Origin of the sequence: Ruegeria aquimaris (genome assembly GCF_025751555.1) — a bacterium.
GTDB lineage: Bacteria > Pseudomonadota > Alphaproteobacteria > Rhodobacterales > Rhodobacteraceae > Ruegeria_B > Ruegeria_B aquimaris.
Genome location: NZ_JAOWLB010000011.1, coordinates 1 through 56,438, shown reverse-complemented (window position 1 = coordinate 56,438; position 56,438 = coordinate 1). Strand labels below are relative to the sequence as shown.

The following is a 56,438-nucleotide window of genomic DNA, read 5'->3' as shown; positions in this document are numbered from 1 at the left end:
GCCCGCCATCGTCGAGTTCGAGCGCCCCTCGGGCGGCGAACAGGCCGTGGCGCAAGCCGCTGAACTGCTGTCGAACGCCAAGAACCCGGTGATCCTGAACGGCGCGGGCGTGGTCCTGTCCAAGGGCGGCATCGCCGCCTCCAAGGCGCTGGCCGAGCGTCTCGATGCGCCGGTCTGCGTCGGCTACCAGCATAACGACGCCTTCCCCGGCTCGCACCCGCTGTTTGCCGGGCCGCTGGGTTACAACGGCTCCAAGGCGGCGATGGAACTGATCAAGACCGCCGATGTTGTGCTCTGCCTGGGCACCCGTCTGAACCCGTTCTCGACCCTGCCGGGCTATGGCATGGAGTACTGGCCCGCGGATGCCAAGATCATCCAGGTCGACATCAACCCCGACCGTATCGGCCTGACCAAGAAGGTCTCGGTCGGCATCATCGGCGACGCCGCCAAGGTCGCACGTGGCATCCTGGCCCAGCTCAGCGACACCGCCGGCGACGAAGGCCGCGCCGCGCGCAAGGACCGTATCGCCCAGACCAAATCGGCCTGGGCCCAGCAGCTGTCGTCGATGACCCACGAGGACGACGATCCGGGCACCACCTGGAACGAACGCGCCCGCGCCGACAAGCCCGACTGGATGAGCCCCCGCATGGCATGGCGCGCGATCCAGGCCGCGCTCCCGCGCGAGGCGATCATCTCGTCGGACATCGGCAACAACTGCGCCATCGGCAACGCCTATCCCGACTTTGACGAAGGCCGCAAATACCTGGCCCCCGGCCTCTTCGGCCCCTGTGGTTACGGCCTGCCCGCGATTGTCGGCGCCAAGATCGGCCAGCCCGACGTTCCGGTTGTCGGCTTCTCCGGCGACGGCGCCTTTGGCATCGCGGTCAACGAATTGACCGCCATCGGTCGCGGGCAATGGCCCGCCATCACCCATATCGTGTTCCGCAACTATCAGTGGGGCGCGGAGAAGCGCAACTCGACCCTCTGGTTCGACGACAACTTCGTCGGCACCGAACTGGACCAGCAGGTTAGCTATGCCGGCATCGCCAAGGCCTGCGGCCTGCAAGGCGTCGTGGCCCGCACCATGGACGAGCTGACCACCGCCCTGGCCAAGGCCATCGAGGACCAGAAGGCAGGCAAGACCACCCTGATCGAAGCGATGATCAACCAGGAGCTGGGCGAGCCCTTCCGCCGCGACGCCATGAAGAAACCGGTGCGCGTCGCCGGGATCGACAAGGCCGACATGCGGCCGCAGCAGGTCTGAGCGCAACAGGGGCCAGGGTGATGACACAAACACCAATCGAGCTTTTGCTGTCTGAACCCCCGGCCCGGCGCGCCACCGTCGCGCTGAGCGAAGGCAGCGACCCCCGCGTTGTCGCGGGGGCGCTGGCCGCCCGAAAGGCGGGGATTGCCGATGTGATCCTCGTCGGGCAGACCGCCGCGATCCAGACCGAGCTTCAAGCGCAGGGCGCGGCCGAGGGCGATGGTCTGTCGATCCACGATCCCGACACCGCGCCGCTGACCGCCGGGTTTGCGGCGGCCTATCACGATCTCAGGCGACACAAGGGCGTCACCGAGGCCGACGCGCTTGCCGCCGTCCGCACCCCGCTTGTCTATGCCGCCATGCTGGTGCGGGCCGGTCACGCGGCGGGCACGGTCGGCGGCGCGGTTGCCACCACATCCGACGTGGTGCGCACCGCCATTCAGGTGATCGGCGCCGCGCCCGGTGCCGCCATGGTCTCCAGCTTCTTCCTGATGTACCCGCCCGAGAGCGCCACCGCGCATGCCCGCGCGATGCTCTATTCCGACAGCGGGCTGGTGATCGACCCATCGTCCACGGAACTGGCCGCCATCGCCGCCGCCTCTGCCGCCTCGTGCCGGGCGCTGCTGCGGCAGGAGCCGAAGATCGCCATGCTGTCCTTTTCCACCATGGGCAGCGCGCGACACCCCAACGTCACCAAGGTCACCGATGCGCTGGCACGGTTGCGCAGGGATCATCCCGAACTGGACGCCGACGGTGAATTGCAGTTCGATGCCGCCTTTGTGCCCTCGGTGGGCGCGTCCAAGGCGCCCGGCTCGCAGGTGGCCGGGAAGGCCAATGTGATGATCTTCCCCAATCTCGACGCGGGCAACATCGGCTACAAGATCACCCAGCGCCTGGGCGGGTACACCGCCATCGGTCCGGTTCTGCAAGGGCTGGCCAAACCAGCCAACGACCTGTCACGCGGCTGCGTTGCCGATGACGTCACCCAGATGATCGCCGTCACCGTTCTGCAAGCTCTGGCGCAGGCGCAATGAAAGAACAATACCACCCAGAATTGCGGTTTTGCGGAAAAGGGTTTCGGGAAGTTTGAATTTGCAAGAAAATTGTCGCCGGAAAGGGTGATCTGCCCTAGCGTGAGGGACGACAGAACAGGGAAACCCGAATGATCCACCAGCAACCAAAGCTCGACACCTCGCCCAAGGTTTCCGACGAGGTGCGAAAAACCACGTGCTACATGTGCGCCTGCCGCTGCGGCATCAACGTGCACATGAAAAATGGTAAGGTCGCCTATATCGAGGGCAACCGCGACCATCCGGTGAACAAGGGCGTGCTCTGTGCCAAGGGCTCCGCCGGGATCATGCAGGTCAATGCCCCCTCGCGCCTGCGCGCGCCGCTCAAACGGGTGGGGCCGCGCGGCTCGGGCGAGTTCCAGGAGATCACCTGGGACGAGGCGCTGGAGATCGCCACCGGCTGGCTGAAACCGATCCGCGAGAACGATCCGTCGAAACTGGCCTTCTTCACAGGGCGCGACCAGTCACAAAGCTTCACCAGTTTCTGGGCGCAGAATTTCGGCACCCCGAACTATGCCGCACATGGCGGCTTCTGCTCTGTCAACATGGCGGCGGCGGGCATCTATACGATGGGCGGCGCCTTCTGGGAATTCGGCCAGCCCGACTGGGATCATACCAAGCTGTTCATTCTCTTCGGCGTGGCCGAGGATCATGACAGCAACCCGATCAAGATGGGGATCGGCAGGATCAAGGCGCGCGGCGCGCGGGTGGTCGGCGTCAACCCGATCCGCTCGGGCTACAACGCGGTGGCCGACGACTGGTACGGGATAACGCCCGGCACCGACGGTCTGCTGATCCTGTCGCTGATCCACGTGCTGATGAAGGCGGGCAAGATCGACCTCGACTATCTCGCCCGCTACACCAACGCGCCCTGTCTGGTGATCGAGAACCCCGGTGCCGACGACCACGGCCTCCTGCTGCGTGATGCGGACGGCAAGGTGCAGGTGATCGACCGTGCGACCGGCGAACCGGCCCCCTTCGACCGTCCCGGCGTGCGCCCGGACCTGACCGGGACGCATGTACAAAACGGTCAAACCTGCCACACGGTGATGCACAAAACGGTCAATCGCTACCTGTCCGAGGAGTACACACCCGAGGCGGTGGCCGACCGCTGCGGCATCCCGGCCGCGCGCATCCGCGCGCTGGCCGCCGAGATCGCCCGCGTCGCCTTTGACGAAGCGTTCGAAATCGAACAGGAATGGACGGATTTCCGGGGCGAGACCCACAAGGTGATGAAGGGCCGCCCGGTCTCCTTCCACTCCATGCGCGGTATCTCGGCCCACGCCAACGGGTTCCAGACCTGCCGCGCCCTGCACCTGTTGCAGATCCTTTTGGGTACGGTCGAGGTCCCCGGCGGCTTCCGCTTCAAACCGCCCTATCCCAAGCCGGTCGAGGCGCACCCCAAACCCCATTGCAAGGCAACGCCCGGCGCCCCGCTTGATGGTCCGCACCTGGGTTTCGTGCGCGGGCCCGAGGATCTGGCGCTCAAACCCGACGGCAGCCCGGCGCGCATCGACAAAGCGTTCACCTGGGAAAATCCCATGTCTTCTCATGGGCTTATGCATATGGTGATCTCGAACGCCCATGCCGGCGATCCCTACAAGATCGACACGCTGTTCATGTACATGGCGAACATGTCGTGGAACTCGACCATGAACACGCGCGGCGTGATCGACATGCTGACGGACAAGGACGAGAGCGGCGAATACGTCATTCCGCGGATCATCTACTCGGATGCCTATAGCAGTGAAATGGTCGCCTATGCCGACCTGATCCTGCCCGACACCACCTATCTGGAACGGCACGACTGCATCTCGCTGCTCGACCGTCCCATCTGCGAGGCGGACGGCGCGGCGGATGCGATCCGCTGGCCGGTGATCGAGCCCGACCGCGATGTGCGCGGCTTCCAGACGGTGCTGGTGCAACTGGCCAACAAGCTGAAACTGCCCGGTTTCACCGATGAGAACGGCGCGGCGAAATACACCGATTACGCCGATTACATCGTCAACCACCAGCGCAAACCGGGCATCGGCCCGCTGGCCGGTTTCCGGGGCGCGGCAGGCGACAAGGCCGGGCGGGGTGAGGTCAATCCCGATCAGCTCGACCGCTATATCGCGAACGGCGGTTTCTTTGTCGAACATGTGCCGGACGCGGCGCGATACTACAAACCCTGGAACACGGCCTATCAGGACTGGGCCGTCGGCATGGGTCTCTATGACAGCCCGCAACCCTACCTGTTCCAGCTCTATTCCGAACCCATGCGCCGGTTCCAGCTGGCCGCCGAAGGCCATGGCGAGCGCCAGCCACCGGATCACCTGCGCGCCCGGATCAGCCAGCGGCTGGACCCGTTGCCAATCTGGTACGAGACCGATCAGCACGGCAACGAAGGCTTCACCGTCAACGCCCTGACCCAGCGCCCCATGGCGATGTATCACAGCTGGGGCACCCAGAACGCCTGGTTGCGGCAGCTGCACGGGCGCAACCCGCTTTATGTTCCGACAAAAATAATGCGCGAACAGGGGCTTGAAGATGGCGACTGGGCGCGGGTCACCTCTCCCCATGGTCAGATCGTGGTGCCGGTGATGGAGATGGCCGCGCTCAACGACAACACCGTCTGGACCTGGAACGCGATCGGCAAGCGCAAGGGCGCCTGGGCGCTGGAACCGGATGCGCCCGAGGCCACCAAGGGCTTCCTGCTCAACCACCTGATCCACGAATTGCTGCCACCCAAGGGTGACGGGCTGCGCTGGGCCAACTCCGACCCGGTGACCGGCCAGGCGGCGTGGTTCGACCTCAAGGTGAAAATCGAAAAGGTGGCGGGCCCCGAGGAAATGACCGAGAGCCAACCGGCCTTCGACCCGATCAAGTCGCCGGTCGGAACCGGCCCGAAAACCCTGGCTTGGAAGGTAGGTGAATGACCCAACTCCCCCAATCCACCGACCGCAAGATGGGCCTGGTCATCGACCTCGATACCTGTGTCGGCTGCCATGCCTGCGTGATCTCCTGCAAAGGCTGGAACACCGAGAATTACGGCGCGCCGCTCAGCGATCAGAATCCCTATGGCGCCGATCCGTCGGGCACCTTCCTGAACCGGGTGCATTCCTACGAGGTGCAGCCGCCCGAGGGCCACGCCCAGCTGATCCATTTCCCGAAATCCTGCCTGCATTGCGAGGACGCGCCCTGTGTCACCGTCTGCCCGACCGGCGCCAGCTACAAGCGCTCGGAAGACGGGATCGTTCTGGTCAACGAAAGCGACTGCATCGGCTGCGGCCTCTGCGCCTGGGCTTGCCCCTATGGCGCGCGCGAACTGGATCTGGCCGAAGGCGTGATGAAGAAATGCACCCTCTGCGTCGACCGCATCTATAACGACAACCTGCCCGAGGTGGACCGCGTGCCGTCCTGCGTGCGCACCTGCCCGGCCGGTGCGCGCCATTTCGGCGATCTGGGTGATCCGGACAGCGCGGTGTCGCAACTGGTGGCCGAGCGCGGCGGCATGGACCTGATGCCCGAGATGGGCACCAAGCCCGTGAACAAGTACCTGCCGCCCCGGCCCAAGGACCGGATCGAGGATCAGATCGATATCCTGGCGCCGCTGCTGGCGCCGGTGGCCGATGAACCCAAAGGGTTCATCGCCTGGCTCGACAAGGCCCTGGAGAAACTCTGATGCATCCCGCTCCTTCCGTCATCATCTTCACCACCTTGTCGGGCCTCGGCTTTGGCCTTCTGGCCTTTCTCGGTCTTGGCCTGCCGGATGTTTCCGGTTGGGTGGCCTTCGTCTTCTTCGCCATTGCCTTCGGTCTGGCCGTCGGCGGGCTTCTGGCTTCGACATTCCACCTCGGTCACCCGGAACGCGCCTGGAAGGCGTTCAGCCAGTGGCGCACAAGCTGGCTCAGCCGCGAGGGCTGCTCTGCGGTGGCCGCGCTGATCCTCATGGGGATCTATGCCATCGGCGTCATCTTCCTGGACCAGCGCTGGGCTGTGCTGGGCTGGGTCGGTGCTGCACTGTCGCTGATCACCGTGTTCACCACGTCGATGATCTATGCCCAGCTCAAGACCATTCCGCGCTGGAACATGAACCTTACACCGGCGATGTTTCTGTCCTTCAGCCTTGCCGGCGGCGCGCTGCTGGCCGGCCAGAACACCGCCGCAATCGTTCTGCTGCTGATCGCGGGTACGGTGCAACTGGCTTACTGGAAACAGGGCGACACCGCGCTGGCGGACTCTGGCACCGATATCGGAACCGCGACCGGGCTAGGATCGCGCGGCAAGGTGCGCGCCTTTGAGCCGCCGCATACAGGCAGCAACTATCTGCTGCGGGAATTCGTGCATGTCGTCGGCCGAAAACACGCGGCTAAGCTGCGAATGCTGGCCTTGGGCCTAGGCTTTGTCCTGCCGCTGCTATTGTTGCTGGTGCCGGTGCATGACGTAGTCGTCAAACATCTGCTCGCCCTGATTGCCGTGATCGCGCATCTGATCGGCATCGCCACGTCGCGCTGGCTGTTCTTTGCCCAGGCGGAACATGTGGTCGGTCTCTACTACGGCAAACGTTAGCCTGCGCGGCAACGCCGCGATTTGAGTATTTTTGACCAGAAAGAAGCACCAGTCCGGCGCCCAGGGATAGGGCGCCGGTTCTTTGTCCGGCTGTTACAGCAGCCCGGCGTGCTTCATCGCGGCGTCGATCGCCGCCTTGGTGCTGTCTTCCAGACCGGTCAGGGGCGAGCGGACCTCTTCGCTGCACAGGCCCAGTTTCGACAGGGCATATTTGGCGCCGACCAGACCCGGCTCGATAAAGATCGCCTCGTGCAGCGGCATCAGCCGGTCCTGATAGGCGAGCGCCTTGGCATAGTCACCAGCAAGGGTGGCCTGCTGGAACTCGGCACAAAGCCGCGGCGCGACGTTGGCGGTGACCGAGATACACCCCACCCCGCCATGCGCGTTGAAGCCCAGTGCGGTGGCATCCTCGCCCGAGAGCTGCACGAAGTCCGGTCCACAAGCGGCACGCTGCTGGCTGACCCGGGCCAGATCGCCAGTGGCATCCTTGACGCCGATAATACGCGGCAGTTTCGCCAGCGCCCCCATCGTCGCGGGTTTCATGTCGATCACCGAGCGACCGGGGATATTGTAGATGACGATCGGGATATCGGCGCAATCGTGCAGCGCGGTGAAATGCGCGATCAGCCCGCGTGCGGTGGGCTTGTTGTAATAGGGCGTCACCACCAGCGCCGCGTCGGCGCCGACCTTTTCCGCGAACTGGACAAAGCGGATCGCCTCGACCGTGTTGTTCGACCCCGCGCCCGCGATCACCGGCACGCGACCGGCGGCGGCCTTGACCACTTCGGCCACGACGGTTTCGTGTTCCTCATGCGTCAGCGTCGGGCTTTCGCCGGTGGTTCCGACAGGCACCAGACCGGTCGATCCTTCGCCGATCTGCCACTCGACCAGACGTTTGAGCGTGTCCAGGTCCAGCTCGCCGTTGCGGAACGGGGTGACGAGTGCAGGCATCGAGCCTTTGAACATGGAAAATGCTCCCTAGATTGCATGGCGAACGGGCAATTGCCCGCCGGTTCCTCACACGGGCGGGAATGTGATTTGATCCCGTCCGCGCAAGGTTTAACGTGAAAGGCTCTAGCCTTGGTTCGACAGGAAATGCAAGGGATGACCCGTCTTCCGACCGCCTTGGCGGCCATGATTTTCTGGTGTTTCGCGTTTGTGGCCCCGGTTTGGGCGGATGCGGCGGCGAATCTGCGCGCGGCGCTGCGCGAGATGCGTGACGAAAACTGGACCGAGGCGCTGGAGATCGCGGGCGAGCGTGGCTCGGTGTCACGGGACCTGATCGTCTGGCATTGGCTGCGCCGCAGCTATGGTACCGACGGCGACGCGCTGGTGTTTGCCGAAAGGCGCGCGGACTGGCCCGGCATGGATTATCTGCGCAGACAGTCCGAGCCGCAATTCACCAATGCCGACCCCGACCGCGTGCTGAAATTCTACGCCGGTCTGCCGCCGCAGAGTGCCGAAGGCGTGTTGAACTATGCCACAGCACTGATCGCCAAGGGGCAACGCGGCGATGCCGAGGCGGAACTGGTCAAGGCCTGGCGCACCCTGCCGATGGGGGCCGGGCTGCAAAAGGATTTCGTCGAGAATTTCGGCAAGCTGCTGCAACCGCATCACGAGGCGCGGCTGGACCGGATGCTGTGGGAAGGCTACACCATCAGCGCCCGGCAGATGCTGTCGCTGGTGGACGAGGATCACCGCAAACTGGCGGCGGCCCGCATCGCGCTCAAGGATATGGAGCCGGGGGTGGATGGGTTGATCGCCGCCGTCCCGGCGAGCCTTGCTGATGCGCCGGGGCTGGCCCATGACCGGTTTGTCTGGCGCGACCGCAAGGAGCTGGACGACAGCGCCATCGAGCTGATGCTGGAACGTTCGACCAGCGCCGCCGCGCTGGGCGAACCCGACAAATGGGGCAATGCGCGGGCCCGGCTTGCCCGGCTCTTGATGCGACAGGAACGAAATGAACAGGCCTACAAGGTGGCGGCCCTGCATTTCATGACCCCCGAGATGGGCTATACCTATGCCGAGCTGGAATGGATCGCGGGCTATATCGCGCTGGCCAAGCTGAACGATCCCGCTACCGCCGTGGCGCATTTCCAGCGATTCGATGCGGCGGTGAACTCACCGATTTCCAAGGGGCGGTCGGGCTATTGGCTGGGCCGCGCCTATGCGGCGCTTGGGGATGCGGACAAGGCGCATGCCGCCTATGCCCTCGGGGCCGAGAACCAGACATCGTTCTATGGTCTCTTGGCCGCCGAACGGATCGGGCGGCCGTTTGACCCGACACTCAAGACACCGCCGAAAAACCCGCCCTGGCGCGACGCGCCGTTCATGACGTCCAGCGTGCTGGAGGCCGGTTTGCTGTTGCTGCGCGCGGGGGAACTGGACCTGGCGGAACGCTTCCTGACCCACCTGGCCGAAAGCCTGGACCAGCAGCAGGCGTCGCAACTGGCCGATATGGCGCTGGACATGGGCGAACCGCATCTGGCGCTGATGATCGCCAAGCGCAAGGCGCAAGAGGGGGTGGTGCTGGCCGGGGCCTATTACCCGCTGCATCCGGTGGGTGACCTGAAACTGCCCATGGCGCCGGAAATGGTGCTGTCCATCGCCCGCCGCGAAAGCGAATTTGACCCGGTGGTGATCAGCGGCGCTGGCGCACGCGGGCTGATGCAGGTGATGCCCGCGACCGCGCGGCTGGTGGCCGATGGTCTGGGCATTCTGGGCGGGCACTCGACCGACAGCCTGATCCGGGACTGGCAATACAATGCCAAGCTGGGGGCGAACTATCTGGCCGGGCTGGCGGGCGACTTCGACGGCAACGTGGTGATGATGGCCGCGGGTTACAACGCCGGCCCCAATCGCCCGATCAGCTGGATGGAGCGGTTCGGCGACCCGCGCAGCGGCACCCCCGATATCGTCGACTGGATCGAGCACATCCCGTTTGAGGAAACCCGCAACTACATCATGCGGGTCACCGAAAGCCTGCCGGTCTACCGGGCACGGCTGGGGCAGGAGCCTCTGCCGATCCCGTTCTCAGCCGAGCTTGCTGGCGCGACGCTGCGCGCGTTCGCGCCATAGGGTGAACAGGCCCGCGGCAACGATCAGCGTGGCGCCGATGATCACGGCGCTGCGCAGGGTCTCGCCAAAGATCGTGATCCCCAGGATCGAGGTCCACATCAGGTGGAAATAGGCAAAGGGCTGCACCGCGCTGGCCTCGGCCATCTCATAGCACTTGATCAGCAACCAGTGACCCAGCGCACCGGTGACGCAAAGAACCGCCATCCAGCGCCAATCGGCGGCACTCATCGGCTCCCAGAACCACAGGCCGACGGCCGTCATGGCGACGGCACCAACCGTACCGGTCCAGAAGAAACTGGTCGCGGTACTGTCCTGCCGCGCCACATAGCGGGTCAGCAGGCCGTAAAGCGCGAACATGAAGGCCGAGATCAGCGGCACGATGGCCCAGGGGTTGAACACCCCCATGCCCGGCTGAAGGATGATCAGCACGCCAACCAGCCCGACGCCGATGGCGCTCCACCGCCGCCAGCCGACCTTCTCGCCCAGAACCGGCCCGGACAGGGCCGCCACCAACAGCGGATAGCAGATAAAGACCGCCATGCTCTCGATCAGGCCCAGAACGGTAAAGCCAAAGACGGCGACACAGATTTCACCGGCCAGCAGCAGGCCGCGAAAGATCTGCATTCCGGGCTGCTGCGTCCGCACCGCCGCCCGCAGACCGCCGCGCGACCGCGCCGCCAGGGCGATGACAAAGGCGGCAAAAAACCAATAGCGGATCATCACCACCATGTAGGTGTTGTAGCTCGACGCCAGATGGCGCGAGATCCCGTCTTGCAGCGCAAACACCACCGTCGCCGCCAGCATCAGCGCGATGCCTGCGGGAATGTTGTTCTGTTGTACCCGCATCGTTGCCGCTGTCATGCCTTCAGACCTTTTGTCATGTGACGTTTCCGCCCGTATCCCGGGCTGCGGATCACGGTGAAACCCGCCGCCTGCAGCCCGCGCCGAACGAATCCTGCCGCCGTGTATGTCGCAACAGTGCCCCCCGGCGCTGTGTGGTTTGCGACATGGGTCAGCAATTCCTGCCCCCAGAGCTCCGGATTCTTCGCCGGGGAAAACCCGTCCAGAAACCAGGCGTCGGCAACGCCGTCCCAGCCGGGCAGCGTCCGGCGCGCATCGCCTTCGATAACCGTCAGGCGCAGGGTGCCCAGATCGCAGCTGCCCCCGCGCCAAGTGTCCAGAAACCGCGTGGCCCAGGGGGCGAGTTCGGGAAACACCGCCAGCGCCCGGGCCTGATCCGCGACCGCCATCGGAAAGGCCTCGAAACTGGTAAAGCGCAACGGGTCGGTTCGCCCCGCGCGCTCCCATTCCGACCAGACGGTCAGCATGTTGAGGCCGGTCCCGAACCCCAGCTCGGCGATATGGAAACCGGGGCCGAACCGCGTCGGCAGGTCATTGCCTGCCAGAAACACATGCCGCGTTTCCTCCAACCCGTTCTGAAGCGAGAAATAGGGGTCGTCGAACTGCTCCGACACCGGCACCCGGTCCTCGGTCCAGCTCAGTTTCGCCTGCTGGTCAACCATGCGAATATCCCCTACGAAATCGGCGCGACACTGGCGAAAGGGACGGGCGATGGCAATGGCCGATGTGACGATACGCGGCGCGGGGATATTCGGCCTTTCCATCGCATGGGCCTGCGTCCTGCGCGGGGCGCGGGTGCAGGTGGTTGACCCGTTCGGGCCGGGGGCCGGGTCTTCGGGCGGGCTGGTTGGTGCGCTGGCCCCGCATGTGCCGGAGAACTGGAATGCCAAGAAGGCGTTCCAGTTCGACAGTCTGATGATGGCCGAAGGATTCTGGGCCGGGGTCGAAGGCGCAGGCGGCGTGTCGCCCGGCTATGGCCGCACCGGACGTATCCAGCCGCTGGCGGATGATCGTGCCGTGGCTTTGGCACAGGAACGGGCGGAAAGCGCCCGCACCCTGTGGCAGGGGCGGGCCGAATGGCGGGTCTGCCCGGTTGACGAGATGGGCGGCTGGTGCCCGCCCTCTCCCACCGGGCTGGTGGTGCAGGATACGCTCAGCGCCCGCATGCACCCGCGCCGCGCCTGTGCCGCGCTGGTCGCCGCGCTGGCGGTGCGCGGGGTCGAGGTACAGGCCGAGGCCCCCGACCGGGGGCAGGTGATCCACGCTACCGGCATCGCCGGGCTGGAAGAGTTGAACCGCGCGCACGGGCGCACCATCGGCACCGGGGTCAAGGGGCAGGCGGCGCTGTTGCGTTTCGATGCAGGGCGGCAGGCGCCACAGCTTTTTGCCGACACAGTGCATATCGTGCCGCATGCGGATGGCACGCTGGCAATCGGCTCCACCTCGGAACGCGACTACGATGACCCGACCAGCACCGATGCGGCACTGGACGCGGTTCTGGACCGCGCAATGCAGGCGGTGCCGCTCTTGCACGGCGCCGAGGTGATCGAGCGCTGGGCGGGCGTGCGCCCCCGCTCGCGCTCGCGCGCGCCGATGCTGGGGGGGCATCCGCTCTATCCCGGCCAGTTCATCGCCAATGGCGGGTTCAAGATCGGCTTCGGCATGGCGCCCAAGGTGGCCCAGGTGATGGCCGATCTGGTACTGGAGGGGCGTGACAGCATCCCCGAGGGTTTCCGCCCGGAGGCCTCGCTGTGACGCTCGCCCCTTATCAGATCGCCCCGGACAGCCCGCAGGTTGGCGCGGTCCTGTCCCTGATCCGGGGCAGTTTCGCTTTCATGGACGGCCGGATCGACCCGCCCTCGTCAATGCACCGGCTCACCGAGAAGGCAGTCGCGGATCACGCTGCACAGCACGAAATCTGGGCGCTTGGAATCCCACCATTGGCGGTGATGTTCCTGACGGCCAAGCCCGGGCGGCTCTATCTCGGCAAGCTGGCGGTGGATGCATCCATGCGCGGCCAGGGTCTGGCGCGTCGGCTGGTCACCCAGGCCGAGGCCCGCGCCCGCGCGCTGGGCTTGCCGGTACTGGAACTGGAAACACGGGTCGAACTGGTGGAAAACCATGCCGCCTTTGCCCGGCTGGGATTTGTAAAGACCGGAGAGACCGCGCATCCCGGCTACGACCGGCCCACCTCGATCACCATGCAAAAAGCATTCGCCTGAGGCGCGTCACCGGCGCTCAGCCGTCCTCGAACGGATCCCATTCATCCTCGACCTCGGGCAGCGCCTCGGTCACCACCTTGGCGGCGCGTTGTTCGGGGGTCTCGATATGGGTGATCCGCGCCTTGGGAAACTGCGCCAGCACCGCCTGCACCAGCGGATGTTCCCGCGCCTTTTCCTCCAGCGCGTATTTCTCGGCGTTGCGCACCTCGTCGATGGTCTTGCCGCCGCCCTGCGCCACCACGCTCACCGCCCAGCGATTGCCGGTCCAGCGTTGCAGGGCACTGCCCAGCCGCTGCGCCAGATCGGCGGGCGCGCGCTCGGTCGGCTCGAACTCTATCCGCCCCGGCTGATAGCTGACCAGCCGCAGATCCATTTCGATATCCGCCAACAGCTTGCCGTCGCGATTGGCGCGGATCAGCTCGACCACATGTTCAAACGTGGGAAACCGCGCCAATGCCGTTTGCGCGTCCTGCGCCAGCGCCGCCACCGGCCCACCGCCACCACCGCGCGGAGCGGGCGCATAGCTGGCGCTCACCCCGTTAGAGACCGGGGCGCCCTGACCGCCGCGCGCCCCTCCGCCGGGGTTCGGGGGCGGCGGCGCATCCTGCAACCGCTTGATCAGCTCTTCTGGGCTGGGCAGGTCGGCTACATGGGTCAGCCGGATCACCGCCATTTCGGCGGCCATCATCGCGTTGGGGGCGGCGGCCACCTCTTCCAGCGCCTTCAGCAGCATCTGCCACATCCGGGTCAGCACCCGCATCGGCAGCGCATCCGCCATCTGTTGGCCGCGCGCGCGCTCGTCGGGCGATACGGTCGGGTCTTCGGCGGCATCGGGCGTGATCTTGACCACCGATACCCAATGGGTGATCTCGGCCAGGTCGCGCAGCACCGCCATCGGGTCCGCACCTTCCGCATATTGCGCGCCAAGCTCGGTCAGCGCCGCGCCCGCATCACCGCGCAGGATCATGTCGATCAGGTCCAGCACCCTGCCCCGGTCGGCCAGCCCCAGCATCGCGCGCACCTGTTCGGCGCTGGTCTCGCCCGCGCCATGGCTGATCGCCTGATCCAGAAGAGAGGTCGCATCCCGCGCTGACCCTTCCGCCGCGCGCACGATCAGCGCCAGCGCATCCTCGGCGATCTGCGCCCCCTCGGCATCGGCAATTCGGCGCATCAGCGCGATCATGTCCTCGGGCTCGATCCGGCGCAGGTCGAACCGCTGACACCGGCTCAGCACCGTTACCGGCACCTTGCGGATCTCGGTGGTGGCAAAGATGAATTTCACATGCGCGGGCGGTTCCTCCAGCGTCTTGAGCAGCGCGTTGAACGCGCTGGTCGACAGCATGTGAACCTCGTCGATGATATAGATCTTGTAGCGCGCGCTGGCGGCGCGATAGCGGACACTGTCGATGATCTCGCGGATATCGTTCACGCCGGTGCGGCTGGCGGCGTCCATCTCCATCACGTCGACATGGCGGCCTTCCATGATGGCCACGCAATGCTCGCATTTGCCGCAAGGCTCGGTGGTCGGCCCGCCATTCCCGTCCGGGCCGATACAGTTCATTCCCTTGGCGATGATCCGCGCGGTGGTCGTCTTGCCGGTGCCCCGGATGCCGGTCATGATAAAGGCCTGCGCGATCCGGTCGGCCGCAAACGCGTTTTTCAGCGTCCGCACCATCGCATCCTGCCCCACCAGATCGGCAAAGGTCTCGGGCCGGTACTTGCGGGCCAGCACCTGATAGGGGGTTGGGGAAGCGTCGGACATTGGCGGCTTTCATCGGGACTGGATTCTACATGCGCAGACGGTACCGGGCAGCGCGGCGAAGGTCCACCGCTTGCGTGATTGTTTCCCGACTGCGCAGGGATCGGACCCGGCACGGCAACAATCTCCCTCTTGTTCCCGTTGACCGACTCTGTCGGCAGTTCTACGACTCGCGGTAACAGGGTTATTCCATAAAGGTATTTGATTATGCTGGGAATCCTCGCGCTGGTCGGGTTGGGGGTCGGCCTCACCGCGCTGATGCTGAACGACGATGATGACGATTCAGAGGCAGTCCCGTCAGGCCCCCGGGTCACCACGGAGGATGACGATTTCGTCTTTGACCAAGAATTTCGCCCGGGCATCTCGGTGGGTCTCGACGATCTGGTCGCAGAAGGCGAGATAACCCGGGCCGAGGCGGACGAGATCCTGGGCGATATCGACTTTGTCTCCGGCACCCAGAATCTGGATACCCGCGCGGGCGACGATGGGGTTGTGCTGCTGGAGGGCAACAACCGGATCGAGACCGGCGAGGGCGACGATACCGTTCTGTCCGGTGCCGGTGCGGATAATGTCAACCTGGGATCGGGCGACGATGTCTATGGCACCGACACGCGCGTGATCCACCGGGACGACGATGTTCAGAGCTTTCCGGAACCCGACGATGCCATTCCCGTCGGCGATACGCTTGTGCGCGGCGACGATCTGGAACAGGGCAACGACACGATCGCGGGCGGCACGGGCGACGATGCGATTTCGGACAATTTCGGTCGCAACCTGATCAATGGCCAGCAGGGCGACGATTTCATCATTTCCGTGGATGATGCCAGCGATCAAGGCACGGCGGATACCGTCAGGGGCGGCGTTGGCCAGGACATTCTGGTGGTGGATCAGGGCGATCATGTCACCACTGGCGATGGCGCCGACCAGGTGGTGATCGAGACCTATAACGGCGTTGTGGATGGCTATGATCTGATCACGATCACAGATTTCATCGCCGGACAGGATGCGCTGACTGTACAAGGCAACGCCGACCTGTTGCGCCCGGCGCCGGACGGGACCTCGCCGGTCAGCCTGCAAGAGCTTGAGGATGACGGTGGAACCCTTGTCCTGATCAACGGTATCCCGATCGCGCATCTGCTCGGCGTGCAAGGGATGAGCCCGGGCCAGATCGAGCTGCACATCGACAACCAGTGACACACCCGGCGGCTGTTTTTCCGCTCCTGGGTATCTTGGCTTGCGATGCGACCATGTCCGGGGGCATTCTACCGCCGGGGCGCACTGGGCATGCCCCACGGCGCGGTGTGTACGGGAGGGAAAACCGCAGATGGCGCAGCTGGTGCTTTATGCGCTGCAAGTCGGCGGCGGCACGTTGGCGATCTGCCAATTGCCCGGCCGGTCCGGCGATTATGCGGGCGATCTGGACCTGATCGCGTCCTGGGCACCGGGTCTGGTCATCTCGATGACCACCGAGATCGAAATGATGCAGCATGGCGCGCGCAACTTCGGCGCCGATGTCCAGAGCCGCGCCTGCCGATGGGTACACCTGCCGGTGGACGATTTCGGAACCCCCAGCCGCGAGATCGAAGCGAAATGGGCCACGGCCAGCGCCTCGGCCCGCCATGCCCTGCGTGGCGGCGGGCGTGTCTTGATCCATTGCATGGGCGGTTGCGGGCGTTCGGGCATGGCGGCCCTGCGGCTGATGATCGAAACCGGAGAAAACCCGGACGCTGCGCTGAAACACCTGCGTGCCGTCCGCCCCTGTGCTGTCGAAACCGACGAACAGATGGCCTGGGCCAAAGCCGGTCACACTGTCAGTTAAAAGCGCGGCGTTCCTCGTCCGAAGCAGCGCCGGTTCTGACCTGGGATGGGGAGATCCGCCGCGCCTCTGCCATGGCACAGGGAAGCGGCCTCTTGTCCTTGACGATGATCTGTCCGCCCGGCGCCATCAGCGCATCCGCCAACCGGTCGAACCAGCCGAAATCAGTCGCCTCACCGGTGCCGCAGAAGATGCGGATACGGCTATGCGAGGCGGAATAGAGCGCCTGACACCCTTCGCCACAGGCGGCCAGCGCGCATTCGCCTTCGATTTCGAAATCCTGCCCGGTGACCGGTTCCGCCTTCTGCATGGCCCGGGCCAGGTTCAAAGCCAGCGCCGACAGGGCCGGGCAGGGTTTGCCTGTCACCTGACACAGGGTAACAGCAAACTGGTGGGTCTCGGTCGTCCAGATCATCAGCGCCCTCCGCGCAAGGGGCAGGGGTGATGGAGAGACGGCCGGTTACGGCGCTTCTGTCCCTCCCGGACACCCCGCCCGGGTTCGAGTAACAATGCCGATGGCAGGTCTCCTGACTCGCGGGTCGCTGCGTTGCCGACCTTCCCGGCCTTGCGGCCAGTGGTATTTCGGCTTCGCTCTCCGCCTACAGTTGCGGGGGCAGTCCCGGTATTGGTCCTCTGTCGCCAGCAGGCCGCACCGTGTTCCCTTTTCATCCCGAGTCGAATACGGCCCGGGAACCATCACGCCAGCGGTAGCGTTTGTACGGTGCAGGTGTCAAGCTGCGGTATCCGGCCCAGGATTTTTCCCCCTGCGACCGGTTGCGGATACCCGTATCGGATAATCAGGCTTCAAAGGGTGATCGTCATGCGGCTAAGAGGTGTGCGCGGCAGCAGGAATGTCGAGGATCGCCGCGCGCGGCGCGGCCGCGGCGGCATGGCCATCGGCGGGCGCGGGCTGGGCATCGGCGGGGTGCTGCTGCTCTTGGTGATCGGCGCCTTTACCGGCATCGACGTCACCCCGTTTCTGACCGAACAGCCGGGCCCGAGCCAGAGCGCCCCCAAGGAACTGACCGCCGAAGAGCGACAGGCGGGCGAATTTGTCTCGCGTGTTCTCACCACGACCGAGGATGTCTGGGGCACCGTGTTCCGCGAGCAGCTTGGCCGCGACTACATCCCGCCGACGCTGGTGCTGTTTTCTCAGGTGACATCCAGCCCCTGTGGCGGCGCCTCGGGCGCGACCGGGCCGTTCTACTGCCCCGCCGACCAAAAGGCCTATCTCGACACCGATTTCTTTGCCACGCTCGCGCGCCGTTTGCAGGCGGGCGGCGATTTTGCCGCCGCTTACGTGATCGCCCATGAGGTGGCGCATCACGTGCAGAATCAGCTGGGTATTCTGGGCCAGGTGGATCAGGCCCGGCGGCAATCCTCGCAGGTCGAGGCCAACGCCCTGACCGTGCGGCTGGAATTACAGGCCGATTGCCTGTCTGGGGTCTGGGCGCGCTCGGTCCGGGGCCTCATGGAACGCGGCGATCTGGAGGAAGCGCTGAACGCCGCCCGGATGATCGGTGACGACCGCCTGCAACGGCAGGCGGGCAGGGTGCCGCAACCGCATACATTCACCCACGGCACCTCGGCGCAGCGGGCGGCCTGGTTCGAACGCGGCTTTGATAGTGGCCGGGTCGCAAGCTGCGACACGTTCAGCACCAACCGGCTCTAATCCGCGCGCGGTAGCATCTCGGGCAGGCGGCGCAAAACGTCCGAGGACTGCCGGGCGCGGGCCAGCATCCAGCCGCCTTGCAGAAGGATGAACATGGTCTCGGCGGTCTTTTGCGGATCACCCAGCCCAAAGCGCTTGGCGTGATGCGCCCCTTCGGTGATCCAGCCTTCGAACAGGTGGCGGGCATGGGCGCGGAACGCCGCATTGTCCGGCCCTTCGAACAGGGTAGACGAGATCGGGCAGCCATTCCACTGGCCCGATTTGTCGAACAGTTTCGCGATCTTGCCGCACAGAGCCTCCATCCCGGAATGAAAGCTGTCGGCCGGTTCGAATGAGGCCGCGATCAGCCGCAGCATCTGATCCGAGGCCCAGGTTGCCGCCGCCAGCGCCAGATCGGACTTGCCGTTGGGAAAGTGGTGATAGAGCGACCCCTTGGGCGCTTCGGCCTCGGCCAGCAATTCCGACAACCCGACTCCGTGATACCCCCGGCGCTGGAACAGCTGGGCGGCGGTGCGGATCAGGCGATCTTTGGTCGGAAGCGGACGTTGGGTCATGTGCGGGGGATATTGACAGCTCTAGACCGATTGGTCCAGACACAAGAAATAGACCAATCGGTCTAGGTCATCTGGAGGTCGCAATGCTGGATATGCAGTCATCTGTCAGGGTCGAGGATTTTCAATTTCCCGCCGGGTCGGCGCAACTTTCGGCGCGGCTCTATTTGCCTGCGCACACGCCCCGGGTCGCGGTGGTGATCAACAGCGCCACCGGGGTGCCGCGCGACTATTACCAGCATTTCGCCACCTGGCTGGTGGCCGAGCGGGGCATGGCCTGCCTGACCTATGATTATCGCGATTTTGGTCATTCGCTGACCGGGCCGCTTGCGGCGTCGACCGCCACCATGTCCGACTGGGCGCTCGTTGACATGCCCGCCGCCTACGCCGAAATGCAGCGCCGGTTTCCCGATCTGCCGCTCTGGGTGATCGGCCATTCCGTTGGTGGGATGCTTGGCCCGCTGCAACCGGGCATCGAGTCCATCGCGCGCATGATCTGCGTCTGTTCCGGGCTGGTGCATCACTCGGACCACCCCTGGCCCTATCAGGCGCTGGCGCGGCTGTTCTGGTTTGGCCATGCACCCCTGCTGGTCAAGACCTTGGGCTATCTGCCGGGCCGTGCGATAGGTTTTGGCACCGACCTGCCGCCCGGCGTCTATTGGGAATGGCGGCGCTGGTGCACCACGCCCGGCGCCTACTTACCCGAAACAGGCCACCGCCTGCCAATACCCGATTGGGGCCGCTCGCGCGCGCAGGTCGATCTCTTTGCCTGCGCGGATGATGACACGATCCCACCCGAATGTGTCTGGCGTCTGGCCGACCTTTATGGCGACAGTGCGCGACAGCACCTGTTGCGGCCAAAGGAACACGGGCTGCGCGACATTGGCCATCTGGGTGCCTTTGCCCGGCGCAATGCCGCGCTCTGGCCCCGGCTGATCGCCCAATAGCCTACTGCGCCATCAGAACAGCCTCGACCCGGCGGTTGGCATCGCGGCCCTCGGCGGTGAGGTTGCTTGCAATTGGCGCGAGATACCCCGCTCCCTGCGCCTCAAGCCGGTCGGGCGCGATGCCGTATTGCTCGACCAGCCGGTCGCGCACCGCCTCGGCCCGGCGGCGGCTGAGGTCGATATTGGCATCCAGACCGCCGACATTGTCGGTATGCCCCACCAGCGTCAGGCGCAGGGCCGTATCAGAAGCGAGAATCTGCGCCAACTCGCCCAGCGCATCAAACGGGCCTTCGCCCAGGGCACCCGCCCCGGTACCGAAATCGAGACCCGACAGGATGACCCGACCCCGGGTCTGAAGCCGCCCCAGCATGTCTATCGGCGCCGGACCTTGCGCCGGTGCCGGCGCGGCGATGGTTTCATCCTCGGCCTCCGACGCTCCGGTCGGCAACACCCGGATCAGCTGTACATAGGCGTCAGGCGGGTTGCGGCTGACCAGCAGGCTCAGCGCCTCGTCCCCCCGCATGGCCGAAAGAAAACGATAGTCCCGCACCGCGACATACATGTCTGGGCTGGGGATCACCTCGGTCGCAAAGCGGAAATCGAAGCCGCCACAGGTTTGCGCGGCGCAATCGAGCAGCAGATCGAAACCCGCCTCAAGGATCTGGTCGCGCAGCGGCGCCAGGATCTGAAGCGTGGTCTTCGACCCGACGCTGATCCGCCAGCTGCGTTTCTCGACCCGGCCCTCCAGCGCCTGAACCGGCAGCACACCGTTCGCCCAGACCCCCGTTGGCAGGTCATAGCTATCGAGCACGCGGATACGCTCGGTCAACTGGCGGCTGCCCTGCGGCAGGCTCAGGCCAAAGTCCTGCGCCGTTGCCGGAAACGCGGCAAGCGCCGCGCAGAGGGCGAGCCAGCGGATCATCGGAATTGCGCGTGATACTCGTCGTTGGGCACCATCGCCGTCGCGCTGGCCACCCGGTTCGACATGTTGAAGAACCCGGCCACATTGGCGATGTCCCAGATGTCGCGGTCGCTGAACCCGACATCGCGCAGCGCTTGGCGATGCGTTTCCTCGATCTCGGCACTGGCGGTGGTCATCTTGGCGGCGAAATCCAGCATCGCCCGCTGCCGCGCATCCAGAGGCGCCACGCGATAGTTCATCACCAGCATCTCGCCCAGCTTGGGATCACCCGACAACTGCCGCACGGCAGCGCCATGCGCGACCAGGCAGTAGAAACACTTGTTGATCGACGAAACCACAACCGCGATCATCTCACGCTCCAGCTTGCTCAGGCCGCTGGGTGCCAGCATCAGATCGTTATACATCGCGGTAAAGGCATTGAGCTTCGCAATGTCGAACGCGTTCGCCTTGAGGACATTGGGCACCATGCCCAGTTTCTCGACACAGATATCGAAGTATTTCTGCGTCTCGGGCGGCAGCGGGTCCACCATCGGCAGATCCAGCGCGGTGGGGCGGGTCTGGTCGGTCATGCGGTCTCGTTCTCCTCCAAAAGGCGATAGTGATACTCTCCAACGATCTCCATGCCCAGAGAGCGGTAGAGCGCGTTGGCACCCTCGTTCGCCTTGGTGCAGACCACGCTAAGCGTATGCGCACCGTTGTCCATCGCCCAAAAGGCCGCGCCGCGCATCGCCCATTGGCCCAGACCCTGCCGACGCTGGTGCGGCGGAATCTCCAGCGCATGCAGCATGGCGACACCGTCATGAACCGCGACAAAGGCCACCCCACCCGGCTTGTCCCGATGCCGCATCAGCAACCCGGTCTTGGGCCCGGTGACCCGGTCCATCACTGCCAGCCGTCCGGGGCCGATGCCACCCTCGGCCCATAGCTCGCGCATGATGGCCAGCGGTTCCCACAGGGCAAAGACGGTCACGCGCGGGATCGGGATATCGGTCAGCTGCTCGGCGGCGATGGCATAGATATTGACCGGGTCGATAACGTCATAGCCCCGGCGCGCCAGCTCCGCATCCAGCGCCTCATCCCCCGGCCGCAACTGGAACAGCGGCTGCTGGCCCATGGCGCGCATCGCGTCCTCGGCTGCGTCGATCTCGCCTGCGTTGACCGGGCCCAGCGCCGAGGCGGCCGAGACCCGCTTGCCGCCACCGCGCCCCTCGCGGAGCAACAGGTTGCCGCGCGTCTCACTGCGCGCAGCGGGCCAGGTGGCATCTACCACCGCGAACCAGTCGGGCGTCATTGCGCGGTCTCCCGCGCCAGCCGGGTCACCGCGGCATCGACCCGGGCGCCATCGGTGCCGCGCACCACCACGTTGGCGCCAAACGCGCCGTTGATCTGGAACGGATAACAGCCGATGGACAGATCCGGATAGTCCGCCGCCAGTTGCGTCAGCGTTTCGGCAATATCACCCTCTCCCCGGTCGATGCGCAGGGTCTGCGACAACAGCGGCTCGCCACCGGTCAGCGTCGGCAGGACACTGGCGACCATCGCCTGGAACACGCTGGGCACACCCGCCATCACATGCACGTTGCGGATGGTGAACCCCGGCGCGGTGCTGACCGGGTTGTCGATCAGCGTGGCGCTGTCGGGGATGCGCGCCATGCGCAGGCGCGCGGCGTTCAACTCCAGCCCGGTGCGCTGGTAATGCGCTTCAAGCAGGGCGCGCGCATCGGCGCGGATGTCGATATGGTCGCCAAAGGCCCGCGCGATGCAATCGGCGGTGATGTCGTCATGGGTGGGTCCGATGCCACCGCTGGTAAAAACATGATCGAACCCGTCGGACAGGGCCCTGACCGACGCCTCGATGGCGGGGGCGTCGTCGCTGACGACGCGCACCTCTTTCAGGTCGATCCCGTGCTTGGTCAGTTCTCCGGCCAGATGGTACATGTTGGCGTCGCGGGTGCGGCCCGACAGGATCTCGTCCCCGATGACCAGCATGGCGGCAGTTGGGTTTGGCATGATGGGCCCCTTCCCTGAAGTCTGATCCAAAAATATCGGTCCTGTGCCCGCCTGCAAGAGAGCAGCGTCACGCCACCGGCATTTCCGCGCTCAGTGCGCGAACACTTTTGTCGAACAGCGCCATGTCCCCCATGGCACGCGCCAGGATCATCCCACCTTCGAGCGTGGCGATGGTCCGCGCGGCGCAGTTGTCGGGCTCGGCCCTGTTCGCGCGGGCAAAAACCCGGCCCAGCCATACCAGATTGCGCTCAAAGAACCCGCGCGTCTGCCGCGCCACCACCTCCGGTAAGGACCCGATCTCGGCCCCGAACATGCCGCACAGACACATCAGTTCGTCCGTGACCAGCGCCGCGCGATAGGCGTCGATATAGCGCAGCAGCAATTGCGGCGGGTCGCCTTCCTCGGGGTCGCCCAGCGCCTTGAGGAACCTGTCGGCATAGCGTTCCGCCAGAGCGGCGCCCAGATCCTCCTTGGTGGCAAAGTGATAGTGGATGCTGGCCGGCTTCACGCCGATTTCGGCGGCGATCTGGCGAAAGCTGAAGGCGTTATAGCCGCCCTGCCGCGCCAGTCGCTCGGCACTGTCCAGAATGCGGGTCACCGTGTCGGGTTGGCTCATCTGCTCGCGCTTTCGTGATCGGAATATTTTTACCTACCTATAGATAGGGGTTGCAATTGCCTGTGCCAATGTCAATTTACCTACCTATCAGTAGATAGGGAATCATCTCATGACCAACAAAACCACCCTGATCATCGGCGGCACCAGCGGCATGGGCCTGGAAACCGCCCACCGCATCGTGGCCCAAGGCGGCCATGTCACGCTGGTCGGATCCTCGGCGGCCAAGCTCGACGCGGCCAAGGCCAAGCTTGGCGCGCTGGCGGATATCATCCGCACCGATCTGACCGACACCGCCGCTGTCGAGGCATTGATCGCCCGCATCGAAACCGAAACCCGTCATATTCACGGTCTGGTCAACGCCGCCGGTGTCTTTGCACCGAAACCCTTTCTGGAGCATGAGGCCGCCGACTATGACCGCTACATGAGCCTGAACCGGGCCACATTTCTGCTGACCCAGGCGGTGGCGCGCAACATGGTGGCCCATGGCGGCGGCGCGATCGTGAACATTGGCTCGATGTGGGCCAAACAGGCCGTGCGCGCCACGCCTTCCTCGGCCTATTCCATGGCCAAGGCCGGTCTGCACGCGTTGACCCAGCATCTGGCGATGGAACTGGCGCCGCATGGCATTCGGGTGAACGCGGTCTCTCCGGCTGTGGTGATCACGCCGATCTATGGCGCCTTCATCGAGCCGGAACAGATCGAGGCAACGCTGACCGGTGGCTTCGACGGCTTTCACCCCATTGGGCGTGTCGGCCGACCGGCAGATGTGGCAGCCACCATTCAGCATCTGCTGTCGGACAATACCGCCTGGGTCACCGGCGCGATCTGGGATGTCGATGGCGGGGTGATGGCGGGCGTGGCCTGACCCTTTGCAACCGGGCGGGGCTGCGATATGCGAGGGGTCATGCAGTTTGCGACCCCGCTTGTCCCCGCCCGCCTGATCCGCCGCTACAAACGCTTTCTGGCCGATTGCCGGCTGGAGGACGGGCGCGAAGTGACCGCCCATTGCGCCAATCCCGGCTCCATGTTGGGCCTGGCCGAACCGGGTATGAAAATCTGGCTGGAGCCCAACGACGACCCGAAGAAAAAGCTGAAATTCGGCTGGCGGCTGGTCGATCACGAGGACGGGAATTTTACCGGCGTCGACACTTCTGTGCCCAATCGCGCGCTGCGCGAGGTGTTACAAAACGGAACATTGCCCGCTCTGGCCATGTACAAAACGGTCAATTCCGAGGTCAAATACGGTACAAACAGCCGCATCGACTTTCTCTTGTCCGGCCCCGACCTGCCCGACGCTTATGTCGAAGTCAAAAGCGTAACCCTCTCGCGCAAGCCCGGCCTGGCCGAATTTCCCGACAGCGTCACGGCGCGCGGCGCCAAGCATCTGGCAGAGCTGACCATGATGGCACAGCAAGGGCACCGCGCGATCATGCTGTATCTGGTGCAGCGCACCGATTGCGACCGGTTCGCACTGGCCGCCGATATCGACCCGACCTATGCACGCGCCTTCGATACGGCCCATGCTCGGGGTGTGGAAAATCTGATCCTTACCACCCATATCTCACCAGAAGGGGTCGAAATCGCCGATATGCTTTGACATATTGCGACCCTGCGCCCTCTGGCACTTTCTGCGCAAGCAGCGTAAACAAGGGTCCGCGCGCAACAAATGGAGCCCCGCACCGATGAAAGAACATCGTGGCCGCCTGACCAAGGATGGCATCCGCATCTACGAACCCGCGGACTTTGCCGGCATGCACGCCGCAGGCGCGGTAGCGGCGCGCATCCTGGACGATATCGCGGAACATGTCTTTCCCGGCCAGACCACGGGCGAGATCGACCGCCTCATAACCGAGATGGTGGAGGCCGCAGGTGCAAAATCGGCAACCATCGGGTACAAGGGCTATCAGCACGCCAGCTGCATCTCGGTCAACCATGTGGTTTGCCACGGAATTCCCGGCGACAAGCGGCTGAATGATGGTGACATCCTGAACATCGACGTGACCGTGATCGTCGATGGCTGGTTCGGCGATACCAGCCGGATGTATGTGGCGGGCAAGCTGCCGCGCAAGGCCGAACGGCTGATCCAGGTTACCCATGACGCCCTGTTCAAGGGCATCGAGATGGTCAAGCCCGGCAACACCTTTGGCGATATCGGCCATGCGATCCAGGCCTATGTCGAAGCGCATCGCATGTCGGTGGTACGCGATTTCTGCGGTCACGGGCTGGGCCAGGTGTTTCACGCGCCGCCCAACGTGCTGCATTACGGCCGCCCCGGCACCGGCGCGATGCTCGAGGAAGGCATGTTCTTCACCATCGAGCCGATGGTGAACCTGGGCCGTCCCGAGACCAAGACGTTGGCCGATGACTGGACTGCGGTCACTCGCGACAAGTCGCTGTCGGCGCAGTTCGAGCATTCGGTGGGCGTGACGGCGAACGGGGTCGAGATCTTTACCCTGTCGCCGGGCGGCAAGTTCCATCCGACCTACGCCTGACCAGGGCGGAACCGGGGGCCAGCCCCCGGACCCCCCGGGATATTTGTAGCAAGAGAAAAGACAAGGCGCGAAGCCGCTGGAAGGGTGCGCGCGCGGGCCGGTCAGAGTCCCAGCAGCGCCGGAACCTCGGCCATTTCGTGAAACACCTCGGCCCCGAGTTCGCGCAGCCGCGCGCCGTCGTCGTGGGCGGCATAGCCAAGGCAGCGCATTCCAGCCCGAATTGCGGCGGTCACACCGCTGGTGCTGTCCTCGATCACCACGCAATCCCTTGCCTCCACCTGAAATTGTCTGGCAGCGGCCTGAAACAGACCCGGATCCGGCTTGGAAAAACCAAGTTCATGCGCTGAAAACATGGCGTTGGGATGGAACCGCTCCCACAACCCGTTTTGGCCCAGCGTGATGAGCATCTTGTCTTCGCTGCCGTTGGAGGCCACGCAACACCTGATGCCAGCGGTATCCAACCTTTTCAGCAGTTCCGGGATACCGGACACCAGCGGCACACCCTTTCGAAGACAGGCGTATTCCTCGGAATAGACCTGCTCTACCCAATCATGTGGCAGCTCTGCACCCAAGCTGATCGCCTTTTCCCTTACCCCGGCCATGGAACAGCCAACGAACAGTTCCATCGACTGTTCCGCGGTCAGCGGCAGCCCATGCCGCGTCAGGTTTTCCGCCATTATCCGGTTCGACGCCGGCTCGCTATCCACCAGAACCCCATCACAATCGAATATCACCAGTTCATGTCGCATGAGGTGCTCCGGGTTACCCAAACGAGGTCTAACGCGGCCTGGATGTCGGGGCAAACCAGTGGCAAGCGGCGGCATGCCGACCCTGTTTCACCCTGAAACATCCCGCCACATCAGGGATATATGGGTATCGCCATACTTGCGGGTATCATGAAGGGTGAACCCCTCGGGCGCGGCCATGGGCGCGCTTTCCTCCCACACGATCAGGGCGTCATCGGCCACCCAGCCGCCTTCCAGAGCAGCCGCAAGGGCGCGCGCGCCCATCCCCTTGCCATAGGGCGGGTCAACAAAGATCAGGCCGCAGGGCGCGCCGGGATTGGTTCCAAGCCGCGTGGCGTCACGGCGGATCAGCGTGGTTTGACCGCTGCTGCGCGTCAGGTCGATATTCTTAGTGATCAGCCCCTGGGCCACCCGCCCGTCATCGACGAATGTGACATGGGATGCACCGCGCGACAGGGCCTCGAGCCCCAGCGCGCCGGTACCGGCAAAAAGGTCGAGCACCTGCGCGCCCTCGATCACATCGAGATGGGTGAGCACGTTGAACAGGCTTTCGCGGACGCGGTCGGTGGTGGGGCGCAGATGCGCTCCCGCATCGCCCTTGCCGACCGAGGCCAGCGCCCGGCCCCGGAATGCGCCCGCGATAATCCTCACGCCTTGAGCAGCGGTTTCAGATCCGCTGACGGGTCGGCAACGATGGCCGGATCGGCGGTCTTGCCGCTGTCGATCAGCCGCTTGCCTACCATATAGGCGCGCGGGTCATTCATGGCATCAACCGCCACCAGCTGATCACCGGTATAGTACCAGAAAGACACGGTCTGCCCCTCGCCCGGGCGGGTCACCACCCGGTCATAGCCCGTGTTCAGCCCGGCGATTTGCAGCTTGACGTCATACTGGTCAGACCAGAACCACGGCTGCGCCACATAATCCTTGCCCGCGCCTAGCATGTTCTGCGCCACCATTTCGGCCTGGTCGATGGCGTTTGGCACGCTTTCCAGCCGGATGCGCCCGCCCTTGTAGGGGAACGAGGCGCAATCGCCCGCCGCCCAGATCGACGGATCCGATGTGCGGCCTTGCCCATCGGTGCGGATGCCGTTTTCCAGCGCCAGACCCGCAGCCTCGGCCAGTGCGGTAGCCGGTGCGATGCCGACGCCGACGACGACAAAATCAACCGGCAGTTCGCCGCCATCGGTCAGCACGGCGCCGGACACGCGGCCTTGCGCTCCGGTCAGCCGGGTCAGGCCCACACCCTCGCGGATATCGACTCCGTGGCTGGTATGAAGCGCGCGGAAATAGGCGCTGGTTTCGGGTGCCGCCACCCGTTGCAGGATGCGGTCGGCCATTTCGACCAGTGTAACCTTGACCCCGCGTTTGGAACACACAGCGGCAGCCTCAAGGCCGATATACCCGCCGCCCACGATCAGGGCGCGGGCGCCTTCGGTCACCGAAGGCGCCATTGCGTCGATATCGGCCAAATCGCGCACCACATGCACCCCCACCAGATCACCGCCGATGGCAGCGGGCAGGCGGCGTGGCGTCGATCCGGTGGTCAGTGCCAATTGGTCATAGGCGATGGTCTCGTCGCCCAGAGAAACGGTCTTGGCCGCCGGGTCGATGGCGCTCACCTGTGCGCCCAGGCGCAGGGTGATGTTCTGTTCGACATAGAAACTCTCGGGCCGCAGGAACAGCCGCTCTTTCTCCATCTCGCCCAGCAAATAGGCCTTGCTGAGTGGCGGGCGCTGATAGGGCGGCACAGGTTCGGCGCCGATCAGGGTGATCTCGCCCGCAAACCCGTCCTTGCGCAGCCGCGCGACCAGAGACACCCCTGCCTGTCCTGCACCGATCACAACGATATGGCTCATCTTTCTGCTCGCCCCGCTTTTTCCCATGGCCTTGTCATATCTGACAGCTATATGCCGGAGGGACGAGTTCCGCAAATCCAACAGAGAGGTTCACGAAGATGATTTCAGTCGGAGATAGACTGCCGGACGCCACATTCATGATCTTCAGCGAAAAAGGCCCCGAGACGGTCGATCTTGGCGCCAAGCTGAAAGGCCGCAAGGTGGTGATGTTCGGTCTGCCGGGCGCCTTTACCCGTGGTTGTTCGATGACGCATCTGCCCAGTTTCATCCGCACCCGTCAGGCCCTGGCCGACAAGGGCGTGGACGAGGTGATCTGCGTTTCCGTGAATGACCCCTTCGTGATGACGGCCTGGGGCCAGCAAAGCGGCGCCGCCGAGGCCGGAATCACCATGCTGGCCGATCCGATGGCGGAGTTTACCAAGGCCATCGGGCTGGCGTTCAGCGCACCGGTGGTGGGCCTCTACGACCGCTGTCAGCGCTTTGCCCTGCTGGCCGAGGACGGGGTGATCAAGGTGCTGAACCTCGAAGAGGAGGCGGGTGCCTGCAAGCTGACCGTCGGCGAAGAGCTGCTGGAGCAGATCTAAGTCACCTTTCCCTTCAGAGCGCACGCCCGAGACCTAGACGTAAAACACCCGCGATCAGCGCCAGCGCGCTGATCGTTACCAGCAGAACCCCGGCACCCAGGTAGAGCCCGTCAAATCCGATGGAGGCGATGATCGGCAGGCTCAGGAAGGGCGACAGGACCTGGCCCAGGAAGATCGACGTGGTCAGCAGGCCACCTGCGGTGCCCCGGCGCCGCGCCGGGGCCAATGCGAGCATCACAGTCACAAATGCAGGCAGCACCCAGGCAAAGCCGATCCCGATGCACACACCCCCGGCCAGCATCGCGGGCAGCCCCGCCCGGGCCCCGATGGCGGCGATGCCCATCGCCATGGCGGCATATCCCAGCGCCAAGATCCCGGCCACGCCCAGCCGGGCTGCAAGATGCCCGTAAACCAGCGCGGCCAGCCCTCCGGCCAGGGTCAGCAGACCCAGCACCGTGCCGGTCATCACCGCGCCGTCATGACCCAGCGCATCCAGATAAAAGGGGATCTGCGTCGGCATGATGAAAAAGGTCATGTTGGTGATCATCTGAAACAGCAAGAGGCCCATCAGGATCAGCCGCCACTGTGGGTGCCCGTCTGTCTCCGGGGCCTCTGCGCCTTGCCCAGCGGCCCGCGGGGTCGGGCGCGGCAGGGACCGCATCAAAAAGGGGAGGACCAGCAAGGGCAGGGCATAGATGAGAAAGGGCAGCCGCGGAGACAGACCCGCGAGCAACCCGGCGGATGAGATGAAGGCAAAACCACCGAAATTGCGCGCCGAGGTCTGCAATCCGGTCAGTGCCGCCCGTGCCGCGCCGCTGAAGTAATCGCCGATCAGCGCCGTCTGGGTGGTCATGATCGCGGCCACCGCAACCCCCAGGATCAGGCGGCTGACCAGGATGCTCTCCAACCCTGGCAGCAGCAGACCGGCACTGCCCGCCAGCGCAAACAGTACGATCCCCCAAAGCAGCAGACTGCGCCGCCCGACGCGGTCGGACAGGACACCGACCAGCGGCGCCACAAGCACCACCGCAAGCGAGGGCGCAGGCACCAGAAGCCGGGTCAGCAAGGCCACCTGCGGGTGGGTGGCGAATTCGCGCGCCAACCCGGGCAGGGCCGGGCTGATGGTGGCGTTTGCCATGATGGTCAGCGTTGCCGCCAGCAGCAACGCCTGCGCGCGCCGATCGCGCCAGACGGCGTCGACAGATGTGGTTTCGACGGAGGAATTCATGATTGATCTCTTGAGTCATTCGCAACAGACGCGCACTCTGCGAATTCAAGTCAACTTGAGGTCAAGCATGAAAATTCTCGACATCGGAGAGGTCGCCGCGCAGTCGGGCGTACCGCCCTCGACGCTGCGCTATTACGAGGAACAGGGCCTGATTGCGCCCATCGGGCGCAAGGGTCTGCGGCGGCAATACGGGCCACAGACCCTGTTGCGACTGACCCTGATCTCGATGGGCAAGGCGGCCGGGTTCAGCCTGCCAGAGATCGCACAGATGCTGGGTGCCGACGGGCACCCCGACCTGCCCCGCGACGAGTTGCACGCGCGCGCCGACGATCTGGGCCGCCAGATCCGGCGCCTGCAATTGCTCCAGGATACCTTGCGGCATGTTGCCGACTGCCCCGCGTCGTCACATCTGGACTGTCCCAGTTTTCAGAAACTGATGCGCCAGGCCGAGCGGACAGCCGCGCGGGTCGGGAAGCGCGCGTCGCGTTAGCAGAGACTGTCCATTTTGCGCGCCAGTTTCGCGTCAAGCGAGCTGAGCCCGCCCACGTCGTGGGTGGTCAGCACGACATCGACCTTGCCATAGACGTTCGACCACTCGGGGTGGTGGTTCCATTTCTCGGCCCAGATTGCGACCCGCATCATCCAGCCGATCGCGTCGACAAATGTGTCAAAGGAATAGGTCTTGGTGATCGCGTCCCGGCCCTGGACCATAGTCCAGCCATTGGCCAGCAGCGGGTCCAGCAGCGGCCCGCGGGTTTCCTCGGACAATCGTTCGCTCATTGCTGTTCCTCCACTTGCGTCTTTCTGAACGGACCATAGTCCGTCAGGATTTCAATTTCCTCATCGACCGCCGCACCCTCGGCCTCGAGATAGCGGGCGACCGCATTCGCGAAACCCGGATCATTGACCCAATGCAGGCTATGGGTGCGGGTCGGAAGATACCCGCGCGCCAGCTTGTGTTCGCCCTGCGCCCCGGCCTCGACTCGGGTCAGGCCATGAGCGATGGCCCAGTCGATGGCCTGATAGTAGCACAGTTCGAAATGCAGGCAGGGGTGATGTTCGGTACACCCCCAATATCGGCCGAAAAGCGTTTTGCGCCCGATGAAGTTGAGCGCACCGGCGATGGCATACCCATCCCGCTCTGCCAGGACCAGAACAACGTCGTCGGCCATCGTGTCGTGCACAAGGTCGAAGAAGGCTCGTGTCAGATAGGGAGACCCCCATTTGCGCGAACCGGTGTCCTGGTAGAAACGCCAGAACGCATCCCAGTGTTCGGGTTGCAGTTCGCTGCCGGTCAGGGCGCGGATATGGCCACCGAACGCCTGGGCCTGCGCGCGTTCTTTGCGGATCGTCTTGCGTTTGCGCGACGAGAGTGCGGAGAGAAACCCGTCGAAATCGGCATAACCATCATTCAGCCAATGGAACTGTTGGGTCACGCGGTGCATCAGACCCATCTGGCGGCCTGCCTCTGCCTCGGCCCCCGTGCAGAAGGTGATGTGCAGGCTGGAGACACTGTTGTTTGCCGCAAGCTGCACCGCGCCCTGAACCAGCGCCGACTGGCCGATCTCTTCGTACCCGGGCCTGACCAGCAGCCTCCGCCCCGTGGCGGGGGTGAATGGAACCGAGACCTGAAGCTTGGGGTAATAATGGCCCCCTGCCCGTTCATAGGCATGGGCCCAGCTGTGGTCGAAGATGTACTCGCCCTGGCTGTGCGATTTGACGTACATCGGTGCGGCACCGATCATCATTCCGTCCAGATAAGCGGTCAGATATTGCGGCTGCCAGCCGGTGCCGCGCCCGACGGAACCACTCACCTCCAGCGCCTGGAGAAACCGATAGGTGGTGAACGGGTCCAGCGGCCGACCGCCATCCGCCGTTTCGGGACAGGCGCAGGCATCCCATTCCGTCGCAGAGATATCACTCAGCGACTGCACCACCCTGATTTCGATCTGCGCCTGATCCATTCGCCGCCCTCTTTCCACTTCAATCTGTGACCGGAGCGGGCAGGATCAAGCCGCGTATCCCTCGAAGGTGATATTGTCGGCGATGCTCCGCGCCTCGGAGGCTTGCTCAGCCGAGCGCACCGTCCAGCATAGCACCGGCACACCGCGCGCCTTGAGTTCGGCGACGCGCGGGCGGGTAAGGTCCTCGACCTCGTGGCTGATGAACGCGCTGGCGCTGCTCTCGAAATCGGGGATATCGCGCAAACGCTCGCAAGTCGCGATTGGCAGTGGCCATTCGTGCGGGTGATAGGCGCTGGTCACCAACCCGCGCGGAAGATCTGGCGCAAGCCGCGCCATCGCTGTGACGCTGTAAGGGTTGAAAGACATCACGGCGACCGGACCCCGGTACCCGGCCAGGGCCTGCGCGGCCGCAGCCTCCAGAATGCCGATATCGGGACCCATGCCGCCATCCTGATCCTTCAACTCGATCAACAGCGGGGCACGACCGGCGACAAGAGCGAGAATCTCCACCAGCGTTGGGACGCCTTCGCCATCCCCATGCAGCAATGGGATGCTGCTGGCCTCTGCACCGGTGATCTGGCGGATTGCACCCGCCTGCCCGGTAAGACGGCGCATGTCGTAGTCGTGAAACACCATCGCCTGACCGTCAGCGGTCAGTTGCAGGTCGATCTCGATGGCATATCCGGCTTCGATGGCCGCGCGGATGGCCGCGCGGCTGTTCTCTGGCCGACCCTGAGAGATATCGTGAAAGCCACGATGTGCAATCGGCGCGCCAAGCAGGGCGGCAGGCAGGGCGGGCGTCATTTTACCTCGAAGATACCTTCGATCTCGACCGCGACACCCAGAGGCAGTGCTGCGGCGCTGACCGCCGAACGTGAATGCCGCCCGGCCTCGCCCAGCGCCTCGACCAGAAAATCAGAGGCGCCGTTGATCACCTGCGGCTGGTTGGTGAAATCGGCAGTGGAGTTCACAAAGCCGGTCAGCTTGATGACGCGGACGAGTTGATCCAGATCGCCGCCACAGGCGGCCTTGACCTGCGCCAAGAGGTTGATCGCGCAACGGCGCGCCGCCGCGGCGCCGGCGGCCACATCCATATTCTCGCCCAGCTTGCCAACTATAAGACCGTTCTCGTCGTTCGAGATTTGACCCGAGATATAGACGATGCTGCCCACTTTGACGAAGGGCACATAATTTGCCGCCGGGGCAGGTGCATTCGGCAAGGTCACACCCAGACTGGCCAGTTTATCCTCGATACCCATGGTCGTAATCCTCCTGTTGGCGTTTGGTGGCGCGGACGCTAACCGGGAACGTCCGCGCGGAAAAGAGCCAAATATCAGGTTTCGCGGAACGCTTTGGTGAAATAGTCGGCCAGCGGCTTGACCAGGTAATAGATCGGAGATTGGTCCGCCGTTCGGATGAACGCCTCGACCGGCATCCCCGGAATCAGAACGGCCCCCTCTGGGAGCTTCTCGACTTCACCCTCGTTCAGCTCGATCTCGGCACGGTAGTAGGAAACCTGACTCGCCTCGTCCACAAAAGCGTCCGCAGATACCAGTTTCACCGTTCCAACCAACTCTGGCGTCTGCCGCTGATCCAACGCAGAGAACCGCAGCATCACCGGCTGACCGACATGGATCTGGTCGATGTGAATGGTCTCGACCCGCGCCGCGATGACCAGCGGCCGGTCCTGCGGCACCAGGAACAGGACCGGTTCCGCTGGTCGGATGACCGAACGGGGGGTATGCACCTGCAATCCGTAGACGATCCCCGAGACCGGCGCCTTGATATCAAGCCGCGAGAGTTGCTCTTGCAACGACCGGCGCTGTTCGGCGAGTTCCAATTCCCGATACTGAAGGTCGCGCAGCCGGGTGATTGCCTCTTCGCGCTGGCGGGTGCCGAGTTTCAGAATCTCGATGTCGATCTCTGTGATCCGGCCTTCCTGCTGTGCCTGAGCCGCGATCAGCTCGCCGAGCGACCCTTCGAGATCCGCCTTGGTTCGCTCAAGGCTGAGAACCCGGGCAGCCTGCGCCAGCCCCTTGTCCAGCAAAGAGCGTTGGCTCACCAACTCCTCTTCGATGAGCTTGAGTTGCGACTGTCGCGACTTTTGCTGCGCGATAATGCCTTCGATCTGATTGCCGATCTGGGCGCGGCGCTTTTCCAGCTGCTCGGTTTCCTTGGCGATCGATTCCTGCCGGGCGCGGAACAGACGTTCTTGGCCGTCGATCAGTTCCGCCACCTCTGGCCGGTGCGCCGCGACATCAAGCAGTTCACCGTCGAATGAAATCGTGTCATTACCATCGCGCTCGGCCTCAAGCCGACCGCGGCGGGCCATGAGTTCGAACAGCTGGCCTTCGACGATCAGCAATTGCGAGTTCAGCAGATTGCTGTCGAGGCGGATCAGAACCTGCCCCTCGGATACAGTATCGCCTTCGTCGACCTGGATTTCGGCAACGACACCGCCATCGAGGTGCTGCACGATCTGGCGGTTCCGGTCGACTTCGATCCGGCCGCCTGCGACAACCGCACCGGCGATCTGGCTCATCACGGCCCAGGTCCCAAAACCACCGACCAGAACGATCAGACCAATGACGCCAAAGACAATCGGGCCACGTGCGGAAAACCTGTTCTCGCTCATCGCACGCCTCCAAGCGCCTTGGTTTGCTGAATGGTCTGGTGATTGGTAACCCGTTCCTTCAGGACCTGATCCTTTGGCCCAAAGGCCACGGCTTGGCCGTTGTCAAGCACCAGAAGCAGATCACATTCCGCAATTGCGGCCGGACGGTGCGCCATGATGAGCACCGATTTTCCGGCCTCCTTGAGGGACCTGATCGCCTGGTTCAGCGCCTGCGACCCCTCATTGTCGAGGTTGGAGTTCGGTTCGTCGAGGATAACGATCACCGGATCGTCATAAAGCGCACGCGCCAATGCAATCCGCTGCATCTGACCGCCGGACAGGCGACCGCCGCCCGAAGCGATACGGGTGTCGTAGCCGTTCGGCAATTGCACAATCATGTCGTGCACTGCGGCTTTTTTCGCCGCTTCGACCACTTTCTTGGCGTCGGGGCTACCTGACAGGCGGGCAATATTCTCGGCAATCGTGCCTTCGAAGAGCTGCACGCGCTGCGGCAGGTAACCGATGTTCTGACCCAGAACATCCGGATCGTATTGGTCCAGAGATGCACCATCCAATCGCACCGTACCGCCAGCCGGACGCCACAGCCCGGTCAGCGCCTTGGCAAGTGTCGATTTTCCGGACCCCGAGGGGCCAATGACACCTACGGCCTGTCCGGGCTGCACCGAAAAGCTGACTGTCTTGAGCTGCGCCCGGGTATCGCCGGGCGGCACCACGGTCAACGCCTGAACGTCGAGCTTTGCCTTGGGCTTGGGCAGCGGCATACGCGGCTGCTCTGGCGGTACCTTTTCCAAGAGCTCGGCCAGGTTAGACCACCCTTTCATGGCCCGTTGTGCCACCTGCCACTGGTTCACGATCATCTCGACCGGCGCCAGTGCCCGTCCCAACAGGATAGAGGCCGCAATCATCGCACCAGGCGTGATTTCGCCAAGCAATACAAGATAGGCCCCCAGACCCAGCATCGCCGATTGCAGGAACAACCGCAGGGTCTTGGTAACGGTCGAGAAGCTCCCGACGATGTCGCTTGCGCCCAATCCATCGACAAGCGAGGTTTCGCGCGCGCCGTTCCAGCGGGCAAAGGCCGCCCCGCGCATCCCCATGGACTGGATGGTTTCCGCCTCGTTCCGGATTTCGTCACCGATCAACGTAGCCCGGTTCGCCGCAACCGCGGCATGAAACGTCGGCTTGCGAGAGAAGAGCTGGTTGAGAACGGTGATGATGATCAGCACGAAACCGCCCGCCAGCGCCATGATGCCAAGCCAGGGATGAAAAATGGCGATACCGGCAAGGAAAATCGGCGTCCACGGCAGGTCGAACAATGACATCGTCACCGGAGAGGAGATGAATCGCTGAACCGATTCCAGATCGGCAAGCCCGGTCTGCGCCACAGGGTCCTGCGCCACCGCTGACCGGCGCACCATCGCGTTGAACACCCGGTGATCGAGCTGTGCTTGGAACCGGGCGCCTGCCCGGGCCATCACCCGCCCGCGGGTATAGTCGAGAATGCCCATGATGCCATAGAGGAACACCACGAGAAGCGACAAGGCGACCAGCGTCTGTTCCGACCGGCTTCCAAGCACCCGATCATAGACCTGAAGCATGTAGAGCGGGCCGGTCAGCATCAACATGTTTGCAAAGAAACTGAACAGGGCGACGAACCAATACAGCGCGCGGCTTTGCCGGCGGGCCATCCGAAGTTCCTCTGCTCCGTGCAGATGTGATTTAGAAGTCATGTGAACAAGTTCTCAAATTCGCGTTGCTATGCGCATAGCTTTCTTTACGTGAGCCGCGCGGCAAGTTAAATGCGTCGCTGTTTCATATCCGGAAAAGATAGCCTATGTGTTTTCATTGTATCTGAGCAAACCTTAAGCTTGGAACCTCGAATTTCAAACCTCGACTCTGGCGGACCGCTTTGGCATCTCTGAGATCATCATGAACAAGTTCTCCCGAAATATGCTCAAATTTCTGGCGGTACCGCTGTTGGCCGTTCTGACTGCCTGCGCTTCATCGAATCCGACGCCGGAGGGTGGCGGTCAGGTCTATGATCCGTATGAGAACACCAACCGCGCGATTCACAGCTTCAACCGAGGCGTTGACAGGGTGTTCTTTCGCCCGGCGGCGAAAGGGTATGTCACTGTCATTCCGCGACCGATGGTGAACTCTTTCAACATGTTCGCCGAAAACCTCTCGCTGCCGGGGCAAACTGTGGATTACCTGTTGCAGGGCAAGCCGAAAGAGGCAGGAACCACACTGTTCCGTTTTGTCGTGAACTCGACCGTGGGCTTTGCCGGCCTCGCCGATCCGGCGAGCGATTTCCAGATTCCACGCGCCGATACCGATTTCGGCGAAACCTTGCATGTCTGGGGCTTTGCCGAAGGACCCTATCTGGAGCTGCCTCTCTACGGCCCGTCAACCACGCGGGACGCAATCGGCGTGTTTGTAAACCTGTTCACCAATCCGATCGACTTCGCACCGACCCGCCCGATCAACAACCTCGGGCTTTATGCCGAGATTGTCCGTCGGCTGGGGGATCGCGGCCTGTATTCCGATACGGTCGATTCGATTCTCTACGATAGTTCGGACAGTTACGCCCAGCTGCGCCTGATCTACCTGCAAAACCGCCGGTTCGAGCTGGCAACCGACGACGAAGATGCCTATCTGGGACTGTACAGTGACCCCTATTCCGACACAGGAACACCGGTCGCGCCCGATCTGGCTGACCCTTATGAGGATCCCTATGCCGAGTAAGCTTTTCTCCCGCCGTAGCTTTGCCACTACTCTGGCCGCTGGCCTGACCGCGCTGTCCCTGCCTGTCCCTGCCTTTGCCTTGACCGAGGCAAGCGCCTCGTCTCTGGTCAACGAGGTGGTGTCGGAAATCAACAAGGTGATAGCATCGGGCAAGTCCGAAAACGCGATGATCAAGGATTTCGAGCGGATCTTTATCCGCTATGGCGATGTCCCGATCATGGCACGCTATGCGTTGGGGCCGGACGCGCGCACGGCTTCGGCCGCGCAGTTGAAGAATTTCACCAGCGCGTTCCAGGGTTACATCTCGCGCAAGTATGGCAAACGGTTCCGCGAGTTCATTGGCGGTTCCGTCACCGTACAGGCAGCCCGCAAGATCAAGGCAGGCTATGAAGTCCGCACAAAGGTCAAGTTGCAAGGACAGGCGCCCTTCGACGTGACTTTCCTGGTCTCGGACAAGTCCGGCAAGGACAAGTTCTTCAACATGTTCATCGAAGGCGTGAACCTGCTGTTGACCGAACGCACCGAGATCGGTTCGATGCTGGATCGCCGCAAGGGCGATATCGACGCCGTGATCCGAGATCTGGCATCGGCCGGATAATCCTGATTCTGACCACCTGCTTCCAGGTGGTCAGTTCCCGAACAGATCCTTGAGAAGTTTGTCGACGGCTTGGCCCAATCCGCCCTGCGGCTTGGCAGGTTTAGGCTGTGCAATGACCTTGGGCTGCCGCGGCGCCTGCATCGGCAACGGTTTTGGCGTCATGCCTTCGTGTATCCGGACCATGGTTTCGTGCCAGATCTCGGCAGGCAGGCCACCGCCGGTGACGCCGCTCAACGGCGTGTTGTCATCATATCCCATCCAGACACCCGCCACGTAATCCGCGGTAAACCCGATGAACCATGCATCGCGCGCGGCCTGAGTCGTGCCCGTCTTGCCCGCCGCCTGCCAGCCGGGCAGCGCGGCGCGGCGGCCTGATCCTTCGGAGATCACCTTCTCCATCATCCAGATCAGTTGCCCCGCAGCCTCGGCGTTTATCACACGCTCACCGATGCCGGTTCCCGTTCCCATCAGCACTTCGCTTTCGCCTTGCAGGCGCAACTCGGTCAGACCGTAAGGCTCTACCGAGGATCCGCCGTTCAGGATGCCCGCATATGCGCCCGTCATTTCCAGCAGAGAGCTTTCCGATGCGCCCAGCGCCAGTGCCGGTCCAGCGGCAAGATCACTTTCGATGCCGAACTCGCTGGCCACCTTGCGCACATTGTCCAGACCCATCGCCTCGGCCACCTTGACAGCCGGAACGTTCAGCGAGTCTTTCAGCGCCTGCGCCAGGGTAACCCGGCCGTAGTACTTGTTGGTGTAGTTCTTTGGGCACCACTGACCCGATCCCGGGATGTTGATGCAATAGGGTTCGTCCACCACCGTATCGAGCGGCGAATGCCCCATCTCCAGCGCGGTGGCGTAGACAAACGGCTTGAACGAAGAGCCGGTCTGCCGCGCGGCCTGGGTCGCCCGGTTGAACGCACCGGTGACACGGGTGTCGCGACCGCCCACCATCGCGCGCACGGCGCCATCGGCAGACATCACGACGATTGCGGCCTGTGCCTTGGACCCGTCGCGAACCTTTTCCTGGAAGATGAATCGCATCGCCTCTTCGGCCGAGGTCTGGATACGCTGGTCGAGCGTGGTCTTGATGATCACGTCCTCTGTGGTATTGCCGCCAAAATAGTCCGGCAGCTCGCTCATCACCCAGTCGGCGAAGTACCCGCCCGCCTGCGCCGCTGCGGCTTCGGACAGATGCGCCGGATTGGCGCGCGCCGACTGCGCCTGATCAGCGGTCAGGTAACCCTGTTCTTCCATCAACCCAAGCACGACCTGTGCCCGCTCTTGCGAGCGTTTCAGGCTGTTGGTCGGCGCATAACGCGTTGGCGCAACCAGCAAGCCCGCCAGCATCGCGGCTTCGGACGGGTTAACCTGAGCTGCGGACTTGCCGAAATAGCGCTGGCTTGCCGCTTCGAACCCGCGAGCGCCCGCCCCAAGGAAGGCCCGGTTCAGGTAGATGTTCAGGATTTCGTCCTTGCTGTATTTGGCTTCCATCGCCATGGCAAAGACGGCTTCCTTGATCTTGCGCCACAATGATCCCTGCCGACAGTCGGATTCGTACTCCGCTTCGGATTTCCAGACATCGGGATCATAAGGCACGCCCAGACACAACAGCTTGGCCGTCTGCTGGGTAATGGTAGAGCCGCCGTGACCAGACAACGGCCCCCGCCCCTCGCGCAGGTTGATACGCACGGCACTTGCGACACCACGCGGGCTGATCCCGAAATGGTAGTAGAACCGCTTATCCTCGGTCGCCAGAACCGCGTTCTTGAGGTGCGGGGATACGGTATCGGTGGTGATGACCCCGCCGAACTGGTCACCGCGCCAGGCGAATACCTTGTCGTCCCGATCCATCAGGGTAACCGATCCGCGCGCCCGCCCATCGAGCAGAGCGCTGACATCCGGCAGGGTGGAATAGATCAGGGCGATAGCCAACCCGACCAGCAGCACCACGATCATGCCCGTTCGCCAGATCAGCCCCCAGACCAATCCGAAAAGCCAACCAAAGAACCGGGTGATGAAGTTGCCTCCCGAACGCCGGGGTGATTTTGCCTTGCGTTTCTGTGCCAGTTTCCCGCTGGCGCCGCGCGGTTTTGCCGGAGCCGGGGACTTGCTCTTGGAGCCATATCGTTTGTCGGCGACTAAACCCGATTTGCGCCGTTTGGAATCCGTCATGCCAGCTCTGCCCGATTTTTCTTGGGTCGCACAATAACGCCTCAGGCTTGCCGTGTAGAGGTGTGAATTTGGATATCTTCCCCTTTTGGTTATCGCCTAAAATTTAACCGTCTCCGAATATTTGTGCAAAATTTGTGCGCTCACCCCCGGTTTGGAGGGCAGGAATTGCGCAGAATCCTTCGTTGCGGCGCCAAAACCGGTCTTTCTGCATGTGCAAAGTGCCGGATCGCCCGGCTGAACGAAGGGGAAAGACGTGAAACTGATCATAGCAACGATCAAGCCGTTCAAGCTCGAGGAGGTCAGGCAGGCCCTGACCGACGCCGGGGTGCGCGGCATGATGGTGACCGAGATCAAGGGGTTCGGCGCCCAGTCCGGTCACACCGAAATCTATCGCGGTGCGGAATACACCGTGAATTTCGTACCCAAGATCAAGCTGGAACTGGTCGTCTCCGATCAGGTTGTCGACCAGATCGTCGAAACGATCGCGACCACGGCACGCACCGGCAAGATCGGCGACGGCAAGATTTTCGTTGTCGACGTGGCACAGGCCCTGCGCGTGCGCACCGGTGAAACCGACGAGGACGCGCTGTGATCGGCGCCTCAGACATGTTCAAGGAAACCAAGGCTATGACGCTAATCAAGACACTTCTTCCGGCCGCTGCGCTGATCGCGTTGCCGACGCTGGGACTGGCCCAAGAGGCCGATGTAACGCCGCCGAACGAAGAAATCGGCTATATCTTCACTACGTTCATGTTCCTGGTCACCGGGTTCCTGGTGATGTGGATGGCGGCCGGTTTCACCATGCTCGAGGCCGGGCTGGTACGGCAAAAGAACGTGACCATGCAGCTGACCAAGAACATCGCGCTCTTCTCGATCGCGGCGCTGATGTATTACGCGATCGGCTACAACCTGATGTATCCCGGCGACGGCTGGAGCATCGACGGCGTGCTGGGCGCCTTCTCGATGGCGGCGATGGAGCCTGTCGGGCTGGCAGATACCGAAACCGACCTGACCTATGCCAGCGTTGGTTCGGATTTCTTCTTTCAGCTGATGTTCTGCGCCACGACCGCTTCGATCGTGTCGGGTACCCTGGCCGAACGGATCAAGCTGTGGCCCTTCCTGATCTTCGTCATCGTGCTGACCGGCCTGATCTACCCGATCCAGGCGTCGTGGAAATGGGGCGGTGGTTTCCTGGATGCGGCAGGTTTCCTTGATTTCGCCGGTTCGACCGTGGTTCACTCGGTCGGTGGTTGGGCCGCGCTTGCGGGCGCGCTGATCCTCGGACCGCGCCTCGGCAAGTACAAGGATGGTCGCGTGATCCCGATCATGGGTTCGAACCTGCCGCTCGCCACGTTGGGTACGTTTATCCTGTGGTTGGGGTGGTTCGGTTTCAACGGCGGTTCGCAGCTCTATATGGACACGGCAGGCAACGTCGCTGACATCAGCCGGATCTTTGCCAACACCAACACCGCAGCGGCAGGTGGCGCCATCGCGGCCCTGATCCTGACCCAGCTGATGTACAAAAAGGTCGACCTGACCATGGTGCTGAACGGCGCGCTGGCAGGCCTGGTGTCGATCACTGCCGAGCCGCTGACCCCCGGCCTGGGTGCTGCCACCCTGATTGGTGCAGTCGGTGGGGTGATCGTGGTCTTCGCCGTGCCCTTCCTCGACCGTGTCAAGATCGACGACGTCGTCGGCGCGATCCCGGTTCACCTGATGGCCGGTATCTGGGGTACCATTGCCGTGGTTCTGACCAATGCCGATGCGAGCCTTGGAACGCAACTCTACTCCATCGTTGTTGTCGGCGCCTTCACCTTCGTCGTCTCGGGCGTGCTCTGGTTCGTGCTCAAGACCGTGATGGGGATTCGCGTCTCCTCCGAAGACGAGATCAACGGGCTCGACATGGCCGAACTCGGCATGGAAGCTTATCCCGAGTTCTCGAAATCCTAAGCTTCCTTCCTCACCGGTGTGAGACCTTGCCCGGGCCATTGGCCCGGGTTTTTTTCATGCGCAATCAGGTCAGACGCATGAGAAGTCCGGCGATCAGCCGGGCACGTTCCGGCAGGCTGTCGACCTCGATATGCTCGTTCAGCGTATGCAGCCCCTTGCCGCGCACGCCGATGGAATCGAGCGTTGGAATACCCATCGCGCCGGTAAAGTTCCCGTCCGATCCGCCGCCAGCACTGGCTGCCGTCAGATCAAATCCCAGCCCTTGCGCGATGTCGCGCGCGATTTCGAACATCGCCATCGTGCCGGGCTGATCGGGCTCCCAGACGGGGCGGGTGACACCACGGGTGACACGGAACTCGACACCATTCTCTTCGCCAGAGAGGGCCAACATCCGCGCGACGCCGTTGTCCAGATCCTCTTGCCGTTTGGCCATGCTGAGCGCTTCGGCATGACAGGCCGAGGATACGCAATTGACCCATTGCCCGGCATGGATCACGCCAACGCTGAAAGTGCAATCGGGGCCTGTCATCGCCTCGATCTCAAGGATCTTGCGCGCCATCGTGGCAATTGCAGACCGGCCTTCGGCCAGTCTTGCGCCGGCATGGCTGGGACGGCCCACTGTTTCCAGATTGAAGCGCGCTATGGCGTAACGACCGACCACCGCACCGCCATCGTCGCGGGCAGGTTCGGGCACCAGAACATACCGATTGCGCGCGGCCTCCGCCTCGATCAGGTCACGGGTTGACGGGGTGCCGACCTCTTCGTCCGGGGTAAAAAGAACCGTAACCGGCAGCGGCGTCTGAATGCCTGCCCGGGCCAGTTGGCGCAGCGCCTCGACCGCGCAGAAATTGCCGCCCTTCATGTCCTGAATACCAGGACCATAACACAGGTTTCCCTCGCGCCGGAACGGCAGTTTCTTCAAGGTACCGACCGGGTGGACCGTATCCATGTGACCCGATATCAGGATGCCCGGCTTGCCAGCGTCCGGATGCGGCAGGCGCACGCGCAGGCTGCCGCCGAATCCCATCCGGCCCGGAATGCGCTCGACCGTACCGAGAGCGGCCAGATCATAGGCGGCCAGATCCATCATCCGGTTTACTGCGCTGGCATCGAATGTGGGGCTTTCGCATTCGATCCAGGGGCGCAGGCCCGCCACCATGGTGTCGGAGTCAAAAGGCAGATCCAGAAAGGGCATATGTTTATCCAGCCAGCGGCAGGCGGCGCTCCAGCACGCGCGCCATGATTGAGGCCCCGACTGGCAATATACCGGTATCGATCACGAATTTCGGATTGTGAACCGCAACCGTACCTGCATGACCCAGCGTGCAATAAGCTCCGGGCACCACGCGCAGCATGTCGGCGAAATCCTCGGACCCGGTCACCGGCTCGTCGCGTTCAACGACGTTCTCGGCGCCAACGATATCCCCTGCTGCTTCCATATAAGCATCGGACAGGTCAGAATCGTTTTGCAGCACGTTGAAAACATTGCGCAGGTGCAGGTCGATCTCGACCCCATAGGCCAGCGCGAAACCATCGCAAAGTTCCTTCATCCGGCGTTCCGCGAGTTCGCAGACCTCATCCTTGAAGTACCGGATGGTACCGGCCAGCGTCGCCGTGTCCGGCACCACGTTATAGGCCGATCCGGCATGGATTTGCGTGACCGAGACGACGCAGGCGTCGAGCGCGCGCACATTGCGCGACACGATGGTCTGGATGTCGCCCACCAGCGACGACGCGATTATGAGCGGATCACGCGATTCATGCGGCATGGCGCCGTGACTGCCCTTGCCCTTGATCTTGATATCGAAAAAGCTCGACCCGGCCATGGCCGCGCCTTTGACAATGCCGAATTTGCGCGGCTGGCCACTGGGCCAATTATGCAGGCCGTAGATCTCGTCACAGGGAAACTTCTCGAACAAGCCGTCCCCCAGCATACCGCGCGCACCGCCCAGCCCCTCTTCGGCAGGCTGGAAGATCAGGACGGCAGTACCATCGAAATCACGTGTTTCGGCAAGGTGCTTGGCCGCGCCCAACAGCATGGTGGTATGGGCGTCATGACCGCAGGCGTGCATGACCCCGGGATTCTGAGAGGCGTAGTCAAGCCCGGATTCCTCGTGGATCGGCAGCGCATCCATGTCCGCCCGCAGGCCGACGCGGCGGTTACCGCCGCCCTTGCCCTTGATGAGCGCGACAACACCCGTCTTGCCAATGCCCTCGTGCACCTCGTCCACCCCATATGCGCGGAGCTTTTCGGCCACCACACCAGCGGTGCGGGTTTCGGTGAACCCGATCTCAGGGTGGGCGTGCAGATCCTTGAAGATCGCCTCCAACTCACCCTTGCTTTGTTCGATGACGGGAAGAATGGCCATGTTGTTTTCCTTTTCGTAACCCTGCCCTGTCTCAGGCGGCGGTATCAGACCCAAAGGTAACGTCGCGCCCCGGTGCCGCGTCGAGCAACAGCCGGGTATAGTCGTGCTGCGGGTTGGAATAGACGTCTTTCGTAGGGCCCTGTTCCACGACAACGCCCTTTTTCATCACGATCAGACGGTCACAGATCTGAGCGGCGACACGCAAGTCATGGGTGATGAAGAGCATGGCAAGGTCATAGCGTTCGCGGATGTCATCGAGCAATTCAAGCACTTGGGCCTGAACCGAGACATCAAGCGCTGACACCGCCTCGTCCGCGATCAGCACATCGGGTTCTACCGCCAGCGCTCGGGCGATGCAGATCCGCTGTCGCTGACCACCCGAGAACTGGTGAGGGTAACGTTCGAGCGCGTCGCCCGACAGCCCGACCAATTCCATAAGGTCGCGCGCGGTTTTCAGCGCCTGATCAATCGCCACGCCGAAGTTCACCGGTGCCTCAATCAGCGACTGCCCGATGGTACGGCGCGGATTGAGCGACCGGTAAGGATCCTGGAACACGATCTGAACCTTGCGGCGATGTGGGCGCAGTTTGGACTGCGGCAGGGTGCCGATATCGGTTCCATGCAGGCTGATGGTGCCCGAGGTCGGGTCAATCAGCCGGGCGATGCAACGCGCGACGGTGGATTTGCCCGACCCGGATTCACCGACGATACCCAGGGTCTCGCCCCTGCGGACATGCAGGTCGACATCGGAGGCCGCATGTACGATCCGGTCCTTCGACAACCAACCGGTGCGACCATAGATCTTGTTGAGGTTGCTTACCTCGATCGCGTTTTTCCCGGTCCGCGGCATCCGGTCCGGCGGCGTCATGGACGGGACCGAGGCCATAAGCATCTGCGTGTAGGGTTCCTTGGGGCGGCGCAGAACGTCATCGCGGTCGCCATATTCGACCACCCGGCCGTTCTGCATGACAACGATGCGATCTGCGATTTCCGCCACCACGCCAAAGTCATGGGTGATGAACAGAACGCCGGTTCCCCGCCGCTCTTGCATCTCCTTGACCAGCTTGAGGATTTGCGCCTGGGTCGTCACATCCAGCGCCGTCGTCGGTTCGTCGGCAATCAACAGCGCAGGGTCAAGCACCAGCGCCATCGCGATCATGATCCTCTGTCGCTGCCCGCCCGAAAGCTGGTGCGGGAAACTGTCGACCATCTTTTCAGGGTCAGGCAGGTGTACCGCCTCCATGATCTCGATGGCGCGCTTACGTCGGTCAGCGGCGGAAAGATCCGTATGGATCTCAAGCACCTCGGAAATCTGTTCCCCCACCCGCGTCACCGGGTTGAGGGCGGTCATCGGCTCTTGAAAGATCATCGCCATACGGGTGCCGCGCAGGTCACGCAGCCGGTTCGCACTGGCCTGAAGCGTGTCTTCGCCTTGTAGGAGAGTCTCGCCCGTTGACGGCTTCAGGGCCGCTGGTAGCAACCCCATGACGGCCGAGGCGGTAACCGATTTGCCGGATCCGCTTTCGCCCACGACACAGACAATCTCGCCCGGAGCGACTGTAAAGCTGATGTTCTCCACAGCATTGGGACGGTCTGCATTTTTGGGCAGACTGACCGTCAGGTTGCGAACCTCGAGGACGTTTTGCTGTTCCATTTCCTGCGCCCTTCTCACAACCGTTTTGCAAAGCGCGGGTCGAGCGTGTCGCGCAGACCGTCACCCAGCATGTTGACCGCAAGAACGGTCAGAGCCAGCACCAGACCAGGATAGAAGATATTGTGCGGGAAAAGCTGAAACACCGCTCGGCCCTCGGCCATGATATTGCCCCAGGTCGGAATCTCGGGCGGGATGCCGATGCCCAGGAAAGACAGGATCGCCTCGACGATGATCGCGGATGCCACGATAAACGTGCCCTGCACGATCAGCGGCGCGATGGTGTTGGGCAGGATATGGCGCACCAGCAGGACCGGGGTACGGGTGCCCGCGGTGATCGCTGCTTCGACATAGGGTTCTTCGCGGATGGACAGCACGATCGAGCGGACAAGGCGCACCACGCGGGGCACCTCTGGCACCACGATGGCGATGATCACGCTGGTCAGGCCGGCGCTGAACAGGGAAACCACCGCAATGGCAAGAAGGATCGCGGGGATGGCCATAAGCCCGTCCATGACACGCATGATGATCCCGTCAAGCCATCTGACATAACCGGCCAGCACACCGATCGCCATGCCGATCACGATCGAGATCGTGGCGACTGAGACACCCACGACAAGCGAAATTCGCGCCCCATAAATGATGCGGCTGTAAACATCGCGACCCAGCGTGTCGGATCCCAGCCGATAGACAACCGGCACCTTCTTGCCCGAATGGTCACGCACCGTAGTCTCGTACCCCGGGGGCTGATTGCGGTCCTTGGGTGAAATATCGGCCGGGTCGCGGGTGCCCAGCACCGGAGCCAGTAACCCCAACAGCACGACAGCCAGGACCAGCACCCCACCGATGATCACCGAAGGGTTGGCCAACATTCGGCGCAGGGTCTGGCGACCGGGGGAAATCGCGGCAGTCGACATCAGTAACGGATCCTCGGGTCAAGAACGGTATAGCTGACGTCAATCAGAAGATTGATCAGCACATAGATGAAGGAGAACAGGAGGATAACGGCCTGGATGGTCGGAAAGTCCCGGGCAAGCACGGCTTCGACTGTCAACAGACCAAGACCGGGCAGGTTAAACACGGACTCGGTCACGACCACGCCGCCAATCAGGATCGCAAAGGAAAGCCCGATCACGGTGACGATAGGCACCGCCGCGTTGCGTACCGCATGGCGCATGAGCACCTTGGTTTCCGTCTGCCCCTTGGCCCGCGCCGTGCGAACATAATCCTCGCCAAGAACTTCGAGCACGCTGGTTCGCGTCATCCGGGCGATGAACGCCACGAAGATCACCGAAAGCGCGACCGAAGGCAGGATCAGTCGGAGCAGCCATCCGCCAACCCCGTCGGAGATGCGCTGATACCCCTGTACCGGCAGCCAGCCGAGCTTGATCGAAAACAGGTAGATCAGCATGTAGCCGATAACAAAGACCGGTAGCGAAAAACCCAGAACCGAAAAGCCCATGATGCCCCGGTCAAGCCAGCTGCCTTGGCGATAGGCCGCCAGCGTGCCCAACGGGACAGCGATACAGACGGTCAGAATGATGGTCAGAAGAGACAAGGACAAGGTCGGCTCCAGCCGCGCCGCAATCAATTCTCCGACCTGTTTCTTGTAAAAGAAGCTTTCGCCAAAATCGCCTTGGAACATGTTGCCAAGCCAGACCATGAATTGAACCGGCAAGGGCTTGTCCAGTCCGAGCTTTGCCCTGATCTCGGCGATCTGTGCATCGTTTGCGTAATCGCCCGCGATGATCGCAGCGGGGTCGCCGGGCGTCAGACGCAACAGCATGAAAACGAAGACCGCAACCAGCAACATGACCGGAATGGTCGCGATCAATCGGCGAAGAAGATAGCTGAGCATGGGTCTCTGACTCTTTTGCGCGGCGAAATGGTCTGCGCGGCAGCATGGGCCGCCGCGCAGTTCACTTTTGTCAGTTCTTGGAGATGTTCCAGAACACCGCAGCACCCGTGGGCAGAACACCGTCGATGTTCGACCGCGTCGCCGTCGCCTGGTTCCACTGACCCAGGTGAATATGGGTCGGATATTCGAGCCAGGCTCCCTGCACATCCTCGACGATCTTCAACTGCTCTTCCTTGGTGGTCGCACGTGCAAAGGAATCGCGCAGCCCCTCGATCTTTTCGTCGCAGGGCCAGCCGAAGAGGGCCGTGTCACATGACGAATTGAGGAAGGCCATAGCCACCGGGTTGAACAGGTCGCCCGCAGTCCAAGACGTGATGAAGGCGTTCCAGCCGCCATCGGCAGGCAGATCCTTCTTCGCGCGGCGTGCCACCAGCGTCTGCCAGTCCATCGACTGCATGTCGACATTCAGACCGATGGCCTCCATCAGGTCCTTGGCCACCGGCGCAAGGTTGGTGAGAACCGCAAGGTCGGTCGAATGCATCAGCAGGATCGGCTCGCCGTTGTAACCCGATTCCGCGATCAACTCGCGCGCCTTGTCGAAGTTCGATTCCAGCAAGCCATCCATATGAGCCGTGGTTTCGAACGGCATGCCGCAGCCGAACATAGCCTTGCACGCCTTGTAATAATCGGCGTTGCCGATCTGGGCTTGCAGGAAATCTTCCTGGTTGAAGGCATAGAGAAGCGCTTGCCGCATCTTCGGATTGTCAAACGGCGGGTGCAGCACATTGTACCGGAAGGTGAACTGGTTGCCGGCCGGGTTAAAGTCGACAAGTTTGATGTTCTCGTCACCCTCGACCAGCGGCAGCAGATCGTGAGGCAGACCTTCGATATAGTCGAGTTCGCCGGCTTTCAGCGCGTTGACCGCCTGTTGCTGGTCACGGATCGGCAACCACTCGACCCGGTCGACCTTGGCAATTTTACCGCCTGCCAGACCCGAGGCCGGTTCCGAGCGCGGAACATAACCTGCGAACTTGTCATAGACGATCTTGGTGCCGGGCTCCCAAGCCTCTTGATTGAAAACGAAAGGACCGGAACCGATGAATTCCGAGATCTGCTCGGATGACGGTGTATTGGCGATACGCTCGGGCATCATGAACGGCACGTTCGAGCTGGGCTTGGCCAACGCCAGCGTCACAAGGCCAGTCTGAGCGTTCAGCTTGAAGGTGATGGTCTTGTCATCCGTCGCTTCCAGCGAGTCGACGAAGCTCATCATCTTCTGGCCCATGGCGTCCTTGGAGCCCCAGCGCTTGATCGAGGCCACACAGTCCGCCGCCGTCACCGGCGCACCGTCATGCCACGACAGACCGTCGCGCAGGGTCATGGTGATGGTCAGCCCATCGTCGGATGTCGAGACCGTATCCACCATTTGTGGCTGGACGTTGCCGGATGCGTCCAGCGCGAACAGCGTGTCATAGACCATATAGCCGTGGTTGCGCGAGATATAGGCAGTGGTCCAGATCGGGTCGAGAATCTTCAGGTCCGAATGCGGAACGACTTTCAGGGTGGTCTCGGCCTGGGCGAATGTTCCTGTGGCGCTCAACCCCAGGCCCATCACCATCGCGGCCACGGCACCTTTTATAAGGCCGCGTCGTGCGGTTTTGAACATTGTTTGCTCCCTGTCATTTTCACACGCAATTTTGATGCGCTGACCTGATCATTGAGGCGCCGCCTGCACGAGTCAAAGGATTTCGGAAAAAAGATCACCGTCGGTTCGAATAGCAAACCGAAACGCAGGAAAAGCCCGCCTTTTCAAAGGCAAACCCTCTAAAATGACTAAAAAGGCAGTTGTGTGAGAACCCGCTAGAAAGGAATCAGCGAAAGGGATCTTCCACCTTGGGCCAGTATCCCCCGTGACGCTTGGTATAGGGGATGTTGGCATAGTCAGGCGTAATCGCACCGGGCCCGGAGATATAGATCACCTCAGACGCAATCGGCGCAAAACCCGCATGGAAATGCTGCGAGGATTTCACCACAACGATCTTCATCTTAGACAGGTCAAGCCCAAGATCGGTGAAGCCGATCGGATGAAAGGCCTGGGTGCGCTTGTCGCTCAGCACCATGTGTACGCCATTCGCTTCAAGCCAGACACCATTGCCCATCGGCATTCTGGTCTGACCCATCATCTGATGCATGTTTTCCTTGATGCCGCGCACGGTCACCGTCAGGTCGACCGGATCGCCCGACATCGGCCCGACCTTTCCCCCCAACCTGACCTGCATCGTCGCACCGACACCGGAATCCATGCACATCCGAACAACCACCGGATCCCAGAAAATGCCGATTGCCACATCGCTCAGTCCGCGCGTCAGGACCTCTTGCAAGACAAAGGTCGAGTCCGCCGGTGCGCCGCCCCCGGCATTGTCGGCAAAGTCTGCGACCACGACAGGTGTTTTCGCCGCCGCCTGCGCCTTGTCCAAGGCGCCGCCGATCGACGGCCAATTCACCCGTACACCTTCGCGCAGGGACCAAAGCTTTTCGCCGAAAGCGCGGGCAACGGCTTGGGCCTGGTCGGCATTTCCATCGGTTATCGCCAGCATCCGTGCACCTACGCGCTCGCAATCGCCCCAGGGGAATCCGTGTGATAGAGACAGAGACAAGACACCATCCTTGCCTTCGGTCGCCTGCATTTCATCGACGAACCCGCGCATCGGCGCGCGCGTGGTGTGAAACATCGTGATCATCCGGCAATCGTAGTCCCGCATCACGGGTTTGATCTTGCCTTCGGCCGTATCCGCCGCCAGCACGAACAGCTCACGCGCCCGGTCAGGGCTGTCGGTATGCGGGTATTCCTTGTAGCAGATGATCAGATCGGCCGCGTCGAGCATGTCCTGGGTCAGGTGATTGTGAGGGTCGATTTCCAGCCCGATCACGACCCTGTCACCCAGAATCGCGCGTGCATGGGTCAGCAGATCACCCTCGCAATCGTCATAACCATCGGCGATCATCGCTCCGTGCATCGAGAACAGCGCAATGTCGGGCGAGGCCTTGCGGAGGTCAGCCAGGATTTCCTCGCGAAAACCTTCATAAGTCCCGCGTATGGTCGGTCCGGCAGGCTGGGCAAAGGCGGCAAGGCTTTCGATCACCTCCCACCCCCGGGCCTCTGCCATCTGGCGCCACTCATGCAGCGGCGCCGAGAACAGATTGGCCGGTTCCGCGGTGGCCTTACGGCTGACGAAACTGTCCTGAAAGGCAAGGGTTCCCGTCGGTATCGGAGAAAAGCTGTTGGTCTCTGTCGCAAGACCGGCAATGAATACCTTCATATTGCTCCCCTGTGCTCAAGATCCTCGCGTCACACAGCCAACCCGGCGCGTGGAGGTCGCTGCAATTCAGAGCAAGATTTCAGGGCCGCCGCAAGCTTCAACTATTTCGACAATTGATCAGCCCCACCTGAGTGGTCCGATTGAATGTTGGTGCAGGATTGGCCTGGGTTTCATCGGAACGATGACCTCCGGGGCTGGTGGGCGATAACCGGGTTGTCTGGTATTGTAGTGTTTCCGCCATTGCTCGATCAAGGTTTACACCTCCGGTAGCGAACAGAAGAGTTCACCGTACCGCAGTTCATTCCGAAGCCTTTTGTTGAAGCTTTCGCGGTATCCGTTCTCTCAGGGTGATCCCGGCCCGATATAGGCCGTCTTGGCTGCGACCGCTGTTATCCGGTCCGGAACAGCCTGAGCTATGAACTCTGGGCCGCAGCACGTTGGGAGCGGGCGCTACCGATAGGTTAGTCATGTCCTTGCCAGCAGCGCTTCCAGACTCCACATTGTCACTATGAGCTTGGAGGGTCTGTAATGAGCAACAGGAAGTCACGCAGAGCGATCTTGGTATCACTGGCAGCAACTGCATTTGTTCCGAGACGCCTTTGGGCTGCTGGCACGTCGATCCAGGTCGTCAAGGATCCGAATTGCGGTTGCTGTTCAGCCTGGATGACGATCTTGGCGGACCAAGGGTTTGCGGTTTCCCAGACAAACGTGGATCGAGATGAGCTATTGAGATTCAAAATGATCAGCGGCGTGCCGGACGCGATCGCGTCCTGTCACACGGCATTAGTCGACGGCTATGTGATCGAAGGTCACGTTCCGGTCGCCGATATTCGCCGTCTGTTGGCAGAGCGGCCCGACGCCGTGGGGCTGGCAGTCCCGGGTATGCCATACGGGTCGCCCGGGATGGGCCCGGACAACGAGCGCGAAGCCTATGATGTGATTCTGATGCTCAGGGATGGATCGGCTGAGGTTTTCAGCCACTACCAAGCGGCATGATCTGTTTGGTCGGCACCCGTAATCTTGCAGATTTATCTCAGTCTTTTGCAGCTGCATTCGCGGCAGCCACGATGTTTCCGATGCAATCGAGGCCTTGCTGGCGTATCAGGTGAGTAATCCGGATTTGTGGCCTTTGCGACCGTTCGGGACCGCCACGCTCGGCAATGTGCTGGGTTCCATGGTGAACTGGTGTTGCGGCCGGTTCCTGCGCAGATACCCGCACAAGCGATGGTTCCCAGTACCGCCCGACCCGCTGCACGCGATGAAAGTTCCGCGCGACGGGGGATTGCTCAACCCGCGCCAACAGGCGTGAATGAAGATCAGGCTCCGGTCGCGGCGGGATGAAAGACCATTGGCAGGTCACCAATCGCGCTCTGAAACCATTTTATTTAAGAAATGTAGGGGATTACCATGGCGGACCGAGGAACCGCCATTCACACATCTCATCGGGTTGCAGGAGAATGCAAAGAGACGTATTTTTACGTTAATAGTCAATAACATAACTGAATTATCATTTGCATTAAGTTGCAATCTGCCGCAAACAAGGGAAACATTTTTGGTGGCAAGGATGGTGGCATAGAGTGCCCAAACAAGCGGTGGAACTGAAAGCGATCCAGGTCAAGCGGTTGAGTGAACCCGGCCGCCACGCAGTCGGAGGAATACCCCCGGGGCTCAGCTTGAACATCACTGAGACTGGCGCCAGATCATGGATATTCCGGGTGACGGTGGGACGCAACCGCCGACATATTGGACTGGGCTCATACCCAGAAGTCTCTCTCGCAGAGGCACGTGAACTGGCGCTGGAGATGAAGCGGAAGATCAGCGCAGGCATCGACCCGGTCGAACAGCGACAGGCTGAACGGGCCGCCCTTGTTCTTGAGGAAAAGCAACGCACGACCTTTCGGGACGCCTTCAACAGCTTCTACGAGGAGAAGGTGCAGGGCGAACTCAAGAACGCCAAGCATGTCAAGCAGTGGCAATCGACGCTCACGACTTACGCCTTCCCGGTCATCGGCGAAAAGTCCGTCGCGACGATCTCAGTGGAGGACGTCCTGGCGGTCCTCCGCCCGATCTGGACCACGAAGAACGAGACCGCCTCGCGCGTGCGCCAGCGCATCGAGGCCGTGCTGGATTGGTCCAAAGCCATGAAGCTCCGGGATGGTGAAAACCCGGCACGGTGGAAAGGCAACCTTCAACAGATTCTTCCGTCTCCAGACAAGGTGCAGAAAGAGAACCGGTATCCGGCCGTCGACCTCGACGAGGTCGCGGAATGGTTCCATATTCTGCGCACCAGGAACGGAATGGCAGCACGCGCTCTGGAGTTCCTTACATTGACCGCGTCGCGTTCAGGCGAAGTGCGTGGAGCGCTTTGGGGCGAGATCGATCTGGAAAGGGGCATCTGGACCATTCCCGCAGACAGGATGAAAGCCGGCCGCGAACATCGAGTGCCTCTCTCCTATGAGGCAATCAAGCTCTTGAAGACCTTGCCCAGGTTCAAGGGCTGCCCCTACGTCTTTCCTTCCCCCAGGAACGGACAGATGTCGGACATGACGCTCTCCGCAGTCATGCGCCGTATTCAGGAGACCGAAGAGAAGGACGGGCGTCCCGGTTTCCTCGACCCGCGCTCACGCCGCCCTGCTGTCCCGCACGGGTTGCGATCCACCTTTCGCGACTGGGCCGCCGAGCGCACCACTTATCCTCGCGACATGGCAGAGATTGCGCTTGCCCATAATGTTGGCAGTGATGTCGAACGCGCTTACCGGCGCAGTGACATGGTCGAGAGGCGCCGCGAGATGATGGAGGAATGGTCGCGGTTCGTTATTTTGCCCACGCAGCAGCACCGGGAGTAATTTGGGGACTTCGACCTACTCCGCTGCCAAGCCGGAACCAGATGCACTGAGCTTATTGACGTAGGTTCTGAACTCGCCTGACGATGTAAAGCATCGATAGCCCGCCGCACTGGCCATCGAGATAAGTTCTGCGCCCTCACCAAGAAGAACGGCTACCGGCTCGGTTAATTCAGCCTGAACCCCACTGGGCCAAACCAGATCAAGGATGGCGCGCTGCTCGCCTGTGTCCGGGTCCACATGATCGAAGGCCATTTCGCCCCGCGCGTAGCCTTGCTCCACAACCCAGTCATTCAGAGCTTCCAGCTCGTTCGCTTCATCTTCGCTCGCGATGCCACCAAGAAGGACACGATCGGTGGTTCGGGCCGTGCGGACACCGTCGAGCAACGATGTGTCGCCATGCAGAAGGGACTCGAGGCACGCGTTTGCAGCGTCCGCCAAAAGCTCTTTGCGGGCTTCAAGGAAGTCTCTGTAATTTTCGATCCGCCAAAGCGCCGGGTCTTGCGGAATCCACTGCGAGTGCAAAGCGCCGGGATGATCTGCTTCGATTTTGGGAAAATAGTCCTCAGGTCGACGGTCAGAAATCGACAGGTTCGTATCCTTGGTCAGGAAACAGAAGTTTGCTAGGGCGTTGACCTCAGCTCGGGCATAGCTGGCTTCATAAAGACGGGCGCGAGGAAAAATGTGATGAACTTCCAGTCGGCTCATTTTTCCTAGCAGGTTGTTTTTCAGAGGGAGCCCAGTGCCCCAATCCCGTGCCTCGGTCATGCGGGTGAGCATGTAAAGGACGGGGTAGAATCGCGCCCCTACACTCCATGAATGGAAATGATCTGGTTCAACCCGCAAACCTCCCTGCGAGAGGCGCAATTCCGCGATTAGTTTTTCCAGGTCGCCGTCGCTTTGTTCGAGAATGCCCAGGTCTTTGTCGATGGTGCTCTCGACTGCAGAAGAGTAACGCCCCCACATGCCTGTCTGGACGAACCAGAATAGGAGCTTGTCGCGCGTTTTCTCATCAAGCTTTCCGCCGTGCGTATCGAGGTAGCGCACCATTACGGGAATGGCGAAACGTGAAAACAGAACCCGGTCATGGTCTAACCCGAGGCGCCCAGCAATCATGTTCAGCGACGTGTCGATGTGACGGACGGCACGCTTGAGCGCGTTGGCGATGTCGTCCGTGCCTTGCGAGTGCAGGTAAAGGAACTTGGCTTCTCCGGTCAGAACCGTATTCACCGATCGCAGAAGCCAGTCGAGAGTGAAGTCATAGCCGTCGGCACGCCACTGCGCGATGCTGGTTTTCATTGTGTCACGGGCCTCAGGCCAGTCGGCGCAAATCTTTGCCAGCGCTAGGTCGCCTTTCGACAGTTTCGTTCCACCACTGTTGACCCGGTTGAAAATGTCCACCACCACGTCCAGCGTCTTGTCTGCTCCTGTGACTTCCTCGATGTGAAAAGCCTTATCGCGGATGCCAAGAAGCTGATTCATTCGACCCATATACTTGCCGATATTCGCCATGTTGCTTGGGTCTTGGCTGAGAGCGGTCAGGAAGGCTCCAATGCCGTTATTTCCCTTTTGCATGACTTCGGTAACGTCAACCCAAAGCGGATCTTCTCGCATCTTGATCGGTTGGAAAAACTCGAATTCCTCGGTCTCAAGATTGAAGCGCAGGTCGGTGAACGCCTTTTCGTTCCCGTCAAAGAAACGTGGCGGTTTACCTCGGATGACGCCATAAAGCGAGGTAATGCGCTGCTGGCCGTCCAGAAGCAATTTCACGACCCCAGGAGCCAGCTTGCCGTCGCCACGATGGGCTGCTGTGGACGCATCGGTTGCCCATACCAAGAGGCTGCCAACCGGGTGCCCGCGATACAGCGACTGAAAAAGTCCTCGAACCTGTTCTCTCCCCCAGACATAGCCGCGTTGAAACTCGGGCAGAGCCATGTGCCCGTTGTCGATGTAGTCTAGAATTGAGGCAATCTGCATGTCGATCCCGGGATGGTGCGTTCAGTCTAATGTCAACGGCGGCGCAATTTCCGGCCATTGGGCGGAGTAAAAGCGGACCACCTCGGTCGTGACCGGCGCCTTGGC

General features: G+C 62.5%; 53 protein-coding genes, 1 pseudogene and 1 riboswitch (1 of these 55 running past the window's edge). Of the genes and pseudogenes, 23 read left to right on the top strand and 31 right to left on the bottom strand.

Translation table 11 applies throughout. From position 1 onward, the window contains the following. The 5 genes from xsc to OE747_RS15055 all read left to right on the top strand — a co-directional run. On the top strand, positions 1-1,264 hold the 3' portion of the coding sequence (gene xsc / locus OE747_RS15075; protein ID WP_263829398.1) for a sulfoacetaldehyde acetyltransferase. It extends 512 nt beyond the left edge of the window; the window shows 1,264 of its 1,776 coding nt (coding positions 513-1,776); its start codon lies beyond the left edge, outside the window; the stop codon is at positions 1,262-1,264. 20 nt (positions 1,265-1,284) lie between these two features. Then, complete coding sequence (gene pta, locus OE747_RS15070) at positions 1,285-2,298, top strand: phosphate acetyltransferase (protein ID WP_263829397.1); 1,014 nt, start codon at positions 1,285-1,287, stop codon at positions 2,296-2,298. A gap of 128 nt (positions 2,299-2,426) precedes the next feature. After that, on the top strand, positions 2,427-5,252 hold the full coding sequence (locus OE747_RS15065) for a molybdopterin oxidoreductase family protein (RefSeq protein WP_263829396.1): 2,826 nt from the start codon (positions 2,427-2,429) through the stop codon (positions 5,250-5,252). Then, positions 5,249-5,998 carry a 4Fe-4S dicluster domain-containing protein gene (locus OE747_RS15060; protein ID WP_263829395.1) on the top strand — a complete coding sequence of 250 codons (750 nt, stop codon included), beginning with the start codon at positions 5,249-5,251 and terminating at the stop codon, positions 5,996-5,998. Before OE747_RS15065 ends, OE747_RS15060 begins: the two co-directional genes overlap by 4 nt. After that, on the top strand, positions 5,998-6,885 hold the full coding sequence (locus OE747_RS15055; RefSeq protein ID WP_263829394.1) for a dimethyl sulfoxide reductase anchor subunit family protein: 888 nt from the start codon (positions 5,998-6,000) through the stop codon (positions 6,883-6,885). Before OE747_RS15060 ends, OE747_RS15055 begins: the two co-directional genes overlap by 1 nt. A 93-nt stretch (positions 6,886-6,978) precedes the next feature. On the opposite strand, the gene dapA is transcribed toward OE747_RS15055, so the two are convergent. After that, entirely contained in the window at positions 6,979-7,851 is an 873-nt protein-coding gene (gene dapA, locus OE747_RS15050) for a 4-hydroxy-tetrahydrodipicolinate synthase (RefSeq protein ID WP_263829393.1), read from the bottom strand. A 129-nt stretch (positions 7,852-7,980) separates the two neighbouring features. Here dapA and OE747_RS15045 point away from each other — a divergent pair, with 129 nt between their 5' ends. After that, positions 7,981-9,963 carry a lytic transglycosylase domain-containing protein gene (locus OE747_RS15045; protein WP_404818324.1) on the top strand — a complete coding sequence of 661 codons (1,983 nt, stop codon included), beginning with the start codon at positions 7,981-7,983 and terminating at the stop codon, positions 9,961-9,963. Here OE747_RS15045 and OE747_RS15040 read toward each other — a convergent pair. Both OE747_RS15040 and mnmD read right to left on the bottom strand, forming a co-directional pair. Further along, positions 9,919-10,824 (bottom strand): DMT family transporter, encoded by a 906-nt coding sequence (locus OE747_RS15040; protein ID WP_263829391.1) that lies wholly within the window; start codon positions 10,822-10,824, stop codon positions 9,919-9,921. The genes OE747_RS15045 and OE747_RS15040 overlap by 45 nt on opposite strands. Further along, complete coding sequence (gene mnmD, locus OE747_RS15035) at positions 10,821-11,486, bottom strand: tRNA (5-methylaminomethyl-2-thiouridine)(34)-methyltransferase MnmD (protein WP_263829390.1); 666 nt, start codon at positions 11,484-11,486, stop codon at positions 10,821-10,823. The genes OE747_RS15040 and mnmD overlap by 4 nt, the downstream gene beginning before the upstream one ends. Before the next feature lie 49 nt (positions 11,487-11,535). Here mnmD and OE747_RS15030 point away from each other — a divergent pair, with 49 nt between their 5' ends. Further along, the gene (locus tag OE747_RS15030) at positions 11,536-12,579 is read left to right on the top strand and encodes an NAD(P)/FAD-dependent oxidoreductase (RefSeq protein WP_263829389.1); all 1,044 of its coding nucleotides are present in this window, start codon (positions 11,536-11,538) and stop codon (positions 12,577-12,579) included. After that, positions 12,576-13,046, top strand: a complete 471-nt coding sequence (locus OE747_RS15025; protein ID WP_263829388.1) for a GNAT family N-acetyltransferase — start codon at positions 12,576-12,578, stop codon at positions 13,044-13,046. Before OE747_RS15030 ends, OE747_RS15025 begins: the two co-directional genes overlap by 4 nt. A gap of 16 nt (positions 13,047-13,062) precedes the next feature. Here the strand turns inward: OE747_RS15025 and OE747_RS15020 are convergent, their stop codons facing one another. Then, complete coding sequence (locus tag OE747_RS15020) at positions 13,063-14,808, bottom strand: DNA polymerase III subunit gamma/tau (protein ID WP_263829387.1); 1,746 nt, start codon at positions 14,806-14,808, stop codon at positions 13,063-13,065. Between the two features lie 204 nt (positions 14,809-15,012). On the opposite strand from OE747_RS15020, the gene OE747_RS15015 reads away from it, so the two are divergent. Then, on the top strand, positions 15,013-15,999 hold the full coding sequence (locus tag OE747_RS15015) for a calcium-binding protein (protein WP_263829386.1): 987 nt from the start codon (positions 15,013-15,015) through the stop codon (positions 15,997-15,999). A gap of 130 nt (positions 16,000-16,129) precedes the next feature. Next, positions 16,130-16,624, top strand: coding sequence for a protein-tyrosine phosphatase family protein (locus tag OE747_RS15010; protein ID WP_263829385.1), 495 nt, complete (start codon positions 16,130-16,132; stop codon positions 16,622-16,624). Here the strand turns inward: OE747_RS15010 and OE747_RS15005 are convergent. Continuing rightward, entirely contained in the window at positions 16,617-17,036 is a 420-nt protein-coding gene (locus tag OE747_RS15005) for a hypothetical protein (protein WP_263829384.1), read from the bottom strand. The genes OE747_RS15010 and OE747_RS15005 overlap by 8 nt on opposite strands. An 85-nt stretch (positions 17,037-17,121) precedes the next feature. Next, positions 17,122-17,334: riboswitch (cobalamin riboswitch) on the bottom strand. Between the two features lie 107 nt (positions 17,335-17,441). Here OE747_RS15005 and ypfJ point away from each other — a divergent pair. Further along, positions 17,442-18,293: a KPN_02809 family neutral zinc metallopeptidase gene (gene ypfJ, locus OE747_RS15000; RefSeq protein WP_263829383.1), complete on the top strand. Its 852-nt coding sequence runs from the start codon at positions 17,442-17,444 to the stop codon at positions 18,291-18,293. On the opposite strand, the gene OE747_RS14995 is transcribed toward ypfJ, so the two are convergent. Then, entirely contained in the window at positions 18,290-18,847 is a 558-nt protein-coding gene (locus OE747_RS14995) for a TetR/AcrR family transcriptional regulator (protein WP_263829382.1), read from the bottom strand. The two genes, ypfJ and OE747_RS14995, sit on opposite strands and share 4 nt — an antisense overlap. An 83-nt stretch (positions 18,848-18,930) precedes the next feature. Between OE747_RS14995 and OE747_RS14990 the strand changes: the two genes are divergently transcribed. Continuing rightward, positions 18,931-19,791, top strand: coding sequence for an alpha/beta hydrolase family protein (locus OE747_RS14990; protein WP_263829381.1), 861 nt, complete (start codon positions 18,931-18,933; stop codon positions 19,789-19,791). 1 nt (position 19,792) lies between these two features. Here OE747_RS14990 and OE747_RS14985 read toward each other — a convergent pair whose 3' ends face one another. From OE747_RS14985 to OE747_RS14965, 5 genes are all read right to left on the bottom strand, one after another. Further along, positions 19,793-20,713, bottom strand: coding sequence for an OmpA family protein (locus tag OE747_RS14985; protein ID WP_263829380.1), 921 nt, complete (start codon positions 20,711-20,713; stop codon positions 19,793-19,795). Next, positions 20,710-21,282, bottom strand: coding sequence for a peroxidase-related enzyme (locus OE747_RS14980; RefSeq protein WP_263829379.1), 573 nt, complete (start codon positions 21,280-21,282; stop codon positions 20,710-20,712). Before OE747_RS14980 ends, OE747_RS14985 begins: the two co-directional genes overlap by 4 nt. Continuing rightward, on the bottom strand, positions 21,279-22,004 hold the full coding sequence (locus OE747_RS14975) for a GNAT family N-acetyltransferase (RefSeq protein ID WP_263829378.1): 726 nt from the start codon (positions 22,002-22,004) through the stop codon (positions 21,279-21,281). Before OE747_RS14975 ends, OE747_RS14980 begins: the two co-directional genes overlap by 4 nt. After that, positions 22,001-22,723, bottom strand: a complete 723-nt coding sequence (locus OE747_RS14970) for a competence/damage-inducible protein A (RefSeq protein ID WP_263829377.1) — start codon at positions 22,721-22,723, stop codon at positions 22,001-22,003. The genes OE747_RS14975 and OE747_RS14970 overlap by 4 nt, the downstream gene beginning before the upstream one ends. A gap of 67 nt (positions 22,724-22,790) precedes the next feature. After that, positions 22,791-23,339, bottom strand: a complete 549-nt coding sequence (locus tag OE747_RS14965) for a TetR/AcrR family transcriptional regulator (RefSeq protein ID WP_263829376.1) — start codon at positions 23,337-23,339, stop codon at positions 22,791-22,793. Positions 23,340-23,448: 109 nt separating this feature from the next. Here OE747_RS14965 and OE747_RS14960 point away from each other — a divergent pair, with 109 nt between their 5' ends. From OE747_RS14960 to map, 3 genes are all read left to right on the top strand, one after another. Continuing rightward, positions 23,449-24,204 (top strand): SDR family NAD(P)-dependent oxidoreductase, encoded by a 756-nt coding sequence (locus OE747_RS14960; protein WP_263829375.1) that lies wholly within the window; start codon positions 23,449-23,451, stop codon positions 24,202-24,204. 39 nt (positions 24,205-24,243) lie between these two features. Further along, positions 24,244-24,936: a DNA/RNA nuclease SfsA gene (gene sfsA / locus OE747_RS14955; RefSeq protein ID WP_263829374.1), complete on the top strand. Its 693-nt coding sequence runs from the start codon at positions 24,244-24,246 to the stop codon at positions 24,934-24,936. A gap of 85 nt (positions 24,937-25,021) precedes the next feature. Beyond that, a complete protein-coding gene (gene map, locus OE747_RS14950) occupies positions 25,022-25,831 on the top strand; it encodes a type I methionyl aminopeptidase (protein WP_263829373.1) in 810 nt (269 codons plus the stop codon). A 101-nt stretch (positions 25,832-25,932) separates the two neighbouring features. Here the strand turns inward: map and OE747_RS14945 are convergent, their stop codons facing one another. The 3 genes from OE747_RS14945 to OE747_RS14935 all read right to left on the bottom strand — a co-directional run bounded on the left by OE747_RS14945 (position 25,933) and on the right by OE747_RS14935 (position 28,436). After that, positions 25,933-26,580 carry an HAD family hydrolase gene (locus tag OE747_RS14945; RefSeq protein WP_263829372.1) on the bottom strand — a complete coding sequence of 216 codons (648 nt, stop codon included), beginning with the start codon at positions 26,578-26,580 and terminating at the stop codon, positions 25,933-25,935. A gap of 87 nt (positions 26,581-26,667) precedes the next feature. Next, positions 26,668-27,228, bottom strand: coding sequence for a 16S rRNA (guanine(966)-N(2))-methyltransferase RsmD (gene rsmD / locus OE747_RS14940; RefSeq protein WP_263829371.1), 561 nt, complete (start codon positions 27,226-27,228; stop codon positions 26,668-26,670). Further along, positions 27,225-28,436, bottom strand: a complete 1,212-nt coding sequence (locus OE747_RS14935; protein WP_263829370.1) for an NAD(P)/FAD-dependent oxidoreductase — start codon at positions 28,434-28,436, stop codon at positions 27,225-27,227. Before OE747_RS14935 ends, rsmD begins: the two co-directional genes overlap by 4 nt. A gap of 98 nt (positions 28,437-28,534) precedes the next feature. Between OE747_RS14935 and OE747_RS14930 the strand changes: the two genes are divergently transcribed. Then, positions 28,535-29,020 (top strand): peroxiredoxin, encoded by a 486-nt coding sequence (locus OE747_RS14930; RefSeq protein ID WP_263829369.1) that lies wholly within the window; start codon positions 28,535-28,537, stop codon positions 29,018-29,020. A 13-nt stretch (positions 29,021-29,033) separates the two neighbouring features. Here the strand turns inward: OE747_RS14930 and OE747_RS14925 are convergent, their stop codons facing one another. Then, on the bottom strand, positions 29,034-30,248 hold the full coding sequence (locus OE747_RS14925; protein ID WP_263829368.1) for an MFS transporter: 1,215 nt from the start codon (positions 30,246-30,248) through the stop codon (positions 29,034-29,036). Between the two features lie 67 nt (positions 30,249-30,315). Here OE747_RS14925 and OE747_RS14920 point away from each other — a divergent pair, with 67 nt between their 5' ends. Continuing rightward, on the top strand, positions 30,316-30,738 hold the full coding sequence (locus OE747_RS14920; RefSeq protein ID WP_263829367.1) for a helix-turn-helix domain-containing protein: 423 nt from the start codon (positions 30,316-30,318) through the stop codon (positions 30,736-30,738). Here OE747_RS14920 and OE747_RS14915 read toward each other — a convergent pair. From OE747_RS14915 to OE747_RS14890, 6 genes are all read right to left on the bottom strand, one after another. Then, positions 30,735-31,028, bottom strand: a complete 294-nt coding sequence (locus tag OE747_RS14915; protein WP_263829366.1) for a 4a-hydroxytetrahydrobiopterin dehydratase — start codon at positions 31,026-31,028, stop codon at positions 30,735-30,737. The genes OE747_RS14920 and OE747_RS14915 overlap by 4 nt on opposite strands. Continuing rightward, positions 31,025-32,212, bottom strand: a complete 1,188-nt coding sequence (locus OE747_RS14910) for a GNAT family N-acetyltransferase (RefSeq protein WP_263829365.1) — start codon at positions 32,210-32,212, stop codon at positions 31,025-31,027. Before OE747_RS14910 ends, OE747_RS14915 begins: the two co-directional genes overlap by 4 nt. Positions 32,213-32,257: 45 nt before the next feature. After that, positions 32,258-33,016 (bottom strand): glycerophosphodiester phosphodiesterase family protein, encoded by a 759-nt coding sequence (locus OE747_RS14905; RefSeq protein ID WP_263829364.1) that lies wholly within the window; start codon positions 33,014-33,016, stop codon positions 32,258-32,260. Next, positions 33,013-33,471 carry a RidA family protein gene (locus OE747_RS14900; protein WP_263829363.1) on the bottom strand — a complete coding sequence of 153 codons (459 nt, stop codon included), beginning with the start codon at positions 33,469-33,471 and terminating at the stop codon, positions 33,013-33,015. Before OE747_RS14900 ends, OE747_RS14905 begins: the two co-directional genes overlap by 4 nt. Before the next feature lie 74 nt (positions 33,472-33,545). Next, positions 33,546-34,847, bottom strand: coding sequence for an HlyD family type I secretion periplasmic adaptor subunit (locus tag OE747_RS14895; protein ID WP_263829362.1), 1,302 nt, complete (start codon positions 34,845-34,847; stop codon positions 33,546-33,548). Continuing rightward, a complete protein-coding gene (locus OE747_RS14890) occupies positions 34,844-36,577 on the bottom strand; it encodes a type I secretion system permease/ATPase (RefSeq protein ID WP_263829361.1) in 1,734 nt (577 codons plus the stop codon). The genes OE747_RS14895 and OE747_RS14890 overlap by 4 nt, the downstream gene beginning before the upstream one ends. A gap of 220 nt (positions 36,578-36,797) precedes the next feature. Here OE747_RS14890 and OE747_RS14885 point away from each other — a divergent pair, with 220 nt between their 5' ends. Both OE747_RS14885 and OE747_RS14880 read left to right on the top strand, forming a co-directional pair. Then, positions 36,798-37,592: an MlaA family lipoprotein gene (locus OE747_RS14885; RefSeq protein ID WP_263829360.1), complete on the top strand. Its 795-nt coding sequence runs from the start codon at positions 36,798-36,800 to the stop codon at positions 37,590-37,592. Further along, positions 37,582-38,190: an MlaC/ttg2D family ABC transporter substrate-binding protein gene (locus tag OE747_RS14880; protein ID WP_263829359.1), complete on the top strand. Its 609-nt coding sequence runs from the start codon at positions 37,582-37,584 to the stop codon at positions 38,188-38,190. Before OE747_RS14885 ends, OE747_RS14880 begins: the two co-directional genes overlap by 11 nt. Before the next feature lie 30 nt (positions 38,191-38,220). Here the strand turns inward: OE747_RS14880 and OE747_RS14875 are convergent, their stop codons facing one another. After that, complete coding sequence (locus tag OE747_RS14875) at positions 38,221-40,365, bottom strand: transglycosylase domain-containing protein (RefSeq protein WP_263829358.1); 2,145 nt, start codon at positions 40,363-40,365, stop codon at positions 38,221-38,223. A 253-nt stretch (positions 40,366-40,618) separates the two neighbouring features. On the opposite strand from OE747_RS14875, the gene OE747_RS14870 reads away from it, so the two are divergent. Continuing rightward, complete coding sequence (locus tag OE747_RS14870; RefSeq protein ID WP_263829357.1) at positions 40,619-40,957, top strand: P-II family nitrogen regulator; 339 nt, start codon at positions 40,619-40,621, stop codon at positions 40,955-40,957. 35 nt (positions 40,958-40,992) lie between these two features. Continuing rightward, positions 40,993-42,315, top strand: coding sequence for an ammonium transporter (locus OE747_RS14865; protein ID WP_263829356.1), 1,323 nt, complete (start codon positions 40,993-40,995; stop codon positions 42,313-42,315). A gap of 64 nt (positions 42,316-42,379) precedes the next feature. On the opposite strand, the gene OE747_RS14860 is transcribed toward OE747_RS14865, so the two are convergent. The 8 genes and pseudogenes from OE747_RS14860 to OE747_RS14825 form a co-directional block, all read right to left on the bottom strand. Continuing rightward, a complete protein-coding gene (locus tag OE747_RS14860; protein WP_263829355.1) occupies positions 42,380-43,510 on the bottom strand; it encodes a M20/M25/M40 family metallo-hydrolase in 1,131 nt (376 codons plus the stop codon). Positions 43,511-43,514: 4 nt separating this feature from the next. Further along, a complete protein-coding gene (locus tag OE747_RS14855) occupies positions 43,515-44,684 on the bottom strand; it encodes a M20 aminoacylase family protein (protein WP_263829354.1) in 1,170 nt (389 codons plus the stop codon). 31 nt (positions 44,685-44,715) lie between these two features. Beyond that, the gene (locus OE747_RS14850) at positions 44,716-46,338 is read right to left on the bottom strand and encodes an ABC transporter ATP-binding protein (protein ID WP_263829353.1); all 1,623 of its coding nucleotides are present in this window, start codon (positions 46,336-46,338) and stop codon (positions 44,716-44,718) included. Between the two features lie 14 nt (positions 46,339-46,352). Continuing rightward, complete coding sequence (locus OE747_RS14845) at positions 46,353-47,252, bottom strand: ABC transporter permease (protein ID WP_164131581.1); 900 nt, start codon at positions 47,250-47,252, stop codon at positions 46,353-46,355. Then, positions 47,252-48,193, bottom strand: a complete 942-nt coding sequence (locus OE747_RS14840) for an ABC transporter permease (protein ID WP_263829352.1) — start codon at positions 48,191-48,193, stop codon at positions 47,252-47,254. The genes OE747_RS14845 and OE747_RS14840 overlap by 1 nt, the downstream gene beginning before the upstream one ends. Before the next feature lie 70 nt (positions 48,194-48,263). Next, entirely contained in the window at positions 48,264-49,859 is a 1,596-nt protein-coding gene (locus OE747_RS14835; protein WP_263829351.1) for an ABC transporter substrate-binding protein, read from the bottom strand. A gap of 205 nt (positions 49,860-50,064) precedes the next feature. Further along, positions 50,065-51,513: a M81 family metallopeptidase gene (locus OE747_RS14830; RefSeq protein WP_263829350.1), complete on the bottom strand. Its 1,449-nt coding sequence runs from the start codon at positions 51,511-51,513 to the stop codon at positions 50,065-50,067. 117 nt (positions 51,514-51,630) lie between these two features. Next, a pseudogene (locus OE747_RS14825) lies at positions 51,631-51,942 on the bottom strand (integrase core domain-containing protein); the annotation flags it as partial. Between the two features lie 99 nt (positions 51,943-52,041). Between OE747_RS14825 and OE747_RS14820 the strand changes: the two are divergent. Together OE747_RS14820 and OE747_RS14810 are read left to right on the top strand one after the other, a co-directional pair. Continuing rightward, on the top strand, positions 52,042-52,509 hold the full coding sequence (locus OE747_RS14820) for a DUF411 domain-containing protein (RefSeq protein WP_263829349.1): 468 nt from the start codon (positions 52,042-52,044) through the stop codon (positions 52,507-52,509). A gap of 581 nt (positions 52,510-53,090) precedes the next feature. Beyond that, positions 53,091-54,359, top strand: a complete 1,269-nt coding sequence (locus tag OE747_RS14810; RefSeq protein ID WP_263829348.1) for a tyrosine-type recombinase/integrase — start codon at positions 53,091-53,093, stop codon at positions 54,357-54,359. A gap of 15 nt (positions 54,360-54,374) precedes the next feature. Here the strand turns inward: OE747_RS14810 and OE747_RS14805 are convergent, their stop codons facing one another. Then, positions 54,375-56,333 carry a GmrSD restriction endonuclease domain-containing protein gene (locus OE747_RS14805; protein ID WP_263829347.1) on the bottom strand — a complete coding sequence of 653 codons (1,959 nt, stop codon included), beginning with the start codon at positions 56,331-56,333 and terminating at the stop codon, positions 54,375-54,377. Positions 56,334-56,438: the final 105 nt, after the last annotated feature.

Coding starts and splice junctions, on each gene's coding strand:
- OE747_RS14805 (WP_263829347.1), bottom strand. CDS start 56,333: ATGCAGATTGCCTCAATTCTAGACTACATCGACAACGGGCACATGGCT.
- OE747_RS14930 (WP_263829369.1), top strand. CDS start 28,535: ATGATTTCAGTCGGAGATAGACTGCCGGACGCCACATTCATGATCTTC.
- OE747_RS15005 (WP_263829384.1), bottom strand. CDS start 17,036: ATGATCTGGACGACCGAGACCCACCAGTTTGCTGTTACCCTGTGTCAG.
- OE747_RS15020 (WP_263829387.1), bottom strand. CDS start 14,808: ATGTCCGACGCTTCCCCAACCCCCTATCAGGTGCTGGCCCGCAAGTAC.
- OE747_RS14945 (WP_263829372.1), bottom strand. CDS start 26,580: ATGCGACATGAACTGGTGATATTCGATTGTGATGGGGTTCTGGTGGAT.
- OE747_RS14915 (WP_263829366.1), bottom strand. CDS start 31,028: ATGAGCGAACGATTGTCCGAGGAAACCCGCGGGCCGCTGCTGGACCCG.
- OE747_RS15055 (WP_263829394.1), top strand. CDS start 5,998: ATGCATCCCGCTCCTTCCGTCATCATCTTCACCACCTTGTCGGGCCTC.
- OE747_RS14830 (WP_263829350.1), bottom strand. CDS start 51,513: ATGAAGGTATTCATTGCCGGTCTTGCGACAGAGACCAACAGCTTTTCT.
- pta (WP_263829397.1), top strand. CDS start 1,285: ATGACACAAACACCAATCGAGCTTTTGCTGTCTGAACCCCCGGCCCGG.
- OE747_RS15010 (WP_263829385.1), top strand. CDS start 16,130: ATGGCGCAGCTGGTGCTTTATGCGCTGCAAGTCGGCGGCGGCACGTTG.
- OE747_RS14935 (WP_263829370.1), bottom strand. CDS start 28,436: ATGAGCCATATCGTTGTGATCGGTGCAGGACAGGCAGGGGTGTCTCTG.
- OE747_RS14860 (WP_263829355.1), bottom strand. CDS start 43,510: ATGCCCTTTCTGGATCTGCCTTTTGACTCCGACACCATGGTGGCGGGC.
- OE747_RS14960 (WP_263829375.1), top strand. CDS start 23,449: ATGACCAACAAAACCACCCTGATCATCGGCGGCACCAGCGGCATGGGC.
- OE747_RS14865 (WP_263829356.1), top strand. CDS start 40,993: ATGACGCTAATCAAGACACTTCTTCCGGCCGCTGCGCTGATCGCGTTG.
- OE747_RS14905 (WP_263829364.1), bottom strand. CDS start 33,016: ATGACGCCCGCCCTGCCTGCCGCCCTGCTTGGCGCGCCGATTGCACAT.
- map (WP_263829373.1), top strand. CDS start 25,022: ATGAAAGAACATCGTGGCCGCCTGACCAAGGATGGCATCCGCATCTAC.
- OE747_RS14995 (WP_263829382.1), bottom strand. CDS start 18,847: ATGACCCAACGTCCGCTTCCGACCAAAGATCGCCTGATCCGCACCGCC.
- OE747_RS15040 (WP_263829391.1), bottom strand. CDS start 10,824: ATGACAGCGGCAACGATGCGGGTACAACAGAACAACATTCCCGCAGGC.
- OE747_RS14845 (WP_164131581.1), bottom strand. CDS start 47,252: ATGTCGACTGCCGCGATTTCCCCCGGTCGCCAGACCCTGCGCCGAATG.
- OE747_RS14850 (WP_263829353.1), bottom strand. CDS start 46,338: ATGGAACAGCAAAACGTCCTCGAGGTTCGCAACCTGACGGTCAGTCTG.
- OE747_RS14990 (WP_263829381.1), top strand. CDS start 18,931: ATGCTGGATATGCAGTCATCTGTCAGGGTCGAGGATTTTCAATTTCCC.
- OE747_RS14925 (WP_263829368.1), bottom strand. CDS start 30,248: ATGAATTCCTCCGTCGAAACCACATCTGTCGACGCCGTCTGGCGCGAT.
- OE747_RS14885 (WP_263829360.1), top strand. CDS start 36,798: ATGCTCAAATTTCTGGCGGTACCGCTGTTGGCCGTTCTGACTGCCTGC.
- OE747_RS14965 (WP_263829376.1), bottom strand. CDS start 23,339: ATGAGCCAACCCGACACGGTGACCCGCATTCTGGACAGTGCCGAGCGA.
- sfsA (WP_263829374.1), top strand. CDS start 24,244: ATGCAGTTTGCGACCCCGCTTGTCCCCGCCCGCCTGATCCGCCGCTAC.
- OE747_RS14985 (WP_263829380.1), bottom strand. CDS start 20,713: ATGATCCGCTGGCTCGCCCTCTGCGCGGCGCTTGCCGCGTTTCCGGCA.
- OE747_RS14820 (WP_263829349.1), top strand. CDS start 52,042: ATGAGCAACAGGAAGTCACGCAGAGCGATCTTGGTATCACTGGCAGCA.
- OE747_RS14890 (WP_263829361.1), bottom strand. CDS start 36,577: ATGACTTCTAAATCACATCTGCACGGAGCAGAGGAACTTCGGATGGCC.
- OE747_RS14975 (WP_263829378.1), bottom strand. CDS start 22,004: ATGACGCCCGACTGGTTCGCGGTGGTAGATGCCACCTGGCCCGCTGCG.
- OE747_RS15030 (WP_263829389.1), top strand. CDS start 11,536: ATGGCAATGGCCGATGTGACGATACGCGGCGCGGGGATATTCGGCCTT.
- OE747_RS14840 (WP_263829352.1), bottom strand. CDS start 48,193: ATGCTCAGCTATCTTCTTCGCCGATTGATCGCGACCATTCCGGTCATG.
- mnmD (WP_263829390.1), bottom strand. CDS start 11,486: ATGGTTGACCAGCAGGCGAAACTGAGCTGGACCGAGGACCGGGTGCCG.
- OE747_RS14835 (WP_263829351.1), bottom strand. CDS start 49,859: ATGTTCAAAACCGCACGACGCGGCCTTATAAAAGGTGCCGTGGCCGCG.
- OE747_RS15045 (WP_404818324.1), top strand. CDS start 7,981: ATGCAAGGGATGACCCGTCTTCCGACCGCCTTGGCGGCCATGATTTTC.
- OE747_RS14855 (WP_263829354.1), bottom strand. CDS start 44,684: ATGGCCATTCTTCCCGTCATCGAACAAAGCAAGGGTGAGTTGGAGGCG.
- ypfJ (WP_263829383.1), top strand. CDS start 17,442: ATGCGGCTAAGAGGTGTGCGCGGCAGCAGGAATGTCGAGGATCGCCGC.
- OE747_RS14920 (WP_263829367.1), top strand. CDS start 30,316: ATGAAAATTCTCGACATCGGAGAGGTCGCCGCGCAGTCGGGCGTACCG.
- OE747_RS14880 (WP_263829359.1), top strand. CDS start 37,582: ATGCCGAGTAAGCTTTTCTCCCGCCGTAGCTTTGCCACTACTCTGGCC.
- OE747_RS14875 (WP_263829358.1), bottom strand. CDS start 40,365: ATGACGGATTCCAAACGGCGCAAATCGGGTTTAGTCGCCGACAAACGA.
- OE747_RS14900 (WP_263829363.1), bottom strand. CDS start 33,471: ATGGGTATCGAGGATAAACTGGCCAGTCTGGGTGTGACCTTGCCGAAT.
- OE747_RS14980 (WP_263829379.1), bottom strand. CDS start 21,282: ATGACCGACCAGACCCGCCCCACCGCGCTGGATCTGCCGATGGTGGAC.
- OE747_RS14970 (WP_263829377.1), bottom strand. CDS start 22,723: ATGCCAAACCCAACTGCCGCCATGCTGGTCATCGGGGACGAGATCCTG.
- OE747_RS14895 (WP_263829362.1), bottom strand. CDS start 34,847: ATGAGCGAGAACAGGTTTTCCGCACGTGGCCCGATTGTCTTTGGCGTC.
- OE747_RS14910 (WP_263829365.1), bottom strand. CDS start 32,212: ATGGATCAGGCGCAGATCGAAATCAGGGTGGTGCAGTCGCTGAGTGAT.
- OE747_RS15065 (WP_263829396.1), top strand. CDS start 2,427: ATGATCCACCAGCAACCAAAGCTCGACACCTCGCCCAAGGTTTCCGAC.
- OE747_RS15015 (WP_263829386.1), top strand. CDS start 15,013: ATGCTGGGAATCCTCGCGCTGGTCGGGTTGGGGGTCGGCCTCACCGCG.
- OE747_RS15060 (WP_263829395.1), top strand. CDS start 5,249: ATGACCCAACTCCCCCAATCCACCGACCGCAAGATGGGCCTGGTCATC.
- dapA (WP_263829393.1), bottom strand. CDS start 7,851: ATGTTCAAAGGCTCGATGCCTGCACTCGTCACCCCGTTCCGCAACGGC.